This is a genomic window from Enterobacter sp. 148H3 (genome assembly GCF_034107425.1).
In the GTDB taxonomy this organism is placed as follows: Bacteria; Pseudomonadota; Gammaproteobacteria; order Enterobacterales; family Enterobacteriaceae; genus Enterobacter; species Enterobacter vonholyi.
In genome coordinates, this window is the sequence record NZ_JAWNEI010000004.1 from 113905 (window position 1) to 171575 (window position 57671).

The following is a 57671-nucleotide window of genomic DNA, read 5'->3' on the forward strand; positions in this document are numbered from 1 at the left end:
GCGCGGATGGACCAGTATCTCTATCCGTACTACCGCCGCGACGTGGAGCTGGACCAGAGCCTGGATCGCGAGCACGCCATCGAGCTGCTGCACAGCTGCTGGCTGAAGCTGCTGGAAGTGAACAAGATCCGCTCCGGCTCGCACTCCAAGGCCTCCGCCGGTAGCCCGCTGTACCAGAACGTCACCATTGGTGGTCAGAAGCTGGTTAACGGCGAGCCGATGGACGCGGTGAACCCGCTCTCCTACGCGATCCTGGAGTCCTGCGGTCGCCTGCGCTCCACCCAGCCGAACCTGAGCGTGCGCTATCACGCGGGCATGAGCAACGACTTCCTCGATGCCTGCGTGCAGGTGATCCGCTGCGGCTTCGGGATGCCGGCGTTCAACAACGATGAAATCGTCATTCCGGAATTCATCAAGCTCGGCGTTGAGCGCGACGACGCCTACGACTACGCGGCCATTGGCTGTATCGAAACCGCAGTGGGCGGCAAGTGGGGCTATCGCTGCACCGGCATGAGCTTCATCAACTTCGCCCGCGTGATGCTGGCCGCGCTGGAAGGCGGCCGCGACGCCACCAGCGGCAAGGTATTCCTGCCGCAGGAGAAAGCGCTCTCTGCAGGTAACTTCGATAATTTCGAGGAGGTGATGGCAGCCTGGGATAGCCAGATCCGCTACTACACCCGCAAATCCATTGAAATTGAGTACGTGGTGGACACCATGCTGGAAGAGAACGTCCACGATATTCTCTGCTCGGCGCTGGTGGACGACTGCATCGAGCGCGCGAAAAGCATCAAGCAGGGCGGCGCGAAGTATGACTGGGTCTCCGGCCTGCAGGTGGGTATCGCCAACCTCGGCAACAGCCTGGCGGCGGTGAAAAAGCTGGTGTTCGAACAGGGCACTATCGGCCAACAGCAGCTGGCGGCGGCGCTGGCGGATGACTTCGACGGGCTGACTCACGAGCAGCTGCGTCAACGTCTGATTAACGGCGCGCCGAAGTACGGTAACGACGATGACAGCGTGGATATGCTGCTGACCCGTGCTTATCAGACCTACATTGAAGAGCTTAAGCAGTATCACAACCCTCGCTACGGCCGCGGCCCGATTGGCGGTAACTACTACGCGGGCACGTCCTCCATCTCCGCAAACGTGCCGTTTGGCGCGGCGACGATGGCAACGCCGGACGGACGTAAGGCACACACGCCGCTGGCGGAAGGGGCAAGCCCGGCTTCTGGTACGGACCACCTTGGCCCGACGGCGGTAATTGGCTCGGTGGGCAAACTGCCGACCGAAGCGATTCTCGGCGGCGTGCTGCTGAACCAGAAGCTGAATCCGTCAACGCTGGAAAACGACAGCGATCGCCAGAAGCTGATGGTGCTGCTGCGCACCTTCTTCGAGGTGCATAAGGGCTGGCATATTCAGTACAACATTGTCTCCCGCGAAACGCTGCTGGAGGCGAAGAAACACCCTGACCAGTATCGTGACCTGGTGGTGCGCGTCGCGGGTTACTCGGCGTTCTTCACCGCCCTGTCGCCGGATGCACAGGACGATATTATCGCCCGTACTGAGCATACGCTGTAACGGTATATCCCCTCAGGGGAAATGCGCACGCTGATGCCCTCACCCCGACCCTCTCCCACGGGGTGAGGGAGAAAACACTAAAAACGGCAACCTCGGTTGCCGTTTTGCTTTTACTTTCGAATGAAATTAAATTTGTGCTCCCCGTCACCTTGTTATTAGAATGTTTCAAAACGCAGTGACCCAGGAGCACAGTATGACCGTTAAAGTTATCGTCACCGATATGGACGGAACTTTCCTTGATGATGCCAAGCAGTACGATCGTGACCGCTTCCAGGCACAGTTTGAACAGCTTAAAGCCCGCGATATTGAATTCGTTGTCGCCAGCGGCAACCAGTATTACCAGCTCATTTCCTTCTTTCCGGCGCTAAAAGATCGGATCTCCTTCGTGGCGGAAAACGGCGCGCTGGTGTTTGACCGCGGAGAACAGATTTTTCACGGCGAGCTGACCCGCCATGAATCGCAGATCGTGATTGGCGAACTGCTGAAAGACAAAGGGCTGAACTTCGTGGCCTGCGGGCTGGAGAGCGCCTACGTCAGCGACAAAGCCCCGGACGCCTTCGTGGCGCTGATGTCAAAGCACTACCACCGCTTAAAGCGCATCAGCGATTACCGCGACATTGACGACGTGCTGTTTAAGTTCTCCCTGAACCTGCCGGATAGCGATATCCCGAATCTGGTGGATAAGCTGCACGTCTCCCTGGACGGCATCATGAAGCCGGTCACCAGCGGCTTTGGGTTTGTCGATTTGATTATCCCCGGCCTGCACAAAGCCAACGGCATCAGCCGTCTGCTGAAACGCTGGAAAATCTCCCCTCAGGAGTGCGTGGCCATTGGCGACAGCGGCAATGATGCCGAGATGCTGAAGCTGGTAAAATTTTCCTTTGCGATGGGTAACGCGGCGGAAAGCATCAAAGAAATCAGCCGCTACAGCACCGACGACAACAACCATCAGGGCGCGCTGAACGTCATTCAGGCCGTGCTCGACAACCATTCCCCGTTCGACGCCTGATCTTCTCCTCGCCGGAGCCTTGCTCCGGCAGCCTCACTCTTTTCCCGTCCTGTGGCTTGCGTCAAGTTTTTAAACTTGCATTAACTTAATTTTAACTTAAAGTATCACTTGTAGACATTTTGACTTTCGAATGAAAGATGCGAGGCAGTTATGACCTTTACCAGTGAAACTTTGCCGGCGGATCACAAAGCGGCAATCCGTCAGTTGAAACGTGAACTGCGCGCGCAGATCGGCGACGTGCAGGCGGTGTTTAATAAGCTCAGCGATAAAATTGCCACCCGCGTGGCGGAAATCAACGCTCTTAAGAACAAAGGCGAATCCGTCTGGCCGGTGATTCCGTTTGCGGATGTGAAAAACGGCACGATTACCAACGCACAGCGCGAGGCCGTTAAACGCCGCGGCTGCGCGGTGATTAAAGGTCACTTCCCCCGCGAGCAGGCGCTGGCGTGGGATCAGTCGATGCTCGACTACCTCGATCTGAACAAGTTTGACGAAGTGTACAAAGGGCCTGGCGATAACTTCTTCGGCACCTTAACGGCCTCCCGTCCGGAGATTTACCCGATCTACTGGTCGCAGGCGCAGATGCAGGCGCGCCAGAGCGAAGAGATGGCGCAGGTACAGTCGTTCCTGAACCGTTTATGGACGTTCGAGAGCAACGGCAAGCAGTGGTTCGACCCGGATGTGAGCGTGATTTATCCGGATCGTATTCGCCGCCGTCCGCCGGGAACCACCTCGAAAGGACTTGGCGCACATACCGACTCCGGCGCGCTGGAGCGCTGGCTGCTGCCGGCCTATCAGCAGGTCTTTGCCCGCGTGTTTGACGGCAACGTCGAGAAATACGATCCGTGGAACGCCGCGCACCGTACCGAAGTGGAAGAGTATACCGTCGATAACACCACCAAATGCTCGGTATTCCGCACCTTCCAGGGCTGGACCGCGCTGTCGGACATGATCCGCGGTCAGGGGCTGCTGCACGTGGTGCCAATCCCCGAAGCGATGGCGTACATTCTGCTGCGTCCGCTGCTGGACGACGTGCCGGAAGACGAGCTGTGCGGCGTGGCGCCGGGGCGCGTGTTGCCGGTTTCCGAGAAGTGGCACCCGCTGCTCATCGAAGCATTAAGCAGCATTCCGGCGCTCGACGCGGGCGATTCCGTGTGGTGGCACTGCGATGTGATCCACTCCGTCGCGCCGGTGGAAAATCAGCAGGGCTGGGGCAACGTGATGTACATTCCTGCCGCGCCGATGTGCGAGAAGAACCTCGCGTACGCCAAAAAGGTCAAGGAAGCGCTTGAAACCGGCGCGTCACCGGGAGATTTCCCGCGCGAAGATTATGAAAAGAGCTGGCAGGACCGCTTTACCGTGAACGATCTCAACATCCACGGCAAGCGCGCGCTGGGCATGGTTTAACTGTCATACAAACCTTCCCGCTCAACGGCGGTGCGTCGTTTCCCCTGACGTATCCGCCGTACCGATTCCCGAACGGCCAGCGTGCCGTTAAGCAGTAACGTCCCCACCGGCGCGTCCGGGCGCATGAGCCGCTGCTGGAGCATATAAACCGCTTCCGTTCCCAGCTCATCGCGGGGAACGTGCACGGCCGTTAATGGAACATCCTGGATTGCCGCCAGGTTAAACCCGTCAATGCTCATCACCGACACGTCCTGCGGCACGCGCAATCCTCTTTTTTGCAATGCGCTGATGGTGCCCGCCGCCATAAAATCGCCGCCAACCAAAAATGCGGTTGGCAAATCCTTGCCCTGCATTTCGCTGAGCCAGCTGCTGACTACCTGTTCACTTTCGCGTGCGCTGAAGCTGGGCACCACCAGCAGATCGCGCTTGTCGTTGAATTTCAGGTTGTGAGACTGCCACGCGTCGCGGATCCCCGCCAGGCGAAGCTCCATGGTATAGCGGCGCAGGCACAGCACGCTCATTACCTCACGGTGTCCCATCTCAAACAGATATTCCGCCGCCCGCTCGCCAATGGCGCGATGATCCGGCGCGACGGCAGGCAGGCGCATGTGGCGGTCACGGCAGTTAATCAGCATGCAGGGTTTGCCGACATCCACAGCCAGATCGTGGATATGCGGGTCGTCGATGCCAAGAAGGATTGCCGCCTGAGTATCCGCCTCGTTCATGCGCGCCAGAAACAGTTGGGCATCGCTATCGTTCTCTTCCAGCGCGCAGTAGCGCAAGCGCACATCGTGGGATGCAAGGCCTTTACTCACGCTCTGGATCACACGGTAGTAAAAGATGTCGGACCGCTCGTCGAACGCACGCTGAGGGGCAAAAACCACCAGGCTATTGAGCAGCAGCCGTCCCGCCGCCATACCCTCCATCACCCCCAGCTCCCGCGCGCACGCCAGCACCTTTGCGCGCGCCTTTTCGCTGGTATTCGCTTTTCCCGCCAGCACCCGCGACACGGTGCTGATCGAGAGCTGTGTGCGGGCCGCGATTTCGGTGATTTTTAGCCTTTTGTCCATTTTGTGATCTGGCTCCATTTGCGAAATGAAAAAATTTTCATAGCGTATTCGTCAGGCAATTACTGACATAAATACCATCTTGCCAGAGACTTTTCGTCAGTTATGAGAAATTTTGCACAAAATCCACTTTTGCCAACTCATTTTCTTCCTTAAGGTGAACTTGTCACACAACTTCCATACTAGTTGCATACCAGATTAAGAATTTTAAACGGATAAAAATCAAAGACATAAAAATCCGTGTGACACCTGAACCTCCGTCCCCTTACCGTCCGTCTTGTGGAGAGTAAAATGAGTCAGGACATCAATAACACCGTTGCGACAAGCAAAACCCGTCGCGTCATCAAGAACCTGCGCTGGTATGTGCTGGTGCTGTTCTTACTTGGCGTTACCGTTAACTACATCACCCGAAACTCGCTCGGGATCCTCGCCCCGGAACTGAAAGAGAGCCTCGGGATCACCACCGAGCAGTACTCCTGGATCGTAGGAGCCTTCCAGATCGCCTACACCATTTTCCAGCCCCTGTGCGGCTGGCTGATTGACGTCATTGGCCTGAAGATTGGCTTTATGGTCTGCGCCGGGATCTGGGCTCTGATGTGTATTTTCCACGCGGGTGCCGGAAGCTGGCTGCACCTGGCCATTCTGCGCTTCTTTATGGGTGCCTCTGAGGCCGCCGCTACCCCGGCGAACGCCAAAACCATCGGCGAATGGTTCCCGAAATCAGAGCGTCCCGTTGCTGCCGGCTGGGCGGGCGTGGGCTTCTCCATTGGCGCGATGCTGGCTCCGCCTATCATCTACTTCGCTCACGCCTCGTTCGGCTGGCAGGGCGCGTTTATGTTTACCGGCGTGCTGGCGCTGCTGTGGGTGATCCTGTGGTGGGCGTTCTACCACAACCCGGAGCAGCACCCGAACCTGAGCAAGGACGAGCTGGCGTTTATCAAGCAGGATAACGAACCGCCTGCCGTCAAACTGCCCTTCCTGACCGCGCTGAAAACCGTCTCGAAAAACAAACGCTTCTACGGTATCGCCATCCCCGCCTTTATGGCGGAACCGGCCTGGGCGGTGCTGAGCTTCTGGGTACCGCTGTACCTCGCCAAAGAGCACGGTATGGACCTGAAGCAGATTGCGATGTTTGCCTGGCTGCCGTTCCTCGCCGCCGACCTCGGCAGCGTGGCGAGCGGCTACCTGACGCGTCTGTACACCCGTCTGTTCGGCTGCTCCCGCGTTAACTCGGTCGTCGCCAGCTCCGTGACCGGCGCGTTCCTGATGATCTCGCTGGCCATCGTGGCCATTACCCGCGACCCGTATATCACCATCGTGCTGATCTCCATCGGCGGCTTCGGGCACCAGATCATCTCCTGCATGCTTAGCGCCCTGGTCGTGGAGTCGTTCGACAAAGGTCAGATGGCTACCGTAAACGGCATGCGCGGCTCGGCGGCGTGGATCGCCAGCTTCCTGTTCTCGCTGTTAATCGGTGTGACCGCCGACAAAATCGGCTTTAACCCGCTCTTTATCGCCATGGGCTTCTTTGACCTGATTGGCGCCGTCTTCCTGGTAGCATTTATTGCTGAACGTCGCGCCAAGCGCGCCTGATAGTGGATGTATTGCATATGAAAACCCTGAAAAACTGGACCGTTGATATACAGTCGGCAAACCATCTGGAACTGCTTGTCGATAACCAGCACCGCCTGTGCCTGTATGTGCTGGAAGAGAACCTGTTCCGCGTGCTGATTAAGCGCAAAGGCGAGCTGGCGCTGGACCGCACCTGGAGTATCGCTCCGGAAAAAGACGTGCCCTGGGAAGGGCGCCGTCGTGACGATATCAGCGGCTTCACCTGCCCGACCTGGACGCTGACGCAGCAGGACGACACGTTAACCGTGGCAACCGAACAGCTGCGCGTCACCGTGCACCAGCCGCTGTGGCTGGAGTGGCACTATCGCAATGACGCGGGCGAGTGGCAGCCGCTGGTCAACGACCGCCCCACCAGCGCCTACCTGCTGAACGCCCACGGCGACGGCGTGGCGCACTATCTGGGCCGCCGCAAGGACGAGCGTTTCTACGGCCTGGGCGAGAAAGCGGGCGATCTGCAGCGCAACGGTAAACGCTATGAAATGCGCAACCTCGACGCCATGGGCTATAACGCCGCCAGCACCGACCCGCTCTACAAGCATATTCCTTTCACTATCACCCGCCGCGACGACGTGAGCTACGGCCTGTTCTACGACAACCTGAGCAGCTGCTGGCTGGATTTGGGCAACGAGATCGACAACTACCATACCGCCTATCGCCGCTGGCAGGCGGAAGCGGGCGATATCGACTACTACATCTTTACCGGCAAACGCGTGCTGGACGTTACCAAAGCCTTTGTTCGCCTCACCGGGAAAACGCTGTTCGGACCGAAATGGAGCCTGGGCTACAGCGGTTCGACCATGCACTATACCGACGCGCCGGACGCGCAAAACCAGCTGATGAACTTCATCCGCCTGTGCGAAGAGCACGCCATTCCTTGCGACTCGTTCCAGCTCTCCTCCGGCTATACCTCCATCAACGGCAAGCGCTACGTCTTCAACTGGAACTGCGACAAGGTGCCGCAGCCGAAGGTAATGAGCCAGGCGTTCCATGACGCGGGACTGAAGCTTGCGGCTAACATCAAGCCGTGCCTGCTGCAGGACCATCCGCGCTACAACGAAGTGGCGGAGCGTGGCCTGTTCATTCGCGATTCAGAAACCGATGCACCCGAGCGCTCCAGCTTCTGGGATGACGAAGGCTCGCACCTCGACTTTACCAATCCGCAGACGGTGCAGTGGTGGCAGAACGGCGTCACTACGCAGCTGCTGGAGATGGGCATCGACTCTACCTGGAACGACAACAACGAGTACGAAGTGTGGGACGGAGAAGCCCGCTGCTTTGGCTTCGGCAAGGAGATCGCCATCAAGCATATTCGCCCTGTCATGCCGCTGCTGATGATGCGCGCCTCGCTGGAAGCCCAGCAGCGCTTTGCGCCAGAAAAACGCCCGTACCTCATCTCCCGCTCCGGATGCGCCGGGATGCAGCGCTACGTTCAGACCTGGAGCGGCGACAACCGCACCAGCTGGGACACGCTGCGCTATAACATCCGCATGGGGCTGGGCATGAGCCTGTCCGGGCTGTTCAACGTCGGCCACGACGTCGGCGGTTTCTCCGGCGACAAGCCGGACGCCGAGCTGTTCGTGCGCTGGGTGCAGAACGGCGTGATGCACCCGCGCTTTACCATTCACTCGTGGAACGATGACCACACCGTCAACGAACCGTGGATGTATCCGGGCGTCACGCCTGCCATTCGCGGCGCGATTGAGCTGCGCTACCGCCTGCTGCCGTATCTCTACACCCTGCTCTGGCAGGCGCACGCCGACGACGAGCCGATGCTGCGCCCGACCTTCCTCGACCACGAGCGCGATGCGCAGACCTTCGAAGAGTGCGACGACTTCCTGCTTGGCCGCGACCTGCTGGTCGCCAGCGTCGTCGAAGCCGGACAGCGCGAGCGCAGGGTCTGGCTGCCGGATAACGAAACGGGCTGGTACGATTTTTACACCCACGTGTGGTATGCGGGTGGACAATCGATCGTCCTCGATGCGCCGCTGGAAAAACTGCCGCTGCTGGTGCGCGCCGGAGCCGGTCTGCCGCTGAGCGAGCGCATCACGCATGTGAGTGCCGAAAAAGATACGACCCGCGAGCTGAAGCTGTTCCCGGTGAAAGGCGTCGGCACAACCTCCGGGCTGCTGTTTGAAGACGACGGTGAAAGCTGGGGCTACCAGAACGGCAATGCGCTGTGGGTGGAATGGGAGATGGTGTGCGACAGCGCAACCATCAACCTGAAGGTGAACGCGCGCGGGGATTATCGTCCGGCGTGGAAAGCGATGAAAGTGTCGTTACCGGCGGGGGAAAAACGCAAACTGCTGGTGAATGGGGCTGAAGGGAGTGAGTGGGTGGTATAATGCGGGCGGATGCCCTCACCCTAACCCTCTCCCATAGGGAGAGGGGATAGAACGTAGGCCGGGTAAGGCGAAGCCGCCACCCGGCGTTTTTAGTTCTCGATACCTTTGCTGCGCAGGTAATCTTCGTAGTTACCGGTGAAGTCCACCACGCGCTCTGGCGTAATTTCGATCACGCGGGTCGCCAGCGAGCTGACGAACTCACGGTCGTGAGAGACGAAGATCAGGGTGCCCTGATACATCTCCAGCGCCATGTTCAGGGATTCGATCGATTCCATATCCAGGTGGTTAGTCGGTTCGTCCATCACCAGGATGTTTGGTTTTTCCATCATCAGCTTGCCGAACAGCATGCGTCCCTTCTCGCCACCGGAAAGCACTTTAGCCGGCTTCTTGATGTCGTCCTGGCTGAACAACAGACGACCCAGAATGCTGCGCACCGCCTGCTCGTCGTCGCCTTCCTGCTTCCACTGGCTCATCCAGTCGAAGACGGTCAGGTCATTCTCGAACTCATATTCATGGTCCTGCGCGTAGTAACCAATCTGCGCGTTTTCGGACCATTTCACGGTGCCGTTGTCCGGCTGCAGTTCGCCGACCAGGGTTTTCAGCATGGTGGATTTACCCACGCCGTTGGCGCCCAGAATGGCAATCTTCTCGCCCACTTCCAGCAGCAGGTTGAAGTTTTTAAACAGCGGGCCTTCATCGAAGCCTTTGGTAAGAGCTTCCACTTCCAGCGCGTTACGGAACAGCTTCTTGTCCTGCTCGAAGCGGATGAACGGGTTTTGACGGCTGGAGGCTTTAACCTCTTCCAGCTTGATTTTGTCGATCTGACGCGCACGCGAGGTTGCCTGACGCGACTTAGAGGCGTTGGCGCTGAAGCGGCTGACGAAGGACTGCAGGTCAGCAATCTGCGCTTTCTTCTTGGCGTTATCCGCCAGCAGACGCTCGCGCGCCTGGGTGGCCGCGGTCATGTACTCGTCGTAGTTGCCCGGATACACGCGCAGCTCGCCGTAGTCGAGATCCGCCATGTGCGTACAGACCATGTTCAGGAAGTGACGGTCGTGCGAGATGATGATCATGGTGCTGTCGCGATCGTTCAGCGTCTGCTCCAGCCAGCGGATGGTGTCGATGTCCAGGTTGTTCGTCGGTTCGTCGAGCAGCAGGATGTCCGGGTTAGAGAACAGCGCCTGTGCCAGCAGCACACGCAGCTTCCAGCCAGGGGCGACTTCGCTCATCGGGCCGTAATGTTGTTCAACGGGGATCCCCACGCCCAGCAGCAGCTCGCCCGCGCGCGCTTCCGCAGAATAACCGTCCATCTCGCCGTACTGCGTTTCCAGATCGGCCACCTTATAGCCATCTTCTTCGCTCATTTCGGCCAGCGCGTAGATGCGATCGCGCTCCTGCTTCACTTCCCACAGCTCCGCGTGCCCCATGATCACGGTGTCGAGCACGGTGAACTCTTCGAAGGCGAACTGATCCTGACGCAGCTTACCGATACGCTCGTTAGGGTCGAGCGAGACGTTGCCGAGGGTCGGCTCCAGATCGCCGCCGAGGATCTTCATAAAGGTGGATTTTCCGCTACCGTTGGCACCAATCAGGCCGTAACGGTTGCCGCCGCCAAATTTGACGGAAATGTTTTCGAACAGCGGCTTACTGCCAAACTGCATAGTGACGTTGCTGGTAACTAACACGGGGAGATTCCTGCGAAAAGTGTGATAAACACGGCATTATGCCACAATTCCGAATTGAGATCCCGTGTTGCGGCAATCCACTAAACTTTAACAAAATCGAAAAAAATGTGATTTCGTACACATCTGAATTCCCTGTTAGCGGGAATGCACATATAATGCGCTCCCATCACAGATTCAGACTTATCAACTCATCGCCAGAATGGCTTAGATACCTCGCACAACATGAACATGAAATTAACAACGCTTTTTGCGGCGGCGTTAGCCGTAGTAGGTTTTTGTAAGACCGCGTCTGCGGTGACGTATCCCCTGCCGACCGACGGAAGCCGTCTGGTGGGTCAAAACCAAGTGGTGACGGTTCCTGAGGGTAACTCTCAGCCGCTGGAGTATTTCGCCGCGCAGTACCAGCTGGGCCTGTCTAACATGCTGGAAGCAAACCCGGGCGTTGACCCGTATCTGCCAAAAGCGGGTACCGTGCTGAATATTCCTCAGCAGCTGATCCTGCCGGATACCGTTCATGAAGGTATCGTGATTAACAGCGCCGAAATGCGTCTGTATTACTACCCGAAAGGCACCAACACCGTTATCGTGCTGCCAATCGGTATCGGCCAGCTGGGTAAAGACACCCCGATGAACTGGACCACGAAAGTCGAGCGTAAGAAAGCGGGTCCAACCTGGACGCCGACTGCCAAAATGCACGCGGAATACATCGCTGCGGGCGAACCGCTGCCAGCCGTAGTACCGGCAGGCCCGGATAACCCGATGGGTCTGTATGCCCTGTACATTGGTCGCCTGTACGCTATCCACGGTACTAACGCCAACTTCGGTATCGGCCTGCGCGTGAGCCACGGCTGCGTGCGCCTGCGTAACGATGACATTAAATTCCTGTTCGAAAACGTGCCGGTCGGTACGCGCGTGCAGTTCATCAACGAACCGGTGAAAGCGACCTCTGAGCCAGACGGCAGCCGCTACATCGAAGTGCACAACCCGCTGTCCACCAGCGAAGACCAGATCAACAACAACGAAGTCGTTCCTGTTACGCTGAACAGCGCGGTACAGGCGGTGACTTCTCAGCCAGACGTTGAAACGGCGATTGTTGACCAGGCCGTGCAGAACCGCTCCGGTATGCCGGTGCGTTTGAACTGATAGAGAAGCATTAAAAAAGCGGGCCTCGTTGCCCGCTTTTTTTTACCCGTTATTCACGATCACAATCCCGCCGTGGTCGTACCGATAGTGACAGTGGGCATACTCCAGCGCTGTGCCATCTTCCAGATAAATGACCTGCTCTACCTCCAGGACCGGATCGGTTTCCTCGCAGACCAGATGCTCCCTGTCCAGCGCGCTGGGCTTAAGCGCCCGCACCACCCGATACGACCCCATAATTTTCAGCCCCAGCGTCTCCTGCACGTACTGGAACACTGAACCTTCAAGATGGTTTTTCGTCAGGCCCGGCACCAGATTCATCGGCATCACCGTGGAATCCAGCGACATAGGTTCACCGTTCAGCAAACGCAGGCGAATGAAATCATAGATCGGCGCATCGGCATTTATCATCAGCGACGCCTGCTCTTTCTCGTTCGGGAAGCGCAGCTCAAAATGCACCACCTGGCTGGTTACCTTGCCCAGGTGTTCCCAGGTTTTAGTCGCGCCGAAGTAGTCGCTGCCGGAGAGATCCCACTGCGAGAGCTGGAGGAAGTTTTTGCGGATAAACGTGCCCTGGCCCTGACGGGTATAGACCAGACCTTCAACGATCAGCTGGCGCATCGCCTGCTGAATGGTCATCCGGCTGGTGCTGAACTCCGCCGCCAGCGCAAACTGGTCCGGGAGCGGTTCATTGGCGGCGTACTTCTGGCTGATAATGCGTTTCTTGATTTCCCGCGCTATGGTGATGTACTTCGCCGCCATCGTCCTTCCTTTCAGTTAGTTTTCTATCCCGCTGTTTTTCAACGCCACTCTCTCGGCAATCTTGAGGAAAGGCAGGTAGAAGAATACACCAAATACAATGATTGCCAACTGCACCACCACCGCGCGCCAGTCCCCCGCCGTCGCCAGCCAGGCGCTGAGAATTGGCGGCGTGGTCCAGGGGATCATCACCACGCAGCGCGACATTAACCCCAGCGTGGTACAGAGCCAGGCGAAGTAAATGCCGATGGCGGGCAGCAGCACAAACGGGATCATCAGCGGCAGGTTAAACACGATCGGCAGGCCGAAGATCACCGGCTCGTTAATGTTGAATAAACCGGGCGCCAGCGACAGACGCGCCACCTGCTTCGCCGATTTTTGACGGGAGAAGATAAAGATGGCGATCAGCAGCGAGATGGTGCTGCCCGTGCCGCCCACCATGCCAAACGTCGGCACGAAGATGTTGTTGATGATATGCGGGATGGGCTGGCCGTTGGCGAAGGCCAGCATGTTCTCGTTGGTGTTGATCAGCAGGAACGGCTCCAGCACCACGCTGTTAACGACAGACTGATGAATACCGAGCGTGAACAGGAAGTTACCGAAACTGTAGATAAAAATCGTCCCCGGCAGGCTGGTGTTGATCAGCCGCAGCGGCTGCTGGATAAAGGTCGTAATGAGATGGATCAGGTCCGTATGCAGCACGTTTGCCAGTATCGCCGCCAGCACCGCAAACAAAGAGAGCGTGAGGATCGTCGGGATCAGCGCGGTAAAAGATTTGCTCACCGCTGGAGGCACGTTTTCACCGAGTGAAATGTTAAGCGCCTTCAGGCGCGAAATAGCGATAAACACTTCCGTTGAGAGCAGCCCAATCAGCACCCCGGCGAAAATGCCGGTTGAGCCGATATTGGCGAACGTCAGCACCTGCGTGACGTTCACCGCAGCGTCGCTGCCAACGGGCGTAACCTGTAAGCGCATCGGCATCATGATGATAAAACTGCTGACGGCGATAACCACTGCCGAGACCGGATTGTCGAAATCTTTGTTGCGCGCCAGCGACCAGGCAATCATCGGGGCTAGCAGCAGCGCGGCGATGTTCAACGTGCCGTTGATAATCGCCTCGCCCCACACCTTAAACTGCGCGAGCGTGTCGCCGTGAAAAATCCACGGAAACACCACGTTGTTCACCAGCACCGCCAGACCGGCGAGGATGAAAATGGGCATCACCGTGGCGAAGGCGTCGCGCAGGGAGCGAAGGTGCACCTGGTTTGCCAGGCGCGCCGAGAACTCTACAAATTTATCGACAAAAGACTGCATGTGCGGTGTTATTTTTGTTTCAGACATAGCGGATATTTCCCATCAATCAGTCACAAAAACGGCCCGGCAGCGTACGGCTTACATCTCGCGTCCGTTGGTATGGATAACCTGTTTTAACCACGCGTAGCTCTTCTTCGGCACGCGCTTCAGGTCTTTCAGGTCGTGGTTTTCACGGTTGACATAGACCACGCCGTAGCGCTTACGCATATCACCCTGAGAGCTGAGAATGTCGATCAGGCCCCAGCCGAGGTAGCCGATAACTTCTGCTCCGTCTTCGAACATCGCCTCTTTCATGGCATTGATATGCGCCCGGTGATAGTCGATGCGGTAGTTGTCCTCAATCGGGTTCACGCCGTCCCAGGACTCAATCACCCCAATGCCGTTCTCGATCGGGAATACCGGCAGGCGCCAGTCGTTGTAATAGCGGGTAATGATGGTGCGAAAACCGAGCGGGTCGATCTGCCAGTTCCACTCGGTGGCTTTCAGATACGGGTTATTTTTCTCGCCGTGCAGCAGGTAATAGTTCACGGGCGTGCCTTCCGGGATCGCATCGCTGTCCAGCGTTTTACTGGCGTAGTAGCTGAAGGCCATATAGTCGTTTTTGGTGCGCGCCAGCAGCGCTAAATCTTCAGCGCGGTAGATATCGCCGAAGCCCTCCTGCTCCACCACCGCCATCACCGCCGGGCTGTAGCCCTGCCCGGCAAAGACGCGCAGCAGGTTCTGGTTAAGAAATTCGTCATACTGCTGGGCGCAGAAAATATCGCGCGGTTTGCAGGTGGCCGGGTAGATCAGCTGGTGCGCCAGCATGCCGCCCATCAGCTGGCCCGGTTTAGTCTGGTGCAGGTACTCGGTCAGCGACATGTGCGCCACCATGGTGTGGTGCTGCAGCTCGTACAGCTCGCGCAGGGTTTTCTCCCCTTTCATGTAGCCGGAAATGCGAAACGCTTCCGGCATATGGAAGATGTTCTGCTCGTTGAAGGTCAGCCAGTACTTCACGCGATCGCCATAGCAGTCGATCATCTTTTTGCCGTAGCGGATAAAGGCGTCCATCACGCGGCGGTCGTTGAAGCCGTTGTACTCCTGCGCCAGCGCCAGCGGCATATCGAAGTGGTACAGGCAGATCATCGGCTCGATGCCGCGGGCGATGAGATCGTCGATAAAGCGGTCGTAAAACGCGATGCCTTCGTCGTTGAACGGGCCGTCACCCAGCGGGCAGACGCGGCTCCATGAGATCTGGAAGCGGTAGCAGTTCATCCCCAGATCCTGCATCAGGTCGAAATCCTCACGGTAGCGGTGATAGGAGTCGGTCGCCACTTTCCAGTCGGAGACATTCTCCCCGGCTTCACGAATGTCGTACACCGACATCCCCTTTCCGCCCTCATTCCAGGCACCTTCCGTCTGCATGCTCGATACCGAGTTGCCCCATAAAAAGTTTGCCGGCAGCTGATTGTTCATGGTCTCTCCCTATATGACTAGTCATTTAAAAATTCATGACTAGTCATATAGGTTAAGATGGCATGTCGATCAAAGCGGAGGATCGTTTTTTGTGAGGCATGTCGGAAAGAAACGTCGGGCAGGAAATGAATCGCGCAAACCCTGTTATTGAAGCCGGTGCCTTAGCCTATGCAAAATCACATTTCCCGCTCGTGCCACTGGCTGGCCTCATAAAATCACTATTAACTTAATGAGCACGAACCACGGCCCAGGCCGGAAAGTAAAAATCTTAACTCTATCAAATGGAAAATGACGCTCATGAAGATATCTACTGGCCGTATCGCATTCGCTCTCAGCTTAGCGCTGCCATGCTCAATGACTTACGCGGCAACGGTGTATACGGGTGATAAGGTACAGGGAGTGCCGGTCATCTCGACTCTGGATGTATCAGACCTGACAGCAGGACAACATCGCTTCATGTTCGAGGGGGTTGAGACAGGAACGGGACAGCGCTGGTATGTACCCATCATGGTGGCAAAAGGGAAAACGGACGGGAAGAAAGTTCTGCTGCAGGCGGGCGTCCATGGAGATGAGCTAAACGGAGTGCGCATCGTACAAAAAGTGATGGAACAACTGGACCCTGCAAAAATGAACGGCAGCGTTATTGGCATTATTGGTCCAAACCGTTCTGGCCTTGAAAGGGTCTCCCGGACATGGTCCGTTTCAACCGATGGGGGTGAGACGATCGACTACAACCGCGTGCATCCGGGAAAAGAAACGGGTAACCCTGCCGAGCGTCAGGCATGGATGATGTGGAATAACGTTTACAAGGGAAATGTCGACCTGGCAATTGACTATCACACCCAGTCTACCGGAACGGCTTATCCGCTGTTCATTTATGCCGACTACCGCAATGCGGATGCCCGGACTATTGCAGAACTTTTTCCGGCAGATCAAATTAAGAAAGATCCCGGTGAAGCCGGCTCAATGGAAACCACCTTTATTCAAAATGGTATCCCGGCGATAACGGCCGAGACGGGAGAGCCGAGGATTTACCAGCAGGATATGATTGCCCGGGGTGTAGAAGGTGCCCGCAATGTACTGATCCATTATAAGGTGATTGAAGGCAAAATCGGCGCAACCGCCAGCAGCAATAAAACGTATATTGGTAATGCTATCAGTTCAATACGAGCGACCACGGGTGGGTTTGCGGAGGTATTCGTTAAGCCCGGCGATACGGTAAAAGCAGGACAAGAAGTCGCCCTGCAGCGAAATGCATTCGGTGATGTTGTCGCGAAGTATTCAGCAGAGCGGGACGGCAAAGTACTGTCAGTTGGAACGGATGTAGTAAGAGAACCCCGAGCCCTGCTGGTAAGAGTTCTTGAGCAAAATCCAGCGGCAACCTGCAAAGACGGTTGCTGATTTCCGCCAGAGCCCATCGTTGAATCGGCAAAAGCATGCTCAGTGAAATAAGCCGCTTTCGCCGATTGCTGTAACGATGGGCAAAGAAATTTAAAATCACCTGATGAAAAAGGTTACTGTTGCGCCAGCTGATTGCGGCGATATTCCCCCTGACGCTCCAGCATCCAGCCAGGGTATTCCCGCGGCAGCGCGCTCACCGCATCCAGCTGTTTGAGCTCGTCTTCGCTTAAGCGGATCCCGGTGGCCGCAATGTTGTCGTCCAGCTGTTCGACGCGTTTGGCCCCGATAATCACGCTGGTCACGGCTTTTTGATGCAGCAGCCAGGCCAGCGCGATTTGCGCGACGGAGACGCCCTTGCTTTCGGCAATCACGCGCATCACGTCCACGCAGTCAAAGGCGCGGTCTTTGTTCACCGGCGGGAAGTCAAACTCCAGACGGCGGCTACCGGCTTCGCTCTGCCCGTCGCGACCATATTTTCCGCTCAGCAGGCCGCCTGCCAGCGGGCTCCATACCATCAGCCCGACGCCTTCGCTCTGCATCATCGGCACCAGCTCGCGCTCAAGATCGCGTCCGGCGATGGTGTAATACGCCTGGAGGGATGCGAAACGCGCCAGTCCGAGACGCTCGGAAATACCCAGCGCTTTGGCAATCTGCCACGCCGCCCAGTTCGAGACGCCGATATAGCGCACGTGGCCGTGCTGCACCAGGTTATCCAGCGCATACAGTGTCTCTTCAATCGGCGTGGCCGGGTCGAAGCCGTGCAGCTGATAGAGATCGATATGATCGAGCTGCAGGCGGCGCAGGCTCTCCTTCACGCTGCTGATGATGTGATAGCGCGAGCTGCCGCGCGAGTTCACCCCTGCCGTTCCGGTTTCGCCGAACACTTTGGTCGCGACCACCACGTTCTCGCGAGGAATTTTCAGGTTTTTCAGCGCCTGGCCGACGATCTCCTCCGAACGCCCTTCCGAGTAAACGTCCGCGGTATCGATAAAGTTGATCCCGGCATCCAGCGCGCGGCCCACCAGCTGTTCTGCTTCGCTTTGCTGGAGCTGTCCAATCTTGCCCCACATGCCGCCTTCACCGCCGAACGTCATGGTGCCGAGGCACAGTTCAGAAACGAACAGACCGGTATTGCCCAGTTTTTGATAACGCATAAGATAATCCTCGCATGTCGTTTAAGGGGTACACGATAGTTATACCCGCCCCTCAGCCATCGCGAATGTGGTGTTCCTGTCCGTTTCTTGCCCAATCCTCTGAATTTATCCGCGCGGGGCGTCGCCAAAGACGCTGTAGTCCGGTAATTGCACCTGCTGATACGGTTCCCAGCCGCCGCCGAGCGCCTTGTAGAGCGCCACCAGATCGAGGGCGCTTTGCACCTGCGCCTGCGCGCGCTGCTGCTGGGCCTGCGCCAGCTGACGCTGGGCGTCCAGCACGTCAATAAAGCTGGCGATCCCCTGGCGGTAGCTATCGCTGGCTAAATCGAAGGCGTTTTGCAGGGCATCAATGGTTTTCGCCAGGCCCGCTTCACGCTGCTGGTCGGTGCGATAGCTCACCAGCGCATTTTCGACATCGCCAAGCGCGGTGAGCACCGTCTGACGATAGTCCAGCACCGCCGCCCCCTGCTGCGCGCGCGCCACCTTCACGCTGGAGACCAGCCGCCCGCCCTGGAAGATGGGAATGGAGACCTGCGGGCCAAAGCTGTAGAAGTGGCTGCTCCAGTCGGTCAGCCAGTTGGTTTCGCTGTTGCGCAGGCCAAACTGCCCGGAGAGGGTAAAGCTCGGGAACAGCTCCGCCACCGAGACGCCAATTTGCGCCGTGGCGGCATGGAGGTTCGCTTCTGCTTCGCGCACGTCCGGACGCCGTCGCGCAAGCGTCGACGGAATGCCGGTCTGCACGATATCCGGCAGCGCGGGCATCGGCTGCGCGGATTGTAGTTCGGCATCCAGCGCCCCCGGCGGCTTGCCGAGGAGGATCGCCAGGCCGTTCATCGCCTGCCGCTCCTGCGCCTGATACTGCGGCAGTTGCGCTTCGAGGTTGCCCAGCTGCGCCCGGGCGTTTTCCACGTCCATCTGTGGAGACAGTCCGCCGCGCTGGCGGCTTTCGGTAAGATCCAGCGTCTGCTGCGCGCTTTTAATCTGGGTGTTCAGCGTGGCGATAATGCTCTGCGCCCCGCGCAGCTGGAGCCACGCGCGCGCCACTTCCGCCTCCAGCGACACCAGGGCGTCGTTACGCTGCTCGATAGCGGCTTTCTGCTGCGCTTCGGCGGCTTCCACCTGCCGGCGTACCTTGCCCCACAGGTCGATTTCCCACTGGGCGTCGAAGCTGCCCTGGTAGAGGTTGATCGGCTGCGTCAGGGGGCCTAACGCGCCCCGCAGCTCAGGATCGACATTATCCAGCTGGTCGTACACGCCGTGGGACTTCAGCTCCCCTTCCAGCCCAAGCTGCTGACGCGTCGCCTGCAGATTGCCGTTTACCGACGGGTAAAACGCCCCGCCCGCCTGGTTAATCTGCTCACGCGCTCCGGCGATGCGCAGCACCGTCTGCTGCAGCGTCAGGTTCCCGGCGATGGCGCGCTCAACCAGGCTATCTAACTGCGGCGAACCAAAGGTTTTCCACCAGCGCGGGTTTGTCGCGGCGGAGGTCGTCTGCGATTTTACCCTGCTGTCGCCCTTATCGTTCCAGTGCGTGACGACAGGCGGCGCGGGCGGCAGATAGTCCGGCCCGACGGCGCAGCCTGCCAGCAGCATCATTATCATCAGGGGGTGTAAACGTCTGTGTATCATCAATGTGCTCCTGCACTCCCCTCGCTCTTAACCGGCGAGAGCAACAAACAAAACGGAATCAGTAACAAGGCCACGGCGCTCAGGATGGTGAAGACGTCGATGTAGGCCAAAAAGCGCGACTGCTCAATCATGGTCTGGTACATACGCCCGGTAGCGATGCCGGTGGGGTCCCCTACCTGGGTGGTGAAGTTCTGGATTGCCTGGGCGCTTTCGCGTATTGCCAGCTGGAACTGCTCGTTAAACGGCGAGGCGTGGTACGCAAGGTGCGCACTGTGCGCCTGAGACCGTTCGGTGATGGCCGCCGTCGACAGCGAGATCCCGACCGAGCCCGCCACGTTGCGGAACATGGTAAACAGCGCCGCCGCATCGGCATTCAGCCGTCTTGGGATCGAAATAAAGGCAATGGTGGTCAGGGGCACAAACAGGAATCCCAGTCCCAGCGACTGGGCGCTGCGGAACAGTACCAGCGTCTCGAAGTCGATATCCGGGGTCAGCGTGCGCGACCAGAAGAACGACACCGCCAGACAGGTAAAGCCAAAGGCGATAATCCAGCGCGTCTGTACAACCGGCATCAGCTTCAGCACCAGCGGAATAGTCAGCACAATCAGCACCGCACCGGGCGACAGCACCAGCCCGGACCAGGTGGCGGTATAGCCCAGGTCCTGCTGCGCCAGCTGCGGGATCACCACGGAACTGCCGTACAAAATCATCGCCATCCCCGCCATCAGCAGGCTGGAGATGGCAAAGTTGCGGTCCTTCATGCAGTGCAGATCCACCACCGGCTTTTTGGCATACACCAGCCAGTAAATGGCACCGATAATGCCGATTAGCGTTAACACCGCGAAGGTACGGATAAAGTTCGAGTAGAACCAGTCCTCATCCTCTCCCCGGTCAAGCATCACCTGCAGGCAGCCAAGCCCTAACGCGATCAGGCCGATCCCCGTCCAGTCGATACTCAGCTTCTCTTTTGATTTGCTCTCCCACGGCGGATCTTCCAGCAGCTGGTAGATCGCCAGCACCGTGACAATCCCCACCGGAATATTGATAAAGAACACCCAGCGCCAGGAGTAGTTGTCGGTGATCCAACCGCCCAGCGTCGGGCCGAGGACCGGTGCAACGATAATCGCGATGGATGAGAGCCCAAACGCTTTGCCCCTGTCCTCCGGCTTGAAGTAGTCGAGCAGTACCGACTGCTGCGTGGGCTGCAGCCCGCCGCCAAAAAAGCCCTGCATCACGCGGAACAGGATGATCTGCCACAGCTCGGTGGCAATCCCGCACAGAAACGAGCAGACGGTAAACATGACGATGCAGATCAGGAAGAACTGCTTGCGGCCGAATACCCGGCTCAGAAACGCCGAGATGGGCAGCACGATGCCGTTCGCGACCAGGTAGCTGGTTAACACCCAGGTGGATTCGTCATAGCTGGACGAGAGCGAACCCGCCACGTGGGGCAGCGCCACGTTGACGATGGTGGTGTCCAGAATTTCCATAAACACCGCCAGGGTGACGACAATCGCCACCGCCCACGGATTGCTGGCGGGCTTCCAGCTGTCGTGGCTGTGATCCGTCATTCCACCGTCACCTTCGGTGCAACCGACAGCCCCAGCGGCAGCGGTTTGTTCGGATCGAGCCCCTTATCAATCACGATTTTCACCGGCACGCGCTGCACAATTTTGACGAAGTTACCGGTGGCATTTTCTGCCGGGAAGGCGGAGAAGCGCGAGCCGCTGCCCTGCTGGATACTGTCTACGTGTCCCTCAAGCTCCATATCCGGCCACGCGTCGACGGACACGGTGACCTTATCGCCCGGCTTCATGCGCTCAAGCTGGGACTCTTTGAAGTTCGCCACCACCCACACGTTCGGCGAAACCAGTGAAAATAGCGCCGTTCCCGCCTGCACCAGCGTGCCGGGCTGCACGTTGCGTTTGGTGACAAATCCGTCGAACGGGGCGCGGACTTCGGTGTAAGAGAGATTCAGATTGGCCGTTTCAAGCTGCGCTTTCGCCTGATCGACCTGACGCTCGCGCGCTTCAACGTTGGTTTCCTGCTGGCGGATTTGCAGCTGTACCTGCTCTGCCACTTCCAGCTGCGCCTGGGCGCTGGCCAGCCCTGCCTGGGCGCTACGCAGCTGAGCGTTCGCGGAATCAATGCTTTGCTGGGTGGTTGCCCGCGGGTCGACGCCGCGCTGGCGACGGTACTCCGCCTGTGCGTTAGCCAGATCGGCCTGCGCTTTCAGCACCTGCGCTTTGGCTTCGTCACGCTGGGCGGGATACTGGACTTTTGAAAGTGCCAGCTGCGCCTGGGCCTGATGCAGCTGCGCGATAGCCAGCCCAAGCTGGGCCTGGGCCTGATCGCGCTGCGCGGTGGTATCTCGCGGATCGATGACCACCAGCAAATCGCCCTTTTTCACGCGCTGGTTATCACGCACGCGCAGCTCGGTGACGTAGCCCGCCGTTTTCGGGGCAATCGTCACCACGTCGCCGTCGGTAAAGGCGTCGTCGGTCGTCTCTTCGTTACGGGTTAAAAACCACCAGACCAGCGCCACGACGACCATTACCACGACGACAATGCCGAGGATAATTAACGGTTTCTTGCCCGGGCGCTTACGCTCATTATTGTTTTTGTCCTGCTCGTCAGCAGGCGGGTTTTGATCTTCAGCCATAGTTCAGCAACGGTCCTGTCAGTGAGCGGCATCACACTATGCCGTTCACTAAAGCTAGGACGTTGCTATACGTTTGCCAGGAAAAACTGACAAATTGCGCACTATATGAGAAGGAATATTCCGAAACCGATCGCCGCGGCCCAAACCAGCATCGGGATTGACCAGAGATGGAAGCGCCACCAGATACGACGATCGTTGGCCATACGCAGGGCAATCAGGTTTGCCAGCGAGCCGGGCAGCAGCCCAAACCCGCCGATGTTCACCGCCCAGGCCAGCAGCGTGTCCGGCGGAACATAGTTGAGCAGCAGAATGGTGGAAGGCACGTTGCTGATAAACTGCGACAGGCCAATCGCCGTCAGCCACAGCCCTGCCTGCGGCAGACTGCTGACGCTGTGCAGGACGGTTTGCAGTACCGGGAGCTGAATAAGCAGATGCACGTCGATGAACATCGCCATAAAGACCAGCAGCAGCGTCCAGTCCACGCTGACCAGCACGCGTCGCGCGAGGACGACAAAGCCTGCGGCAACGAGCAGGACGCCCGCCAGCTCATACTTCAGCTCCAGCGCAAAGAGAAAGACAATATATAACCCGAGGCAGCTCCACACCAGACGCGGCTGCCACTGCGGGCCCGTTGTGCCGCTGTGGTACTGCAGTTTTTTATCAGGAAACGCAAACCAGCATACCGCCAGCAGCGACAGCATCATCACCAGCGCCAGAGGGGCCATCTGCCAGGTAAAGGCGGCGAATGACAGCCCGGAACGTCCCCAGAGAAGGATATTTTGCGGATTGCCGATTGGCGTCAGAAGTGAGCCCGCATTGACGGCGAGCGCTTCAAAGATGATCAACCGGCTGACCGGGATCTCGCACAGCTTACGCAGCGTAAGCGTGAGGGGCACGATGATAAACAGCGCCACATCGTTGGTCAGAAACGTCGACAGCACCGCGGCAGAAAACACCATAAACAGGGACAGCCTGCGTTCGGTGGCAAAGCGGCGAACCATTTTACGGCCAAGAACGTCAAAGTAGCCGCTCAGCTCGACCCCTTTGGTGAGCATCATCAGGCCGCTCAGGGTAATGATGGTGCGCCAGTCAATCGCGGCGGGCCAGGCCTGCGGCGTAAACGGCACAAAGAGGCTTAACCCTGCGCCAATGAGTAATAGGAGATGGAAGAAACGATCGCGTGCCAGGGCCTGCAGTCCAGGGATTTTCATTCAGCGGAGGGACCATATTTAAGGGTAAATTCGCGAAACTTCACCAGCGTCTCTTCGCTGACGTGGTGTTCCATGCCTTCCGCATCCCGGCGGGCAATCTCCGGGCTGACGCCCAGCACCAGTAAAAAATTCTCGACAAGCTGATGGCGCTCGCGGCTCTCTTGCGCGAGTTTCTCCCCTTCCGGCGTCAGAAAAACACCGCGCCAGGGGATCATTTCAATTAAGCCCACGGAGGCCAGGCGTTTTAACATTTTAGCGACAGTTGGCTGTGAAACCCCCAGCCTGGCGGCCATATCGACCTGGCGCGCTTCACCAACCTCACGAATCAGATCGGAAATGAGTTCAACATAATCATCAATCAGTTCACGCCGGTGCGCTTCACGGACCTGGCGAAAACCTTCGACATGTTCTTCAACATTCACCAGTTGCGTCGTTTTCCTCATTGTCGGATGACCTGCGCGACGGTTCATTGTACTTCCTCAGTGGGGTGACGCTTCCAGCGCCCGGTTTCGAGAGCGCACATTGTAAACCATAGCTCTGCAAGCACAAAAAATTAACGAAATAGCCATAGCTATACAATATAGCCTGTGCTATATCTGTATGTAATGCAGTCACCCTTCATGGATCGAAGGGATCAAAACTCAGGAGGTCTTATGAATGAATTCAAGAGGTGCATGACCGTGTTTACCCACTCCCCCTTTAAAGTGCGCTTAATGCTGCTGAACATGCTGTGCGATATGTTTAACAACAAACCGCATCAGGACGATAAACCTTCCAACTAAGCGGCGTTGCGGTACGCCGCTTCATTTTCCCGTCACATTCTCGCTGTAAACTGGCTTTTAGCCGCCTTATTCCCGATCTTTTTTACGGATTTGCAATCCCCTTCGCAAAACATCTGCTTAGCAACTGTTGATATTATTTAGCGCTCGCACTATCTTCTTGCAGCCCTGCACAATTTGCGGCTCGCTGAAGCGGACCCTCATTCCCTCTCCACGCACTGTCAGGCAGGTTATGACCCTTGACGCCAGGGTGAGCACATGGCGTTTTCATCCATGATAGTGACCTATGAATGTAACCCTGATAGATACCGTTGTTACCCGCAGCCGGGCCATAAGCCCGTGGACGGGTTTTTACTTTTTGCAGTCATTACTGATTAACTTTGCGCTGGGTTATCCCTTTAGTCTGCTCTACGCGGTAGCCTTCACCTGCATTCTGCATGTGCTGTGGCGAGCCGCCCCGCGCGTGCAAAAAACAGTAATCGGGATCTGTTCGCTGATTGCTGCACTCTATTTCCCGTTCGGTCAGGCTTACGGCTCGCCAAACTTTAATACCCTGCTGGCGCTGCACTCAACCAATATGGAAGAGTCGACGGAGATCCTGACGATCTTCCCGTGGTACAGCTATGTGGTCGGGCTTTTTATCTTCGCGTTGGGCGTTATTGCCATCCGCCGTCAGTCGGGCGAGAAAAAATCCTGGGGTAAGATCGAAATACTCTGTCTGGTGTTCAGCATTGCCGTGGCGTTTGTCGCCCCCATCCAGAATATTCCCTGGGACGGTAAGTTAAGGCTCATCAATATCGGCTATCCGGTTTTCCGCTTCGTTAAAGACGTTGTTGTAAATAATAAAGAGGTTCTCGACGAACAGGCGCGCATGGCTGAGCTTTCCAATATGAAAGACACCTGGAACGTGCTGGCCGTTAAGCCGAAATATCACACCTATGTGGTGGTGATTGGCGAAAGCGCGCGTCGCGATGCAATGGGGGCGTTTGGCGGCCACTGGGACAACACCCCGTTTGCGAGTTCGGTCAAAGGCACTCTGTTTACCGATTATGTCGCGGCCAGCGGCTCAACGCAGAAATCGCTCGGTCTGACCCTTAACCGAGTGGTAGATGGTAAACCGCAGTATCAGGATAATTTTGTCACTCTGGCAAACCGCGCAGGTTATCAGACCTGGTGGTTCTCCAATCAGGGGCAAATTGGCGAATACGATACGGCCATCGCCAGCATCGCCAAACGGGCTGACGAAGTGCAGTTCCTGAAAAACGGTGATTTTGAAGCCGACAAAAACACCAAAGACGAAGCGCTGCTGAAAATGACGGCACAGGTCTTCGCCACCCCGCGCACGCAGCCTCAGCTGATCGTCCTGCACCTGATGGGGTCGCATCCGCAGGCCTGCGATCGGACTGGCGGGAAGTACGCGGAGTTCGTGCAGTCCAAAGAGACCTCGTGCTACCTCTACACCATGACGCAAACCGACGATCTGCTGAGCAAGCTGTACGATCAGCTACGCAATACGGGCGACAGCTTCTCTATGGTCTATTTCTCGGATCACGGGCTGGCGTTTAAAGAGCGTGGTAAAGAGGTGCAGTATCTGGCGCACGATGACAAGTTCCAGCAGAACTTCCAGGTGCCGTTTATGGTGCTGTCGAGTGATGATAAAACGCATCGCGTCATTAAAGCGCGCCGTTCGGCAAATGATTTCCTGCAGTTCTTCTCGCAGTGGACGGGGATTACAGCCGAACAGATAAAAACGGCTTACCCGTTTGTCTCTAACAAGAAAGCTCCCCCAGTGTACGTTACCAACTTCAAGTTACAGAAAGTTGACTACAACCATCTGGGTACGGATATTTTTGATATTAAGAGTAAGTAGCGGTTCGATGCTCTCACCTTGGCCTACGGGGGGAGAGAAAAGACAAAAAAATCCGCCACAGTGGGCGGATTTTTTATTTAATCACCGAAGTGATTAGAAGCGGTAACCTACGCCCGCGATCCAGGTGCCAACGTCAACGTTGCGGATACGGCTCTGCTCATAGGAGAAGTCCAGAGCAACGTCCTGGATTGGGTTGAACTGCAGGCCTGCGCCATAGGAGAAACCGTAGTCGCTGTTGCTTGCAGTGCGGCTTTCGCTCTGGTTTTCAGTCTGCTGGAATTTACCGTAGCCAACACCTACAACACCGTAGATGCTCGCCCAGTCATTCAGACGGTAAGCTGGACCAGCGGTGATACCGTAGTACTGGCCTTTGTTGTATGCGCCGTTTTCAGAACGATCTTTCTCGGTGTAGGTGAAAGAACCGATCACGCCCAGTGGGTTGTTATCCTGCTCGTAGCGATACTTCAGGTTGAAGCCGTTAGCTTTGTTCATCACGCCCTGATAGTCGCTCTGAGCGTAACCACCAGTAACAGTAGAAGTAGCAGCTACAGCGGTACCTGCGGAAACAGCCAGTACAGCGGCCAGTGCTGAAAGACATGCAATTTTTTTCATAACCACCTCAAATGTGCTTCAAGTAAGTCCGTAAGTTTTAAATATATCAAAAAAATTTGCGAAACTCTTTGTGATTCGTGATGTCTAATGAAACCTTTCCTGTAACAGAACGTTTCCAGCCTAAGCTATCTCTTTCAAATCACATGAAATTTTCACTACTAAATGCGCATAGTGCGCGTCTGCGCCGTTACATTCATCCAGATTATTCCTAATCTGACAGGCGATAAATCCACCAGCGCTTAACCATTTTACGGATTTCACGTGGTTTTTTTTCAACAGCGCCTCAACCGTTGCCGCATATTTCCTTTACACTGCAACCTTTACCTCATTTGACATAAGCTGACAGGAGAAAGGATGCCTGGGTTATCCCGCACATCGTCGGTCTGGTTGCCGGTCGCAGTGATACTCATTGCCATGTTGTCCATTCAAAGCGGTGCTTCGCTTGCAAAATCACTTTTTCCTCTGGTCGGTGCGCCAGGGGTGACCGCCCTGCGTATCGTGCTGGGCACGGCGATACTGGTGTTCATTTTCAAACCCTGGCGTTTGCGTTTCAAAAAGGAGCAGCGTTTACCCCTGCTGTTTTATGGACTCTCCCTGGGAGCAATGAACTATCTGTTCTACCTCTCTATTCAGACGATACCACTGGGGATCGCCGTCGCGCTGGAGTTTACCGGTCCGCTGGCGGTGGCGCTTTTCTCCTCGCGACGTCCGGTCGATTTTATCTGGGTCGTGCTAGCCGTTCTGGGCTTATGGTTCCTGCTTCCCCTGGGCCAGAGTGTCGCTGAGATTGATCTGACGGGCGCCGCGCTGGCGCTGGGTGCAGGCGCCTGCTGGGCTGTCTATATTCTCACGGGGCAGCGTGCAGGCGAAGAGCACGGTCCGGCAACGGTGGCGTTGGGTTCTCTGATTGCGGCCATCGTATTTGTGCCCATCGGCATGGCGCAGGCGACGGAATCTATCTGGCAATGGTCCGTCATGCCCATCGGACTGGCAGTCGCGATTCTCTCTACCGCACTTCCCTATTCTCTGGAGATGATTGCCCTTACGCGTCTGCCGACACGCATATTTGGCACCCTGATGAGCATGGAGCCTGCCCTTGCCGCCATTTCCGGCATGGTGTTTCTCGGCGAAACCCTCACGTTGACCCAGACGCTGGCGCTCTGCTCGATTATCGCGGCTTCAATGGGCTCTACGCTCACTATGCGCCCGGAACCTAAAGTTGAAAAGGTGGATATCAGCTAAGGCCATATATTCTGCATGGCTTCCACGCCATGCAGAATAAAGGCCAGAAAGACAGACGTTATAATTTCTTACACACTTTGCTCTATTTTCGAAATATCCCTCTACGTTTGCGTCCCCATCCAGCAATTAAGATTGATCTGTATAAATTTAAAAATTAGTCACTAATTTCAATAAATTAAATTCTCAACCCACTTCTCGCTATTAAACCGATAGGCACAGCCAAACCGCACAGAAAAAATCCGGTGCTATACTTAGTTTCGTAATTACCTGGGACATAAACATCAAGAGGATATGAGATTATGAGTACCGCTAAACTGGTGAAAACGAAAGCGTCTAATCTGCTTTATACCCGTAACGATGTACCGGACAGCGACAAAAAAGCGACCATTGAGTTGCTGAATCGCCAGGTGATCCAGTTCATCGATCTTTCGCTGATCACCAAACAGGCCCACTGGAATATGCGCGGTGCAAACTTTATTGCCGTTCATGAAATGCTGGATGGCTTCCGCACAGCACTGGTTACCCACCTCGATACGATGGCTGAACGTGCCGTTCAGCTAGGCGGCGTGGCGCTGGGAACCACGCAGGTGATCAACAGCAAAACGCCTCTGAAGAGTTATCCGCTCGATATCCATACCGTTCAGGATCACCTGAAAGAGCTGGCGGACCGCTACGCGATTGTGGCAAACGATGTGCGCAAAGCGATTGGCGAAGCCAAAGATGAAGATACTGCAGATATCTTTACCGCCGCATCCCGCGACCTGGATCAATTCCTGTGGTTCATCGAATCTAACATCGAATAATTCATACGAAATTTCTATCAAACCCTCGCCTTCCGGTGAGGGTTTTGCACATCTATGGTGCACGTTTTTTGCCTGAGACAGTGCAAAAGTGAAAAAAATGTAATAATCACCTCACACAACCGTTAACGGAAGATTGTTTTTTCGTCAGAATTTACGCTAAATATCTCCCCGTCAGTTGAGCCAAACGAAGCGCACCAAAACAGTGCTCCACTTTGGTGCAACAAAACCTCATTGCCCCATTAATTGTGCAATGCATGACATCATCCCCTTTGCAAAACAATAGCTTGTAAAGTTGGCACGATTTTTTCATTGTGCCAGCTGTTCTCGCAGGGGATCGCCCCGTGGATATAAAAGGAAATGCTATGAAGTCTGTATTAAAAGTTTCACTGGCTGCACTTACCCTGGCTTTTGCAGTGTCCTCTCAGGCTGCCGACAAACTGGTTGTGGCGACCGACACGGCGTTCGTTCCGTTTGAATTCAAACAGGGTGATAAATACGTTGGTTTTGATGTGGATCTGTGGGCCGCTATCGCAAAAGAACTCAAACTGGATTACACCCTGAAGCCTATGGACTTCAGCGGCATTATCCCGGCACTGCAAACCAAGAACGTTGATCTGGCGCTGGCAGGTATCACCATTACCGATGAACGTAAAAAAGCGATCGACTTCTCTGACGGCTACTACAAAAGCGGCCTGCTGGTCATGGTCAAAGCCGATAATAACGACGTAAAAAGCGTGAAAGATCTCGACGGCAAAGTGGTTGCGGTGAAGAGCGGCACCGGTTCTGTTGATTACGCGAAAGCAAATATCAAAACCAAAGACCTGCGCCAGTTCCCGAACATCGACAACGCGTACATGGAACTCGGCACCAACCGTGCTGACGCGGTTCTGCACGACACGCCTAACATCCTGTACTTCATCAAAACAGCCGGTAACGGTAAGTTCAAAGCCGTTGGCGAGTCTCTGGAAGCACAGCAGTACGGTATCGCGTTCCCGAAAGGCAGCGACGACCTGCGCACGAAAGTTAACGGCGCGTTGAAAACGCTGAAAGAGAACGGCACCTATAACGAAATCTACAAAAAATGGTTCGGTACCGAGCCTAAATAATAAGACGTAAAAATGACGTTAACTCGGGGGCGACCTTTCGCCCCTGCTATTTTTGAAACACGGTAACAGTAACAGGAAATTATCATGCAGTTTGACTGGAGCGCCATCTGGCCTGCCATTCCTATCTTGCTTGAAGGCGCTAAAATGACTCTGTGGATTTCGGTCCTGGGTCTGGTTGGTGGGTTGATTATCGGTCTTGTCGCCGGTTTCGCTCGCACCTACGGCGGCTGGATCGCAAACCACATCGCACTGGTTTTCATCGAAGTGATCCGCGGCACCCCTATTGTCGTGCAGGTCATGTTCATCTACTTCGCCCTGCCAATGGCATTCACCGACCTGCGCATCGACCCTTTCAGCGCAGCCGTTGTCACCATTATGATCAACTCAGGTGCCTATATTGCGGAAATCACCCGCGGTGCGGTGCTGTCGATTCATAAAGGTTTCAGTGAAGCCGGTCTGGCGTTAGGTCTTTCTCGTCGCGAAACGATCCGCCACGTTATTCTGCCGCTGGCGCTGCGTCGCATGTTGCCACCGCTCGGCAACCAGTGGATCATCAGCATTAAAGATACGTCGCTGTTCATTGTTATCGGCGTGGCCGAGCTGACCCGTCAGGGTCAGGAGATCATTGCTGGCAACTTCCGCGCGCTGGAAATCTGGAGTGCGGTAGCCGTTGTCTACCTGATCATTACTCTGGTTCTGAGCTTCGTTCTGCGTCGTCTTGAAAGAAGGATGAAAATCCTGTGATTGAATTTAAAAACGTTTCCAAGCACTTTGGCCCAACCCAGGTGCTGCACAATATCGATCTGAACATTAAACAGGGTGAAGTGGTGGTGATTATTGGGCCATCCGGCTCCGGTAAATCCACCCTGCTCCGCTGCATCAACAAGCTGGAAGAGATCACCAGCGGCGATCTTATTGTCGACGGCCTGAAGGTGAACGACCCGAAAGTGGATGACCGTCTGATTCGTCAGGAAGCGGGCATGGTGTTCCAGCAGTTCTACCTGTTCCCGCACCTGACGGCGCTGGAAAATGTGATGTTTGGCCCACTGCGCGTGCGCGGTGCCAACAAAGCGGCAGCGGAAGCGCTGGCAAAAGACCTGCTGGCGAAAGTCGGTCTGGCTGAACGTGCGCACCACTACCCTTCCGAGCTGTCCGGTGGTCAACAGCAGCGCGTGGCGATTGCCCGCGCCCTGGCGGTCAAACCGAAACTGATGCTGTTTGATGAGCCTACGTCCGCACTCGATCCGGAGCTGCGCCACGAGGTGCTGAAAGTCATGCAGGATCTGGCGGAAGAAGGGATGACGATGGTGATCGTGACCCACGAAATCGGCTTCGCTGAGAAAGTGGCGTCCCGCCTGATCTTTATTGATAAAGGCCGTATAGCGGAAGACGGTAACCCGCAGGAATTGATTGCGAACCCGCCGAGTCAGCGTTTGCAGGAGTTCCTGCAGCACGTATCCTGATCTCTCGCTTTACACGTAAGCCGGGCATGCCCGGCTTTTTTACGCCAGATTGTTCCCAAAAATCCCCCACCTCGCCTCGACTTCTATACTTATCATTTTGTTCGACATTTTCACCGGAGGACGCCGTGCCGTGGATCCTGTTGCTGTTGATTAGCCTGTTTAGTGCGCCATCGTTCGCCGTCGCGATCCCCGGCGTGACCACCGGAACAACCGCCAGCCAGCAAAATACTCCCCCGCCGGAACCGGATGTCGAACAGAAAAAAGCCGCCTACAGCGCCCTCGCCGACGTCCTCGAAAACGACACCTCCCGGCAGGAACTCATCAGCCAGCTGAGGAAAGTGGCCGCCACGCCGCCGCAGGAGCCGGTGCCTGTCATCACCCCTCCCCAGGTGGAGGAGCAAAAAACGGTGCTGGAAAATGTCACCGACGTAAGCCGCCACTATGGGGAAGCCCTCTCCTCGCGCTTTGCTCAGCTCTACCGCAACCTGATTGGATCACCGCATAAGCCGTTTAATCCACACACGTTTACCGCCGCAGCCGCGCAGTTCCTGATGCTGGCCGGTGCGGTATTTCTTTTTTACTGGCTGGTGCGCCTGTGCGCGTGGCCGCTGTACCGCAAAATGGGACAATGGGGACGAAGGAAGAATCAGCATAAAAGCAGCTGGCTGCACCTGCCGCTGATGATCGCCTCAGCGTTTATCATCGATTTACTGCTGCTGGCCTTGACGCTGTTTTTAGGCCAGATGCTCGCCGACAGGCTGAACGCGGGCAATAAAACCATCGCATTTCAGCAGTCGCTTTTCCTGAATGCCTTTGCCCTGATCGAGTTCTTTAAGGCGCTGCTGCGGTTACTCTTTTGTCCGCACGTACCGGAGCTACGTCCCTTCTCAATTCGCGATGCGAGCGCCAGGTACTGGGCGCTGCGTCTGAGCGTGCTCAGCGGGCTGATTGGCTACGGTCTGCTGGTTGCCGTGCCGATCATCTCCAACCAGGTAAACGTCCAGTTTGGCGCGCTGGCAAACGTCATTATCATGATCTGCATTACCTTCTGGTCGCTGTATCTTATCTTCCACAATAAAAAAACCATTACCCAAAGCCTGCTGAATCTGGCCGATCGCTCCCTTTCGTTCTTTAGCCTCTTTAACCGCGCTTTCGCCCTGGTGTGGCACTGGCTGGCAAGCGCCTACTTCATCGTATTGTGCTTCTTCTCGCTGTTCGACCCGGGCAATAGCCTGAAATTTATGATGGGGGCGACGTTCAAAAGCCTCGCCATTATCGGCATCGCGGCGTTTGTGTCGGGGCTGCTGTCACGCTGGATTTCGAAAACCATCACCCTATCGCCGCAGGTACAGCGTAATTACCCGGAACTGCAAAAACGGGTAAACGGCTGGATGTCGGTATCGCTGAAGGTGGCGCGCATCCTCACCGTCTGCGTGGCGATCATGCTGCTCCTGAATGCCTGGAGCCTGTTTGATTTCTGGAACTGGCTGCACAACGGTGCGGGTGAGAAAACGGTCGACATCCTGATTCGCATCGCGTTGATTTTGTTCTTCTCTGCCGTCGGCTGGACGCTGCTGGCGAGCCTCATCGAGAATCGTCTGGTATCGGATATTCACGGCAGGCCTCTGCCCAGCGCGCGGGCAAGAACGCTGTTAACGTTGTTCCGTAACGCGCTGGCGGTCATTATCAGTACCATCACCATCATGATTGTGCTGTCGGAAATCGGGGTGAATATCGCCCCGCTGCTGGCCGGTGCCGGTGCCCTGGGCCTGGCGATCTCCTTCGGGTCGCAAACGCTGGTGAAGGATATTATTACCGGCATCTTTATCCAGTTTGAGAACGGGATGAACACGGGCGATCTGGTAACCATAGGGCCGTTAACCGGCACCGTTGAGAGGATGTCCATCCGTTCAGTTGGCGTGCGTCAGGACACCGGGGCGTACCACATCATTCCCTGGTCCTCGATAACCACCTTCGCCAACTTTGTGCGCGGCATTGGTTCCGTGGTGGCGAACTACGATGTGGATCGTCATGAGGATGCCGATAAAGCGAAGCAGGCGCTGCGCGATGCGGTAGAAGAGCTGATGCAGATGGAGGATATTCGCGGACTGGTGATTGGCGAGCCGTCATTTGCCGGCATTGTCGGGCTGACGAACACGGCGTTTACCCTGCGCGTGTCTTTCACCACCCAGCCGCTGAAGCAATGGACGGTGCGCTTTGCCCTCGACAGCATGGTGAAAAAACACTTCGATCTGGCGAACGTGCGGATGCCCGTGCAGACGTATCAGGTACTGCCGCCGCCCGCATCGCCGCTCCCTCCGCAGGAGCCGACGCTGTAGCCTGGTTGCCGGGTGGCGGCTTCGCCTTACCCGGCCTGCGACGGAGTGCTATTTGCGACGTTTGTTATTGTCCATAAACGACCAGGCGATAAAGCGGCTTTGCTTCTGGCCCTGCGCCATCTCTTTTTTCACCACTTTTACGGCGCCCGCCTCGGTCAGGGCGCGGTAAAGTGGCGGCAGGTTATCTCCGCGGGATACCAGCGTCGTGAACCACTTAACCTGACGGCCAAACTGTTTGCTTTCCGCAATCATGCGCAGGATAAACGCCACTTCGCCCCCTTCACACCAGAGCTCCTGCTGCTGACCACCGAAATTCAGCGCGGCATCCTCAGCCTGACCCAGGTTGCGGCGCTTGCGCTCGCTGCCCGCACGGGCCGATGCCGCCGAATCATGGAAAGGTGGATTGCACATCGTGGCGTCATAGCTTTCGTTTTTGTGAATAATGCCGTTGAAGATCGAAGCCGTATCTTTCTGTCGACGCAGGCGAATGGCGCGGCTTAATCCCGGGTTAGCGTTGATAATCGCCTGGGCGCTGGCAAAGGCCTCGTCACCGATTTCACTTCCGGTAAAGCGCCACTGGTATTCATGCGCGCCAATCAGCGGGTAAATCAGGTTTGCCCCGGTGCCAATATCCAGAATGGTGGCCTGCTGTGGAACGACACCCTCATTACCTTCGGCAAGAAGGTCGGCAAGGTGGTGAATGTAATCAGCCCGGCCCGGTACGGGTGGACAGAGAAAGCCTTCCGGAATATCCCAGTTCGCCACACCGTAAAAATGCGCCAGCAGGGCTTTGTTCAGCATTTTCACCGCCTGCGGGTCAGCGAAGTTGACCGAGGGCTCACCCGCTGGGGTCTGAACAAGGTAGTCCTGCAGCGGCGGGCAGCTCAGGCATAACGCGTTCATGTCGTAGCGGCTGCGGTGGCGATTTCGCGGGTGTAATCCCGGCTTTTGGGCAGTCATGGCATTCTCCTTTAAACAGCGGCGTAAGATACCCTGTGCTGGCTCAACGGTAAATCTTTCTCTGCGGCGCTTAGAAACTCGCCATAAATCAAGCACCTTTATGTCTATGATCCGTCAGCGAATTGTCAACTTATATCGTTCAAAAAATAAGCAGATCATCATCAAATATTTGCGCTAAGTCACACTCGTCAGGCTTCTAAACTTAAGGGGAATCACCTGTTGTTTCCTCATGAGGATGTGATTATGAAAAAGTACCTGACCCTTGCTGTTATCGCAGCCGCCCTGACGACCGCGTCATTTTCTGCCATGGCCGTTCAGTCGCTGACCCAGAGTACCGACACCAGCCAGCTTCGTCCTGCGGGCACCGTTTCGGTTAGCCGCGCCAGTAACCTTGACGATCTACAGGCTAAACTTGCTGAAAAAGCCCGCCAGGAGGGTGCAAAAGGATTCGTGGTGAACTCCGCTGGCGGTGACAACCATATGTACGGCACCGCGACCATCTATAAATAATCTTTCTCTTCCACAAGACTGCATCTGCCCAACGGGTGCAGTTCTCTTCTCCCTTCACCTTGATTGTTCATTTTTTAACCCCATAGTGAACGTATAGCTTAAACCGATTTCAGGAGGGTGCTATGGCTTCCGGCTGGGCAAATGACGACGCTGTTAACGAACAGATCAACAGTACTATTGAAGATGCGGTTGCGCGTGCCCGCGGTGAAATTCCGCGCGGCGAAAGCCTAACTGAATGTGAAGAATGCGGAGACCCCATTCCGAAAGCGCGCCGAAAAGCCATTCCCGGCGTAAGGCTTTGTATTACCTGTCAGCAGCATAAAGATTCGAAAAACTCATCGCACTCGGGATATAATCGCAGAGGTTCGAAAGACAGCCAGCTACGTTGACTTTCCTTTACCTAAGCTAAACGCGCACTCCCCTAGCTTTACGCTCACGATTTTTAGCGAACCGCGTAGCAAAATGTGCCCTTCATTTCACTTCTGTAAAGCGTATCCGCAAGAAGTGTAAAGCGGTGATTTGATTTTATTAATATTCAATAAGTTATTTGTCATTCAATTTTTTTGAGCAACCACGTCAATTCTCTTCGATTTTATCTCTCGAGAAAAACCGTGATACTTATCACATCGACGGAACATCGTCCCCTTAACAGAAACACTGCGAGAGATTAATTATGAAAACCATCAAATATGCTGTAGCTGCTGTTGCCCTGTCCGCTCTGTCTTTCGGCGCTTTCGCTGTCGAGCCTGTCTCTTCTACTCAGGCACAGAACATGAATAAAGTCGGTGTGGTCAGTGCTGATGGCGCCACCACGCTGGACGGCCTGGAAGCCAAACTGGCTGAAAAAGCCGCTGCTGCTGGTGCAAGTGGATACACCATTACTTCCGCTAACGGTAATAACAAGCTGAGCGGTACCGCGGTTATCTACAAGTAATCGACTGAATGAATGCTGTCCCCTCGCCATACCCTCTGGTGAGCTGCTCCACCCTCATTGACCCTGTTGTTGTTACCCTTGCTTGCCCGTCCGCCACTGGACGGGCTTTTTTTTGTCTAAAACGCCTGCGCCACACGTTCAAGCCCGGCCTGGACAGATTCCACTTCGCCGGTTGCCAGCAAACAGCAGGCCATTTGCAGCTTAATCGAATGCGGAACAGGAACATTTCCGGCGAGGCACTGCTCAATCCAGTGGGCTGTAGTATGGGGATCTTTTGCCTCAGGCAATATCACGCCGGTATTCTCTTCCCCACGCTCAAGAATGGCGCGCGTACCTGAAGAATCAATCAGCATGACCTGCGGGCAGCGCTGCGGGTTCGCATAAACCTCGCCTTCCGTGCCGTGCATCAATAGCGCCCTTGCGCCAATTGCCTCAAAGAATTGCCCCACACGCGCCACGTATTCCGGGTGCGAGACGCTGGAGAGACGCAGGGCGGCATCTTCGCCAAACGGCGTGGCCAGTTTTGCCAGCGTATGCGCGCTGTTGCGCACGCCCATGCGCCAGCGCATATCGAGTTGCTTCTCCAGCGGCGGGCAGAGCGTGCCGACCGGGATATAAACAGGCTGATGGCCATCCAGCTTAGCCTGCGCCTGACCGGCATGACGCGTTGGTTCAATCCCCAACATCCCGAAAATGGTCTCCGTTAGCACGCGGGTGGGATCTTCGCTTACGCCGTGCACCACCACCGGGAATCCCAGCTTGTGTAATAAGATAGCGAGCAGCGGAGTTAAATTTGCCTGCTTGCGCGCACCGTTGTAGCTCGGGATCACGATCGGCATAGGTTTTGCCACCGGCGGCGTTAAGCGCAGCGTTTGTGCCTGCATGGCTTCATAGAAGCCATGCATCTCCGCTTCACCTTCGCCTTTAATACGCAGCGCAATAAGGATACCGCCCAACTCAAGCTCCGGAACCTCGCCGTTAAGCATACGGGTGTAAAGCGCGCGAGCAGTTTCATGGTCCAGGTCGCGGGCATGGTGCTTCCCACGCCCTACCTCTTTGATAATTTTACGATAATCCACGACATTTCTCCTTACAGCAGGTTATCAACAATATAGCCCTGATAATAACTCCGCCGTTAGTTTTTTTGGCCGCCCTGCTGAATTTTATAATTAATTGTTTTGTTGAGGAAATTTATTTTGCAAGAATTAATTGAATTATTTGGAAGCCGCGCGGGACCTTTCCCGGCCCGAGTTTTCTGATTAAATAACCAGCGGTGAGTAGTTGAGACATAACTTCGAATAATGCGTGATGCAGAAGTCGAAAGGAGAAATATACAGGTTTAAATATGAAAAAAGTCACTTTAGGTTTATTCATTACTGCCGCGCTGGGATGCTCTGCATCTTCGTTCGCAGCATCCACCGGTGAAGGGCAAATTAACTTCACAGGTGAAATTATCGATTCCGCCTGTCAGGTCGTTAACGGCTTAAGCAGTCCGCTGAATGTTGCGCTGGGCAAAGTATCCAAAACAACATTTACTGGTGTAGGCTCTACCAGCACCTTAACGAAATTTGATATTCAGTTAAAAGACTGCCCGGAAACGGTCACGTCTGCAGCCATTAATTTCGGTGGTACGCCAGATGCGGACAATAACACCACGCTGTCTTTGACCCCGGGTGCGACGACTGCAACTGGCGTGGCGATTCAGCTGGTTGATTCTTCCGAACAGCCTGTCAGTTTATATACGCCTTCAAAGCAGTATCCTTTAGCTGCTGGAACGACGGTAAATAATCTGGAGTTTGGCGCGCGTTATATTCAGACTCAGGCATCGATCACTGCCGGCCAGGCTAATTCAGCCTCTACTTTTACAGTGATTTATAACTGATACGACCAATGAGGAGATATTCGTCTTCATGCGAAGGCTAATATTTCCTCTTTCATTGAGACAGATTTATGCGACACAGTTATTTATTAAGCGCACTTTTACTGACCGCAGTAACAGCCCATGCAGGTGTGATTATTAATGGCACTCGACTGGTTTATCAGGGAGAGAAAAAAGAGTCTTCGATTGGGATTTCCAATCCGGATGAGATTAACTATCTGGTACAGTCCTGGGTGGATACCGGTTTGAAAAAAGGCGGTAAAGCGCCATTTCTGATTACTCCACCTCTGTTCCGTCTGAACGCTAAAGAAGATAACGTGTTGCGTGTGGTTCGTACCGGCGGAAATATGCCAGAAGACCGCGAGTCGTTGTACTGGTTAAATATTAAAGCCATTCCTTCTTCAAGCCATGAAGAGGGCATTAATACATTACAAATAGCCATTAATACCCGAATTAAATTGCTGTATCGCCCTGCATCGATTAAAGGCAAACCCGAAGAAGTTGCTGACAAACTGGAATGGCACCGCGAAGGCAATGCTCTGGTAGTAAACAACCCCACGCCTTTCTATATGAATTTCCAGAGCGTTACGCTGAACGGCCAAAAAGTGGCAAAAGCGACCTGGGCTGTGCCAAATACCTCTACCCGCTTTGCTCTTCCGACAAATATGAGCGGTAACACCGTAAGCTGGTCGGTCATTACCGATTACGGAAGCATCAGTAAAACCTGGTCTGCATCCGTTCGTTAATACTCTGTTGACGCCTGAATAATCATGTACAGCACAAATAAGCCGCTATTACGTCGACTGCGTGAAATGCTGCCCACTTTTTTTGGAATAGCGGTGACATGCTGCGCGCTGCAGGCCCACGCTGATGATTATTTTAACCCTGCCCTGCTGGATATTGATAATCCAGAACAGGCAAAGACCGATCTCTCTGTTTATGAAAAAGGTCCCGGTCAGGCGCCAGGTAAATACCAGGTCACGGTGTTCGTCAATAACAATAAAATCGACACACGTGACGTCCTTTTTACATTACAAAAAGATGCCCAGGGAGATGATTCACTGCAGCCTTGCCTGAGTCTGGATGAATTAACGCGTCTGGGCATCAAAACCAAAGATTATCCAAAGCTGGCGGCAAAAGGGGAATGCGCGGACCTCAGCGCCATTCCTTCGGCCTCGGCAACTTTCCGCATCAAAAACCAGCAACTACTGCTGAGTATTCCCCAGTCGGCTCTGGGCCAGGTGCCTCGCGGCTACATCGATCCGAAAGAGTATGACGAAGGGATCACCGCGGGCATCCTGAACTATAGCGTTAACGCCAGCCAAAGCCGCGCTCGCCAGCAAGGGGAAGCGGACAACAGCAGCCAGTTTATTAACCTGCGCCCCGGTTTTAACATTGGTGCCTGGCGCGTGCGTAATTACAGCACCTGGAACCACAATTCGGATGGCGGTCAGGACGACGGCAAGCTGAACACGGTCTATACCTATGCCCAGCGCGATATCGTGGGGCTGAAGAGCGAGCTGACCGTGGGACAGAGCAGCACCCAGGCCGACGTTTTCGACAGTGTCTCTTACACTGGCGCACAGCTGGCTACCGAAAGCGACATGCTGCCGGACAGCGAGCGCGGGTATGCCCCGGTGGTACGCGGTACGGCGCACAGTAACGCCCAGGTGGTGGTTCGCCAGAATGGCTACGTTATCTACCAAAACACCGTCGCCCCAGGCGCGTTTGAGATTAACGATCTCTACCCTACCGGCAGCAGCGGCGATCTGAACGTCACGGTAAAAGAGACCGACGGCAGCGAGAGTCATTTCGTGGTGCCGTTTGCCTCCGTGCCTGTGCTGCAGCGGGAAAAACACCTGAAGTACAGCGTCGCTGCGGGGCGCTACCGTTCATACGATAAAGAGGTTGAGAAGACCCCTTTCACCCAGGGCAGCGCCATCTATGGCCTGTCACACGGCGTCACCGTTTACGGCGGTACGCAACAGAGTTCGCATTACCACTCCGCCGCGCTCGGCGCAGGGAAAAACTTTGGCGACCTCGGAGCGTTCTCCCTGGACGTTACCCGCGCCAAAGCGTTACTGAAAAAGCGCAAAACCAGCAAAGGGCAATCCCTTCGTCTGCGCTATAGCAAAAATTTTACCGCGACCGGCACTAACTTTTCGCTGGCGGGTTATCGCTACAACAGCAAAGGCTTTTATACCCTGCAGGACACCATGGAGTCCTGGACCAGTGCAAACGACTGGTCCGCTCCACAGCAGCGCCGCTCGCGGGCGGAGGCCACCATCGACCAGACCCTGGGCGACAAGTGGGGTTCCGTGACGCTAAGCCTGGTGAAAGAGCGTTACTGGAGCCAAAGTCAGGATATGACCTCCCTGAGCGTTAACTACAACAACAGCTGGCACGGCGTGAGCTATAGCCTGAGCTACAGCGTCAATAAAAACAGCAACGACACGGACGAGGACGGTAAATCCATCAGCTATGACCGACAAATCGACCTCAACGTGTCGGTTCCACTCGACCGATGGCTGCCTAACACCTGGGCAAACTACAGCCTGAACAACAGTAAAGACGGCACCACTCACAACCTGGGCATGAATGGTACCGCGCTGGAGGGAGACAAGCTGAGCTGGAACGTTCAGCAGGGGCTGGACAGCGCCAATAACAACACCGCCACCAGTATGAATGCGGATTACAAAGGCACCTACGGTGAAGTGCACGGCGGCGTAAGCCAGGACAGCCATCAGCACACCGTGAACGCCGGGATCCAGGGCGGCATTGTCGCCCACTCTGACGGCATCACCTTCGGTCAGACCCTGGGAGAAACCGTGGTGCTGATTAAAGCGCCGGGCACGCATGGCACACACGTTGCCAACCAGACGGGCGTGGAAACGGACTATCGCGGCTATACGCTGGTGCCGTTTGTCACTCCGTGGCATCACACCCCAATTTCGCTGGACACGGAGACACTGCCAGAAGATGCCGACGTGACGCACGCCTCGCAGACGGTTACGCCAACACGCGGCGCGATAGTTCGCGCCAGCTTCGATACTCGCGTGGGCAACCGCGTCTTAATGACGCTGGCCTGGAAAGACAAACCGCTGCCCTTCGGCGCAACGGTCACCACGGAAGATAAGAGCAGTGAATTTATCGTCGGTAACGATGGACTGGTGTATCTCACCGGACTGCCGCAGCACGGACGCCTTTTCGTTTCCTGGGGCAAGGAGCGGAGCGAGCATTGCGTCGCCGATTACGCCCTGATGCAAGAGAAGGAAAACACCAACATTATTAACGCTGCCGCGCAGTGTCACTGATTAAAACCGGACCGATCATGATGCAGATAGCAAAATCATTTTTCTTACTTTTAGTTCTGGCGACGGCAGCACTCTTTATGCCGCACGCGAAAGCTTCTTGCCAATCGCCGAGCCTGCCCGCGCTGCTATCATTAACGTCGATTTCAGTCTCCACCAGCCTGCCCGTGGGTTCGACCATTCCGGGAACTGAACGCACTGTGCACATATCGGGAAACTGTTACTACGCGCCGGATGCGGGTCAGCCAATCATCGCGTGCTACAACGGCTTCGGCAAAGAGATCCCCGGGCTCCCTGGCGTCTATGAAACAGGCGTTGCTGGTATCGGCATCTCGCTAAGAAATGATAAAGGACAGCGCGTGACTGGCGCGGCGGACCAGATTTGTTCGGCGAACGTGCCCGTAGGCCAGGTGTCCGGTACGATAAACAGCGACTCAACCATCCCCTTTAGCTTTGACGTGATGCTGGAACTGGTAAAAACCAGCGAAACCGTGGCTTCAGGCGCACTGACGATGAGCAATACGCAATTCAACCTTGAAGTTGGACGCAATGAGGCCCTGGGTGACCCTAATACCCTCTCTTACTCAGGTAATGTTCAGGTAAAAGCAGTGACCTGTTCGGTGTCACCTAAATCCCTGACCGTAACGCTGGGTGATTTTCCGGTGAGCCGTTTTACCGGTCCGGGAACCCTGGTCTCACAGTCGGTATTCAATATCGGCATGCTCTGCGATCGGGATGTACAGCCGGAAATGATGATCACCAGTGCCAATGGCTATGAAACGAATTTTCCCGGCGTGATCAAATTAACGCCGGAAAGCGGCGTCGCCACCGGCGTGGGGGTGAGAATGCTCTTTAACGGTCAGATACCTGTTTTCGGGCAATATATGAATACCTTTACCGCCTATGCCAATGTCCAGTCGCAATATCCCTTCAGCGTCACTTACGAACAAACCAGTTCGGAGGTGACGCCCGGAACGGCGAATGCCGTCGCAACCATTACGGTAGCCTACAAATGAAAACGTTAATAACCCTTTTACTGCTTGGAGTGGCCAGCCAGAGCCTGGCGGAAGAAATTCAACTCGATGTTCGCGGAAACATTTACGCCAACGCCTGCCAGGTGGACAGCGCCAGCCAGAACCTGACGGTCAATCTGGGCAACGCGAATACCGGCGATTTTAAGGATGTGGGCGATACCGGACAATGGAAATCATTCGACTTAACCCTGTCAAAATGCCCAACCACTTCCGTGCTGGCCACGGCCACCTTTCACGGTCAGCCAGACAGCCTTCATCCGACTAAATTCGCCAGCACCGGAACCGCGAAAGGACTGGCGCTGGAGCTTGCCGACCCGCAGGATCAGATCTCGCTTGCCCCGGACGCCAGCTTCAGCGTGCTGATCAACCAGAACAATCACACGGCGGATTTCCCGCTGGCCGCTCGCTATTACGCCACCTCATTGCCGGTCACGGCAGGAACGTTCAGCAGCGTGGTACAGGTAACCTTCATTTACCAGTAGGACTGCGCCCCTTAGCACGGATGCTTTTCTTGCGCCCGGCGGCTGGTTTTGCCGGGCGTTTTTTTATCTCGGGCACCTCCGGCTGTTCGATCGGGAAGATCGGCAGAGCGTTCAGTAGCCGTTGGCCGTAATTTTTGGTGAGCAGACGTTTGTCATAAATCACCACCTCCCCCCAGCAGCCGTGGCTACGAATCAAGCGACCGACCTGCTGAATCAGGTTAAACGATGCCGCAGGTAAACTCTGCACCTCAAACGGATAGCGGTTGAGGCTTTTCAGCCACTCCCCTTCGGTGATCACCACCGGGCTGTCGATAGGCGGGAAGGCGATTTTATGGATATGCACCTGCGTCAGGTAATCGCCCTTCAAATCCAGACCTTCCGCGAAGGACTGTAATCCCACCAGCACGCTGCGCTCGCCGTTATCAATGCGTTTGCGGTGCGTTTCCACCAGCCGGTAGCGCGGCTGATCGCCCTGGACCAGCAGCAATAAACGCAGATCGGTGACGTGCTCCAGGAAGCGCTGCATCGCGCGTCCGCTGGCAAACAGCACCAGCATGCCAGGGTATTTCCTGCTCTCAACCTGTTCGCGGAAGTAGGCCGCCATTTCCGCAATGTGCTGCTCTTCATTGTCGATGAGCGGCTCGAATTTCATGCGCGGGATCACCAGCTTACCCTGCTCGCAGTGGTTAAACGGCGAGTCCAGCGCGACAAAACGATCGCCCGCTTTCTCTTTCAGGCCGCTCATCTCCTGCAGCCGCGAGAAGCTGTTCAGGGAGCGCAGCGTGGCGGAGGTCACCACCACATGCGGCACGCTGCGCCAGATGAGCTTTTCCAGCTGATCGGCCACGCGGATGCCCACGCAGTGGAAAAAGAGATGCACCTGGCCGTCCCGCACTTCACGGGTGGCCCATTTGGTGACCGGCGCGCCCGACGCCTGCGCCATCGAGGCCAGCCGCCAGAGCTTGCTCTGCGCTTCGAACATCCCCAGCGCACGGTTCATTTGCAGAAGGATACGGTGCAGGCGAACAACGTCATGGGTGCCGGTTTTCTCGCTGAGATCGTTTAAGAACATCTCCGCCAGCCCGCGCAGCTTTTCGAGGTGCTTCGCCAGCTGCTGGCAGATCTCCATCACCTCGTCCGGCAGTTCGCCCATAGCAAAGCGGTGTTCGGCCTCCTGGGTTGCCGGAAGATAAAGATTCAGGATGTTGTTCAGAGACGAGATAAGGCTGTATACCTCTTCACAGTGGTCGCTCAGACGCTCCGGTACCGCCAGCGGCGGCGTGGTTTTCGGGCGGAACTGCTCCATGCAGGTGGCGACAAGCTTGCAGAAGAGATCCAGCTGCAGGCGGAACCAGGGCGCGGTAATTTCCGCGCTCATCTCCAGCGCGTCGCGCGCCACGTCGGGCAGATGGTGTCCTTCGTCGAGCACCAGCAGCAGGTTTTTCGGCTCCGGCAGCACCGCTTCGCTCTCCAGCGCCGCCATCACCAGGGCGTGGTTAGCCACCACCACTTCGGCTTCCTGAATTTCGCGCCGCGCGACGAAGAACGGGCATTCGCGGTAGTAGTGACAGTTGCGGTTCAGACAGCTGGCTTTGTCGGTGCTGAGCCTGCGCCACAGATCGTCGCTGATGGCTTTATCGGTGTGATCGCGCAGGCCGTCCCACTTATAGCCATCAAGATCGCCTTTCAGCGTTGCGCAGAGCTCCTGCTCGGCTTTGTTGTTTGGCGTGAGATCGTCGTCGAGGAACGCCAACAAATCCTGTTGCGACGCCTCGCTGCTGGCAAGCCCTGCCAGATTACGCGGGCAGACGTAGCGCCCGCGGCCGAAGGCGGCCGTAAACCGCAGGTCGGGGATGATTTTGCGCAGCAGCGGTAAATCTTTACTAAAGATCTGGTCCTGCAAGGCCACGTTGGCGGTGCTGACCACCAGCGTTTTGTCCTCCTCCCGCGCGATGGCGATGCCGGGAATGAGATACGACAGGGTTTTCCCGACGCCGGTCGGGGCTTCAATCGCCAGATGTCGCCCGTCGTCCCCGGCGAGCGTTTTTGCCACGTCAGCAATCATCTGCCGCTGCGGCGCTCGGGGGATAAAGTCGGGGATCTGCTGTTGTAGCGCCTTATACCATGCGCCAATTTGCGCCTTGAGCGCCGCGGTTAAAGCCATCGGAAAACCTGAAACACTGTATAAACAGCCACTATTGTGGCACTTTCTCTTCTCTGCCGCAAAAAGAAAAGCCCGGCTTTACGACCGGGCTTCCATATTACTGCGGGTTAGCAGGTTTACGCGGGCGGCGTCGACGCTGCCCTTCCCCTGCCGGCTTGCCTTCGCCGCTGCGCCACGGGTTTTCGCCGGCCGGTTTGCCGTCGTTGCTACGACGCGGCGGTTTGCCGGATGACTTCGGCGCGCCACCTTCGGCACGACGCGGCTGCTGGCCGCGACCTCCGCAGCCCTGACCGCGACCGCCCTGACGACCGTTCTGAATCGGCTCGGCTTTGATTGACGGGTCCACTTCATAGCCCGGGGTTTCGATGCGCGGGATCTCTTTCTTCAGCAGGCGTTCGATGTCACGCAGCAGCTTGTGCTCGTCCACGCAAACCAGAGAGAGCGCTTCACCGGTGGCCGCCGCACGGCCGGTACGGCCGATACGGTGCACGTAATCTTCCGGCACGTTTGGCAGCTCGTAGTTCACCACGTGCGGCAGCTCTTCAATGTCGAGGCCACGGGCAGCGATGTCGGTGGCCACCAGCACGCGGATGTCGCCGGACTTGAAGTCCGCCAGCGCACGGGTACGCGCGCCCTGGCTCTTGTTACCGTGGATCGCCGCACTGCGGATGCCGTCTTTGTTCAGCTGTTCAGCCAGGTGGTTGGCACCGTGCTTGGTGCGGGTAAAGACCAGCACCTGCTGCCAGTTACCCTGGCCTATCATCTGGGAGAGCAGTTCCCGCTTGCGCTTTTTATCCACAAAGTGAACGTGCTGCGTCACCTGCTCGGAGGCGGTGTTGCGGCGCGCCACTTCCACTTCCAGCGGGTTATGCAGCAGCTTTTCCGCCAGCGCCTTGATCTCGTCGGAGAAGGTGGCGGAGAAGAGCAGGTTCTGACGACGCGCAGGCAGCTTGGCCAGCACGCGACGAATATCATGGATGAAGCCCATGTCGAGCATGCGGTCGGCTTCGTCCAGCACCAGAATTTCAATGCTATCGAGCTTCACCGCGTTCTGGTGTTCGAGATCAAGCAGACGGCCCGGCGTTGCTATGAGCACGTCCACGCCGCCGCGCAGCTTCATCATCTGCGGGTTGATGCTGACGCCACCGAAAACCACCAGCGAGCGAATGTTGAGATAGCGGCTATAGTCACGCACGTTCTCGCCAATCTGCGCGGCCAGCTCGCGGGTTGGGGTGAGGATCAGGGCACGAACCGGACGACGGCCTTTGGCGTGCGGCTGATTTTTTACCAGCAGCTCTAACAGCGGCAGGGTAAAGCCCGCGGTTTTACCGGTGCCGGTCTGGGCGCTGGCCATCAGGTCACGTCCCTGAAGAACGGCGGGGATCGCCTGCTGCTGGATTGGGGTTGGCTCAACGTAGCCCTGCTCTGCGATCGCGCGCAGAATTTCCGGGTTCAGGCCAAGGGAATCAAAAGACATAAAAACTCCGAACCGCCCCGACCATCACAGGTGTAGTTTTCAGGGAGATATAACAATTGAGAGGACAAAAACCACAATGTCGCGAAGGAGCGGAGTGTAGCAGCTTTTGTGACGTGGCGCATAAAATATCCCTCCGCATTCCCTCGACCTTAGCGGGAATCAGGCATAATCTTAATCAATCGATTGATTAATTCTTAATGCCGCCATGAATACCACACCCACAACAACCAAAGGTGAACAGGCCAAAAACCAGCTTATCGCCGCCGCGCTGGCGCAGTTTGGTGAGTACGGCCTGCATGCAACCACACGCGATATCGCGGCGTTGGCCGGGCAGAACATTGCGGCTATTACCTACTATTTTGGTTCAAAAGAAGATTTATATCTCGCCTGCGCCGAGTGGATTGCCGATTTTATCGGCACGCAGTTTCACCCACACGTAGAGGAAGCCACCGCGCTGCTCGGCCAGCCCTCGCCCGATCGCGAGGCCATCCGCCAGCTGATCCTCAAAGCCTGCCACAACATGATCCGCCTGCTGACGCACGACGATACGCTCAACCTGAGCAAGTTTATCTCCCGCGAGCAGCTCTCCCCCACTGCCGCCTACCAGCGGGTACACGATCGGGTCATTGCTCCGATGCATACCCACCTGACCCGGCTGATCGCCGCCTATACCGGGCGGGACGCCAGTGATACCGAGACAATTTTGCATACCCACGCACTGCTGGGTGAAATTCTGGCCTTCCGTCTGGGCAGGGAAACCATCCTGTTACGCACCGGCTGGACACAATTTGATGAGGATAAAGCCGCGCAGATAGGCGAGGTGATCGCCTGTCATCTCGATCTGATCCTGCAAGGCTTAACGCAAAGGAGCCCGAAGTCATGAAAAAACCTGTCGCCATCATTCTGGTGGTCGTTGTTTTGCTTGCCGCAGGCGTCGGTGGATGGCTGTGGTATCAAGGCCATCAGGATAAAGGCCTGACGCTGTACGGTAACGTGGATATTCGCACGGTGAACATGAGCTTCCGCGTAGGCGGTCGTCTCGCCTCGCTGAACGTGGACGAAGGCGATGCCATTAAAAGCGGGCAGACGCTGGGGATGCTGGACAAAGCGCCCTATGAGAATGCGCTGCTGCAGGCCAAAGCAGGCGTGTCCGTCGCCCAGGCACAGTATGACCTGATGCTGGCAGGCTATCGCGACGAAGAGATTGCCCAGGCCGCCGCCGCCGTTAAGCAGGCGCAAGCCGCCTATGACTACGCGCAAAACTTCTACGCGCGCCAGCAGGGGCTGTGGAAAAGCCGCACCATTTCCGCCAACGATCTGGAAAATGCGCGCTCGTCCCGCGACCAGGCGCAGGCAACGCTAAAATCCGCGCAGGATAAGTTAAGCCAGTACCACACCGGTAACCGCCCGCAGGATATCGCCCAGGCGAAAGCCAGCCTTGAACAGGCGCAGGCGCAGCTGGCGCAGGCAGAGCTCGATCTGCACGACACCACCTTAATCGCACCGTCTGACGGTACGCTGATGACCCGCGCCGTGGAGCCGGGCAGCATGCTCAGCGCGGGCAGCACCGTCTTAACGCTCTCCCTGACCCGCCCGGTCTGGGTCCGCGCCTATATTGATGAACCGAATCTCGGCCAGATGCAGCCGGGCCGCGAGCTGCTGCTCTATACCGACGGTCGCCCGGACAAGCCGTATCACGGCAAAGTGGGCTTTGTCTCCCCTACCGCCGAATTCACGCCGAAAACCGTTGAAACACCGGACCTGCGTACCGACCTGGTGTATCGCCTGCGCATCATCGTGACCGATGCAGACGACGCGCTGCGCCAGGGCATGCCCGTCACCGTAAAAATTGACAACGGGGAACGACATGAATGACGCGGTTATTCAGCTCAACAATCTGGTTAAACGCTTCGCGGGAATGGACAAACCGGCCGTCGCGCCGCTGAACTGCACTATCCGGAAAGGCTATGTGACCGGGCTGGTCGGCCCGGACGGCGCGGGGAAAACCACGCTGATGCGGATGCTGGCGGGACTGCTGAAGCCGGATGAAGGCTCGGCCAGCGTGCTGGGCCTGGATCCGATTAAAGACGACGGCGCGCTCCACGCCATGCTCGGCTATATGCCGCAGAAGTTTGGCCTGTATGAAGATCTGACGGTGATTGAAAACCTGAACCTGTACGCCGACCTGCGCAGCGTCACCGGCGAAACCCGGGAGAAAACCTTCGCCCGCCTGCTGGAGTTTACCTCCCTCGGCCCGTTCACCGACCGGCTGGCGGGCAAGCTCTCCGGTGGGATGAAGCAGAAGCTGGGGCTTGCCTGCACGCTGGTCGGCGAGCCAAAGGTGCTGCTGCTGGATGAACCCGGCGTCGGCGTGGACCCGATTTCGCGACGAGAACTGTGGCAGATGGTGCACGAGCTGGCGGGTGACGGGATGCTGATCCTCTGGAGCACCTCCTACCTCGACGAAGCGGAGCAGTGCCGTGACGTGCTGCTGATGAACGAAGGCGAACTGCTTTATCAGGGCGAGCCTACGACGCTGACGCAGAGCATGTCCGGGCGCAGCTTCCTGCTACACAGCCCGCAGGAGTCCAACCGCAGGCTGCTGCAGCGGGTGCTCAAACTGCCGCAGGTCAGCGACGGGATGATTCAGGGCCGCTCGGTACGGGTGATCCTCAAAAAAGAGACCACAGTCGACGATATTCGCCATGCGCCCGGCATGCCGACGATAGAGATGGAAGAGACCGCGCCGCGCTTTGAGGACGCGTTTATCGACCTGCTGGGCGGCGCGGGCACGTCAGAATCGCCGCTTGGGGCGATTCTGCACACGGTGGAAGGCACGCCGGGCGAAACGGTGATCGAAGCCAAATCCCTCACCAAAAAGTTCGGGGATTTCGCCGCCACCGATAACGTGAATTTTGCCGTGAAGCGCGGCGAGATTTTTGGTCTGCTCGGGCCGAACGGTGCGGGAAAATCGACCACATTTAAGATGATGTGCGGCCTGCTGGTGCCGACGTCCGGCAAGGCGCTGGTGCTGGACATGGACCTGAAGGTCAGCTCCGGCAAGGCGCGCCAGCACCTGGGCTACATGGCGCAGAAATTCTCCCTGTATGGCAACCTGACGGTCGAGCAGAATCTGCGCTTTTTCTCCGGCGTGTATGGCCTGCGCGGGCGGGCGCAGAACGACAAAATCCGCCGCATGAGCGATGCCTTCGGGTTAACGAACATTGCTTCACACGCCACCGACGAGCTGCCGCTCGGCTTTAAGCAGCGGCTGGCGCTGGCCTGCTCGCTGATGCACGAGCCGGATATTCTGTTTCTGGATGAACCCACGTCTGGCGTTGATCCCATTACCCGCCGCGAGTTCTGGCTGCATATCAACAGCATGGTGGAAAAAGGCGTGACCGTGATGGTGACCACCCACTTCATGGACGAGGCGGAGTACTGCGACCGCATCGGGCTGGTGTATCGCGGCAAGCTGATTGCCCACGGCACGCCGGACGACCTGAAAAACCAGGCCGCCGACGATGAGGTACCGGACCCGACCATGGAGCAGGCGTTTATCACCCTCATCCACGACTGGGATAAGGAGAATGCCCATGCGCAGTAAGGCCATTTCCTGGCGCAGGGTGCGCGCGCTGTGCATTAAAGAGACGCGGCAGATCGTGCGTGACCCCAGCAGTTGGCTGATTGCGGTAGTGATCCCCCTGCTGCTGCTGTTTATCTTTGGCTACGGCATTAACCTGGATTCCAGCAAGCTGCGGGTCGGGATTTTGCTGGAGCAGCAGAGCAAAGAGGCGCTGGACTTTACCCACGCCATGACCGGTTCGCCCTACATTGACGCCACCATCAGCGACAATCGTCAGGAACTGATCCAGAAGATGCAGGCCGGGAAGATTCGCGGTCTGATCGTCATTCCGGTGGATTTTGCCGCCAACATGGCGCGGGCAAATACCGATGCGCCGATCCAGGTGATTACCGACGGCAGCGAGCCAAACACCGCGAACTTCGTGCAGGGCTACGCGGAGGGGATCTGGCAGCTGTGGCAAATGCAGCGGGCGAAAGATCGGGGTGAAGAATTTAAACCGCTGATCGACGTACAGACCCGCTACTGGTTTAACCCCGCAGCCATCAGCCAGCACTTTATTATTCCGGGCGCGGTGACGATTATCATGACGGTGATTGGCGCGATCCTAACCTCGCTGGTGATCGCCCGCGAGTGGGAGCGCGGCACCATGGAGGCGCTGCTTTCAACCGAAGTGACGCGCGTCGAGCTGCTGCTGTGCAAACTTATTCCCTACTACTTCCTCGGCATGCTGGCGATGCTGCTCTGCATGCTGGTGTCCGTCTTTATCCTCGGCGTGCCGTATCGCGGCTCGCTGGTGGTGCTGTTCTTTATCACCAGCCTGTTTTTACTCAGCACGCTTGGCATGGGGTTACTCATCTCCACCATCACCCGCAACCAGTTTAACGCCGCGCAGGTGGCGCTGAACGCCGCTTTCCTGCCGTCAATAATGCTCTCAGGGTTTATCTTCCAGATAGACAGTATGCCTGCCGTCATCCGCGCCGTGACCTATATTATCCCGGCGCGCTACTTCGTGAGCACGCTGCAAAGCCTGTTCCTGGCGGGGAATATTCCGGTAGTGCTGATTATCAACACGCTGTTTTTAATGGCGTCGGCGGTGATGTTTATCGGTTTGACGTGGATGAAAACCAAACGGCGGTTAGATTAAGGAGTGCGCATGTTTCACCGTTTATGGACGTTAATACGCAAAGAGCTGCAATCCCTGCTGCGCGAGCCGCAAACCCGCGCCATTCTGGTGTTGCCGGTGCTGATCCAGGTATTACTGTTCCCGTTTGCCGCCACGCTGGAGGTGACCAACGCCACCATTGCCATTTACAACGAAGACAACGGCAAACACTCCGTCGAGCTAACGCAGCGCTTTGCGCGTGCGAAAGCCTTTACCCACATCCTGCTGCTGAAAAGCCCGCAGGAGATCCAGCCCACCATCGACACGCAAAAAGCGCTGCTGCTGGTGCGGTTCCCGGCGGATTTTTCCCGTAATCTGGATACCTTCCAGACTGCGCCGATGCAGCTGATCCTCGACGGGCGTAACTCCAACAGCGCCCAGATAGCCGCCAACTATCTGCAGCAGGTGGTGAAGGATTACCAGCAGGAGCTGATGGACGGCAAACCGAAGCCCAACAACAGCGAGCTGGTGGTGCGCAACTGGTATAACCCGAATCTGGACTACAAGTGGTTCGTGGTGCCGTCGCTGATCGCCATGATCACCACCATCGGGGTAATGATTGTGACCTCTCTCTCCGTCGCCCGCGAGCGTGAACAGGGCACGCTGGATCAGCTGCTGGTCTCCCCGCTCGCCACCTGGCAAATTTTCGTCGGCAAAGCGGTGCCGGCGCTGATCGTCGCGACGTTCCAGGCCACCATCGTGCTGGGAGTTGGTATTTGGGCCTATCAGATCCCGTTCGCAGGTTCGCTGGCGCTGTTTTACTTCACGATGGTGATTTACGGGCTGTCGCTGGTGGGGTTTGGGCTGCTGATCTCGGCGCTCTGCTCGACGCAGCAGCAGGCGTTTATCGGGGTATTCGTCTTTATGATGCCCGCGATTTTGCTCTCGGGCTATGTTTCTCCCGTCGAGAACATGCCGGTATGGCTACAGGATCTGACGTGGGTAAATCCGATTCGACACTTTACGGACATCACCAAGCAAATCTATCTGAAGGATGCGAGTCTGGATATCGTCTGGGGAAGTTTGTGGCCGCTACTGGTCATCGCGGCCACGACGGGCTCAGTGGCGTACGCGATGTTTAGACGCAACATTGCGTAGCTTTTTCTCTTTGGTCAGCAACGAGACCACCGCGGGCCCTGCGAGGATTGCCAGACCCGCCAGGGCCAGCAGCAGGTTGTTTTGCAGCACGCGTGACAGCAGCCACAGAACAATCATCGCCGCACCAAAGTACCAGGTGGTGGTGAGCTCTTCGAGCACGTCACCCACCTCGCGCCAGCGCGCTTCATGGTGTCGCTGTAAGAACAGCATCGATAGCACGGTGACGCCGTAAAGGACGCATAGCCCCAGGCCAACGCGCACCAGCGTGCCGCTCATCCAGCCCATCACCAGTACGGCCACGACCAGTAAATGCAACATTATCTGCCAGCAACTCAGGCCAGTTGCGACACGAACACGTTGTTGCCACTTCATGGCTTCTCTCCTGAAGGATTTTTCTCTGCTTAATCAGACTACCGCACTTTACGGAAAATTCCGTAACGCCGCATCTTTTTGTGACGCCGACTACACTTTATTTTCATTGGGATAGTCACTCAGGAAGGAGCTTATGACGAAAAAAATGCAGCATTTCTCGCTTAAGGTGCTGACGATAAACATTCATAAGGGCTTCACAGCATTTAACCGCCGCTTCATTTTACCGGAGCTGCGCGACGCGGTGCGCACCGTCAGCGCGGATATTGTCTGCCTGCAGGAGGTGATGGGCGCACATGAAGTGCATCCGCTTCACTTTGAGAACTGGCCCGACACGCCGCACTATGAATTTCTGGCCGACACCATGTGGAGTGATTACGCCTACGGCCGCAACGCGGTCTATCCGGAAGGGCATCACGGCAACGCGGTGCTGTCGCGTTATCCCATTGAACATTATGAAAACCGCGACGTTTCCGTCGGGGAGAGCGAAAAACGCGGCCTGCTCTACTGCCGCATTACCCCGCCCGACCTTGAGCTGCCCATCCACGTGGGCTGTGTTCATCTTGGCCTGCGCGAAGCCCATCGTCAGGCGCAGCTGAAAATGCTGGCCGAATGGACCAATGCGCTTCCCGAAGGTGAACCGGTGGTGGTCGCGGGCGACTTCAACGACTGGCGACAGCGGGCAAACCATCCGCTGAAGGTGGAGGCCGGACTGGAGGAGATTTTTACGCGCGCCAACGGCAGGCCTGCGCGCACGTTTCCGGTCCGTTTCCCGCTGCTGCGGCTTGACCGCATCTATGTGAAAAATGCCCACGCCAGCAGCCCAACCGCCCTGGCGCTACTCAACTGGCGGCATCTTTCCGACCATGCGCCGCTCAGCGCGGAGATCCACCTATGAAATGTTCCTGGCAGGAAGGCAACCGGATCACGCTGCTGGTCAACGGGGACGAGTATTACCCGGCCGTGTTTAAGGCGATTGATAACGCTCAGCAGAAGGTGATCCTCGAAACCTTTATCTGGTTCGAAGACAACGTCGGCAAGCAGCTGCACAGCGTGCTGCTGCGCGCCGCCCAGCGCGGCGTCAAAATTGAAGTGCTGCTGGATGGCTATGGCTCGCCGGACCTCAGCGATGCGTTCGTCAACGAACTGACCACCGCGGGGGTGGTGTTCCGCTACTACGATCCCGGCCCTCGCCTTTTCGGCATGCGGACCAACCTTTTCCGCAGGATGCACCGCAAAATTGTGGTGGTGGATGAGACGGTGGCGTTTGTCGGCGGCATTAACTACTCCGCGGAGCATATGTCCGACTACGGCCCGGAAGCGAAGCAGGATTACGCCATTCGCATTGAAGGCCCGGTAGTGCAGGACATTTTGCTGTTTGAGCTGGAGAACCTGCCGGGGAAAGAGGCCGTTCGCCGCTGGTGGCGACGACGTCATCGCCCGGAAGAGAACCGAAAGCCCGGCGAAGCGCAGGCCCTTTTCGTCTGGCGTGATAACGGCGAGCACCGGGACGATATCGAACGTCATTATCTCAAGATGCTCGCCAACGCGAAGCGCGAAGTGATTATTGCTAACGCCTACTTTTTCCCCGGCTATCGCCTGCTGCACGCCATGCGCAATGCGGCCAGGCGCGGGGTACGCGTGAAGCTGATTGTGCAGGGCGAACCGGATATGCCGATCGTCAAAGTCGGGGCGCGGCTGCTTTATAACTATCTGGTGAAGGGCGGCGTACAGATCTACGAATACCGCCGTCGGCCGCTGCACGGCAAAGTCGCGCTGATGGACGATCACTGGGCCACCGTGGGCTCCAGTAACCTCGATCCGCTGAGCCTGTCGCTGAATCTTGAAGCCAACCTGATCATTCACGATCGTCAGTTTAATCAGACCCTGCGGGATAACCTGCAGGCGCTAATCGTCAATGACTGCGTGCGTGTGGATGAGTCCATGGTTCCCAAACGCACCTGGTGGAACCTGGGCATCAGCGTGGTGGTGTTCCACTTTCTGCGGCATTTCCCGGCGATGGTCGGCTGGCTGCCGGCGCATACGCCGAAGCTGGCGCAGGTGGACCCGCCGGTACAACCCGAAATGGAAACCCAGGACCGCATAGAAGCGGAAGACGGAGGCAAACCCTGATGTCGAAATCGCATCCACGCTGGCGGCTGGCAAAAAAGATCCTGACATGGCTGTTTTTTATTGCGGTCGCGGTTCTGCTGGTGGTCTACGCGCAGAAAGTTGACTGGGAAGAGGTGTGGAAGGTTATCCGCAACTATAACCGGATGGTGCTGCTGGGCGCGACGGGGCTGGTTATCGTAAGCTACCTGATGTACGGCTGCTATGACCTGCTGGGTCGCGCCTACTGCGGCCACAAGCTGGCCAAACGTCAGGTGATGCTGGTGTCGTTTATCTGCTACGCCTTTAACCTGACGCTGAGCACCTGGGTCGGGGGGATTGGCATGCGCTATCGCCTCTACTCGCGGCTCGGCCTGCCGGGCGGGACCATCACGCGCATTTTCTCGTTAAGCATCACCACCAACTGGCTGGGCTATATTCTGCTCGGCGGGGTGATCTTCACCATCGGCGTGGTGCAGCTACCCGCGCACTGGTATATCGATGAGGCCACGCTGCGCATTCTGGGCATCGTACTCCTGCTGATTATCGCCGTTTATCTGTGGGCCTGCGCGTTTGCTAAACGCCGCCATATGACCATCAAGGGGCAAAAGCTGGTGCTGCCCTCGTGGAAGTTTGCGGTGCTGCAGATGGCGGTCTCCAGCGCCAACTGGATGGCGATGGGGGCCATTATCTGGCTGCTAATCGGCGAGGACGTGAACTACTTCTTCGTGCTGGGCGTGCTGCTGGTGAGCAGCATTGCCGGGGTGATTGTGCATATTCCGGCGGGGATCGGCGTGCTGGAAGCGGTGTTTATTGCCCTGCTAGCTGGGGAGCATGTCTCTCAGGGCACGATTATCGCGGCCCTGCTGGCGTACCGGATGCTGTATTACTTCCTGCCGCTGGCGCTGGCAACGGTCTGCTATCTGGTGCTGGAGAGCCGGGCGAAGAAGTTACGGGCGAAGAACGAGAAGGCGCTGGCGAAATAAAAGCAAAACGGCAACCTTGTTGCCGTTTTTAGTGTTTGTTCCCTCTCCCGTGGGAGAGGGTCAGGGTGAGGGCACCAGACAGCACCGCCACCCGGCAAAGCAATCTTAACGACGGTTGCCAAGAATTCGCAGCAGCATCAGGAACAGGTTGATGAAGTCCAGATAGAGCGTCAGTGCGCCCAGAATCGAGTATTTGCGCAGGTTGGAACTGTCGCGCACGTCGATCTGCTCACCGATGTTTTTCAGCTTCTGGGTGTCATAGGCCGTTAACCCCACGAAGAGCACCACCCCGATATAGGTCACAGCCCACATCAGCGCGTCGCTCTTCAGCCACAGGTTCACCAGCGACGCCAGCACAATCCCGATCAGCCCCATAAACAGCATGCTGCCGAAGCCGCTCAGATCGCGCTTCGTGGTGTAACCGTACAGGCTCATCGCACCAAACATCCCGCCGGTCACCACGAAGGTGCTGGCGATGGATGAATAGGTGTAAACGATGAAAATGCTGGAAAGCGTCAGGCCCGTTAGCGCCGAATAGAGCATAAACAGGGTCGTTGCCATGCCGGCACTCAGCTTGTGCACCAGACCAGAAAGCACAAACACCAGCGCCAGCTGCGCGATAATCAGCCCAAAGAAGGTGATTTTGCTGGAGAAGATAAACATCATCAGCTCCGGCGTGTTCGCTGCATACCACGCGATAAACGCGGTAAGCAGCAGGCCAACAGTCATCCAGCCATACACCTGAGCCATATACGTCTGCAGGCCGCTACGGGTCTGCTGTACTATTGAATCGGAACGCGGAAATCGGTCCATGATTCACTCCTGATTAAGATTAAGTAGACACACTCGTTAAGAGTAACACATCCACGTAAACCAACTACCAACGGCTGGCGGCCTGCTTATCGCTGTCGCGAGATTCTACCCAGCGATCCCCTTCCGGCGTGGCTTCGCGCTTCCAGAATGGAGCTTTGGTTTTGAGGAAATCCATAATGAACTCCCCTGCCGCAAACGCGCTGCCTCGGTGGGCGCTGGTAACGCCGACGAAGACAATCTCCTCGCCGGGCCACATCTCGCCGATGCGGTGAATAACCGTGACTCGCCCGAGCGGCCAGCGGCCTCGCGCCTCGTCGACAATCTCCGCCAGCGATTTCTCGGTCATCCCCGGATAGTGCTCCAGCGTCAGTGCCTTCACGCTGTCGCCGAGGTTGTGGTTGCGCACCTTGCCGGTAAAGGTCACGACCGCGCCGTCTTCATCGCGTTCCGCCAGCCAGCCGTATTCGGTCCCGACGTTAAAACGCTCATGACTCACCAGAATTCGGGTTTCAGCCATCTTAGCCCCCTGTCACCGGCGGGAAGAAGGCCACTTCATCCCCTGCGTTCAGCGGATGGGTGAATTCCACCAGCGTCTGGTTAACGGCGGCCAGCAGCTTGCCTTCGTCGAGCGCCAGCGCCCAGCGGTCGCTTTGTGCCGCCAGATGCGCGCGCAGGGCAGCGACGTTATCAAAAGACGCATCCAGCGTCAGGCTATCGGTATTCACCAGCTCGCGCACCTGCGCAAAAAAGAGCACTTTAATCATGGCTGTCCACCTTAAAATCACCGGATTTGCCGCCGCTTTTCGCCAGCAGACGCACCGGGCCAATCACCATATCTTTCTGCACCGCTTTGCACATGTCGTAGATGGTCAGCGCGGCAACGGAGGCCGCCGTCAGCGCCTCCATCTCCACGCCGGTTTTACCGGTTAAGCGGCAGAGTGACTCAATGCGCACGCGATTATGCTCCGGCTGCGCCTGCAGGTTCACTTCCACCTTGCTCAGCATCAGCGGATGGCACAGCGGAATGAGATCCCAGGTGCGTTTCGCGGCCTGAATTCCCGCGATGCGCGCGGTGGCAAAGACATCACCTTTGTGATGGCTGCCGTCGATAATCATCGTCAGGGTTTCCGGCAACATAGTG

52 protein-coding genes (2 of these 52 only partly in view) are annotated in these 57671 nt (G+C 56.5%); 31 read left to right on the top strand and 21 right to left on the bottom strand.

The window, feature by feature from the left end; all coding sequences use genetic code 11:
- The 3 genes from USH94_RS07210 to USH94_RS07220 all read left to right on the top strand — a co-directional run.
- On the top strand, nucleotides 1–1575 hold the 3' portion of the coding sequence (locus tag USH94_RS07210; RefSeq protein ID WP_111963855.1) for a formate C-acetyltransferase/glycerol dehydratase family glycyl radical enzyme. 858 nt of this gene lie to the left of the window's left edge; the window shows 1575 of its 2433 coding nt (coding positions 859–2433); the start codon falls outside the window, past its left edge; the stop codon is at nucleotides 1573–1575.
- Nucleotides 1576–1768: 193 nt separating this feature from the next.
- Nucleotides 1769–2584: a Cof-type HAD-IIB family hydrolase gene (locus USH94_RS07215; RefSeq protein ID WP_111963854.1), complete on the top strand. Its 816-nt coding sequence runs from the start codon at nucleotides 1769–1771 to the stop codon at nucleotides 2582–2584.
- A gap of 150 nt (nucleotides 2585–2734) precedes the next feature.
- Nucleotides 2735–3991: a DUF1479 domain-containing protein gene (locus tag USH94_RS07220; RefSeq protein ID WP_111963853.1), complete on the top strand. Its 1257-nt coding sequence runs from the start codon at nucleotides 2735–2737 to the stop codon at nucleotides 3989–3991.
- On the opposite strand, the gene USH94_RS07225 is transcribed toward USH94_RS07220, so the two are convergent.
- On the bottom strand, nucleotides 3988–5061 hold the full coding sequence (locus tag USH94_RS07225; protein ID WP_111963852.1) for a LacI family DNA-binding transcriptional regulator: 1074 nt from the start codon (nucleotides 5059–5061) through the stop codon (nucleotides 3988–3990). The two genes, USH94_RS07220 and USH94_RS07225, sit on opposite strands and share 4 nt — an antisense overlap.
- Before the next feature lie 288 nt (nucleotides 5062–5349).
- Between USH94_RS07225 and USH94_RS07230 the strand changes: the two genes are divergently transcribed.
- Both USH94_RS07230 and USH94_RS07235 read left to right on the top strand, forming a co-directional pair.
- Complete coding sequence (locus USH94_RS07230; RefSeq protein ID WP_024908695.1) at nucleotides 5350–6651, top strand: MFS transporter; 1302 nt, start codon at nucleotides 5350–5352, stop codon at nucleotides 6649–6651.
- A 17-nt stretch (nucleotides 6652–6668) separates the two neighbouring features.
- Nucleotides 6669–9032 (top strand): TIM-barrel domain-containing protein, encoded by a 2364-nt coding sequence (locus USH94_RS07235; protein ID WP_146749027.1) that lies wholly within the window; start codon nucleotides 6669–6671, stop codon nucleotides 9030–9032.
- Between the two features lie 89 nt (nucleotides 9033–9121).
- Here USH94_RS07235 and USH94_RS07240 read toward each other — a convergent pair whose 3' ends face one another.
- The gene (locus USH94_RS07240; RefSeq protein WP_024908697.1) at nucleotides 9122–10717 is read right to left on the bottom strand and encodes an ABC-F family ATPase; all 1596 of its coding nucleotides are present in this window, start codon (nucleotides 10715–10717) and stop codon (nucleotides 9122–9124) included.
- A gap of 222 nt (nucleotides 10718–10939) precedes the next feature.
- Here USH94_RS07240 and ldtB point away from each other — a divergent pair, with 222 nt between their 5' ends.
- Nucleotides 10940–11860, top strand: coding sequence for a L,D-transpeptidase (gene ldtB, locus USH94_RS07245; RefSeq protein WP_023335026.1), 921 nt, complete (start codon nucleotides 10940–10942; stop codon nucleotides 11858–11860).
- A gap of 42 nt (nucleotides 11861–11902) precedes the next feature.
- Here ldtB and USH94_RS07250 read toward each other — a convergent pair whose 3' ends face one another.
- Genes USH94_RS07250 through USH94_RS07260 form a run of 3 tightly spaced genes read right to left on the bottom strand, consistent with a single transcriptional unit; the run spans nucleotide 11903 to nucleotide 15385 of the window.
- Entirely contained in the window at nucleotides 11903–12619 is a 717-nt protein-coding gene (locus tag USH94_RS07250; RefSeq protein WP_111963850.1) for a GntR family transcriptional regulator, read from the bottom strand.
- Nucleotides 12620–12634: 15 nt separating this feature from the next.
- Nucleotides 12635–13957 carry a PTS sugar transporter subunit IIC gene (locus USH94_RS07255; RefSeq protein WP_111963849.1) on the bottom strand — a complete coding sequence of 441 codons (1323 nt, stop codon included), beginning with the start codon at nucleotides 13955–13957 and terminating at the stop codon, nucleotides 12635–12637.
- A 51-nt stretch (nucleotides 13958–14008) separates the two neighbouring features.
- A complete protein-coding gene (locus tag USH94_RS07260; RefSeq protein WP_111963848.1) occupies nucleotides 14009–15385 on the bottom strand; it encodes a glycoside hydrolase family 1 protein in 1377 nt (458 codons plus the stop codon).
- Between the two features lie 297 nt (nucleotides 15386–15682).
- Between USH94_RS07260 and USH94_RS07265 the strand changes: the two genes are divergently transcribed.
- Complete coding sequence (locus USH94_RS07265) at nucleotides 15683–16786, top strand: succinylglutamate desuccinylase/aspartoacylase family protein (protein ID WP_111963927.1); 1104 nt, start codon at nucleotides 15683–15685, stop codon at nucleotides 16784–16786.
- Between the two features lie 113 nt (nucleotides 16787–16899).
- On the opposite strand, the gene USH94_RS07270 is transcribed toward USH94_RS07265, so the two are convergent.
- From USH94_RS07270 to mntR, 6 genes are all read right to left on the bottom strand, one after another.
- Nucleotides 16900–17940, bottom strand: coding sequence for an aldo/keto reductase (locus tag USH94_RS07270; RefSeq protein ID WP_111963847.1), 1041 nt, complete (start codon nucleotides 17938–17940; stop codon nucleotides 16900–16902).
- Between the two features lie 105 nt (nucleotides 17941–18045).
- Entirely contained in the window at nucleotides 18046–19569 is a 1524-nt protein-coding gene (locus USH94_RS07275; protein ID WP_111963846.1) for an efflux transporter outer membrane subunit, read from the bottom strand.
- Entirely contained in the window at nucleotides 19569–21140 is a 1572-nt protein-coding gene (locus USH94_RS07280) for a DHA2 family efflux MFS transporter permease subunit (RefSeq protein WP_111963845.1), read from the bottom strand. The genes USH94_RS07275 and USH94_RS07280 overlap by 1 nt, the downstream gene beginning before the upstream one ends.
- On the bottom strand, nucleotides 21137–22231 hold the full coding sequence (locus USH94_RS07285) for an HlyD family secretion protein (protein WP_047742414.1): 1095 nt from the start codon (nucleotides 22229–22231) through the stop codon (nucleotides 21137–21139). Before USH94_RS07285 ends, USH94_RS07280 begins: the two co-directional genes overlap by 4 nt.
- Nucleotides 22232–22332: 101 nt before the next feature.
- Nucleotides 22333–23442: an anion transporter gene (locus USH94_RS07290; protein ID WP_111963844.1), complete on the bottom strand. Its 1110-nt coding sequence runs from the start codon at nucleotides 23440–23442 to the stop codon at nucleotides 22333–22335.
- The gene (gene mntR / locus USH94_RS07295; protein WP_023310887.1) at nucleotides 23439–23912 is read right to left on the bottom strand and encodes a manganese-binding transcriptional regulator MntR; all 474 of its coding nucleotides are present in this window, start codon (nucleotides 23910–23912) and stop codon (nucleotides 23439–23441) included. The genes USH94_RS07290 and mntR overlap by 4 nt, the downstream gene beginning before the upstream one ends.
- A gap of 183 nt (nucleotides 23913–24095) precedes the next feature.
- Between mntR and mntS the strand changes: the two genes are divergently transcribed.
- A complete protein-coding gene (gene mntS / locus USH94_RS07300; protein WP_111963843.1) occupies nucleotides 24096–24224 on the top strand; it encodes a manganase accumulation protein MntS in 129 nt (42 codons plus the stop codon).
- Nucleotides 24225–24507: 283 nt separating this feature from the next.
- Nucleotides 24508–26091: a phosphoethanolamine transferase gene (locus tag USH94_RS07305; protein ID WP_111963842.1), complete on the top strand. Its 1584-nt coding sequence runs from the start codon at nucleotides 24508–24510 to the stop codon at nucleotides 26089–26091.
- Between the two features lie 93 nt (nucleotides 26092–26184).
- Here the strand turns inward: USH94_RS07305 and ompX are convergent, their stop codons facing one another.
- Nucleotides 26185–26703 (bottom strand): outer membrane protein OmpX, encoded by a 519-nt coding sequence (gene ompX / locus USH94_RS07310; protein WP_023310884.1) that lies wholly within the window; start codon nucleotides 26701–26703, stop codon nucleotides 26185–26187.
- 354 nt (nucleotides 26704–27057) lie between these two features.
- On the opposite strand from ompX, the gene rhtA reads away from it, so the two are divergent.
- The 6 genes from rhtA to ybiO all read left to right on the top strand — a co-directional run bounded on the left by rhtA (nucleotide 27058) and on the right by ybiO (nucleotide 33656).
- Nucleotides 27058–27945: a threonine/homoserine exporter RhtA gene (gene rhtA / locus USH94_RS07315; RefSeq protein WP_111963841.1), complete on the top strand. Its 888-nt coding sequence runs from the start codon at nucleotides 27058–27060 to the stop codon at nucleotides 27943–27945.
- Nucleotides 27946–28244: 299 nt separating this feature from the next.
- Complete coding sequence (gene dps / locus USH94_RS07320; protein WP_063408106.1) at nucleotides 28245–28748, top strand: DNA starvation/stationary phase protection protein Dps; 504 nt, start codon at nucleotides 28245–28247, stop codon at nucleotides 28746–28748.
- Nucleotides 28749–29110: 362 nt separating this feature from the next.
- Nucleotides 29111–29854: a glutamine ABC transporter substrate-binding protein GlnH gene (gene glnH / locus USH94_RS07325; protein WP_013097464.1), complete on the top strand. Its 744-nt coding sequence runs from the start codon at nucleotides 29111–29113 to the stop codon at nucleotides 29852–29854.
- Nucleotides 29855–29938: 84 nt separating this feature from the next.
- Nucleotides 29939–30598 (top strand): glutamine ABC transporter permease GlnP, encoded by a 660-nt coding sequence (gene glnP, locus USH94_RS07330; protein WP_014169254.1) that lies wholly within the window; start codon nucleotides 29939–29941, stop codon nucleotides 30596–30598.
- On the top strand, nucleotides 30595–31317 hold the full coding sequence (glnQ, locus tag USH94_RS07335) for a glutamine ABC transporter ATP-binding protein GlnQ (RefSeq protein ID WP_111963840.1): 723 nt from the start codon (nucleotides 30595–30597) through the stop codon (nucleotides 31315–31317). Before glnP ends, glnQ begins: the two co-directional genes overlap by 4 nt.
- Before the next feature lie 125 nt (nucleotides 31318–31442).
- Nucleotides 31443–33656, top strand: coding sequence for a mechanosensitive channel protein (ybiO, locus tag USH94_RS07340; RefSeq protein WP_111963839.1), 2214 nt, complete (start codon nucleotides 31443–31445; stop codon nucleotides 33654–33656).
- 48 nt (nucleotides 33657–33704) lie between these two features.
- Here the strand turns inward: ybiO and rlmF are convergent, their stop codons facing one another.
- On the bottom strand, nucleotides 33705–34616 hold the full coding sequence (gene rlmF, locus USH94_RS07345) for a 23S rRNA (adenine(1618)-N(6))-methyltransferase RlmF (protein WP_181574018.1): 912 nt from the start codon (nucleotides 34614–34616) through the stop codon (nucleotides 33705–33707).
- 243 nt (nucleotides 34617–34859) lie between these two features.
- On the opposite strand from rlmF, the gene mcbA reads away from it, so the two are divergent.
- From mcbA to ybiJ, 3 genes are all read left to right on the top strand, one after another.
- The gene (gene mcbA, locus USH94_RS07350; protein WP_111963837.1) at nucleotides 34860–35126 is read left to right on the top strand and encodes a DUF1471 family periplasmic protein McbA; all 267 of its coding nucleotides are present in this window, start codon (nucleotides 34860–34862) and stop codon (nucleotides 35124–35126) included.
- A 122-nt stretch (nucleotides 35127–35248) separates the two neighbouring features.
- On the top strand, nucleotides 35249–35515 hold the full coding sequence (locus tag USH94_RS07355; protein WP_111963836.1) for a DksA/TraR family C4-type zinc finger protein: 267 nt from the start codon (nucleotides 35249–35251) through the stop codon (nucleotides 35513–35515).
- Between the two features lie 284 nt (nucleotides 35516–35799).
- Nucleotides 35800–36060 carry a DUF1471 family protein YbiJ gene (gene ybiJ / locus USH94_RS07360; RefSeq protein ID WP_023310874.1) on the top strand — a complete coding sequence of 87 codons (261 nt, stop codon included), beginning with the start codon at nucleotides 35800–35802 and terminating at the stop codon, nucleotides 36058–36060.
- 116 nt (nucleotides 36061–36176) lie between these two features.
- On the opposite strand, the gene ybiB is transcribed toward ybiJ, so the two are convergent.
- A complete protein-coding gene (ybiB, locus tag USH94_RS07365; RefSeq protein WP_111963835.1) occupies nucleotides 36177–37139 on the bottom strand; it encodes a DNA-binding protein YbiB in 963 nt (320 codons plus the stop codon).
- Nucleotides 37140–37405: 266 nt separating this feature from the next.
- Between ybiB and USH94_RS07370 the strand changes: the two genes are divergently transcribed.
- From USH94_RS07370 to USH94_RS07390, 5 genes are all read left to right on the top strand, one after another.
- Nucleotides 37406–37942, top strand: coding sequence for a fimbrial protein (locus USH94_RS07370; protein WP_111963834.1), 537 nt, complete (start codon nucleotides 37406–37408; stop codon nucleotides 37940–37942).
- 68 nt (nucleotides 37943–38010) lie between these two features.
- A complete protein-coding gene (locus tag USH94_RS07375) occupies nucleotides 38011–38685 on the top strand; it encodes a molecular chaperone (RefSeq protein ID WP_111963833.1) in 675 nt (224 codons plus the stop codon).
- A 24-nt stretch (nucleotides 38686–38709) separates the two neighbouring features.
- Nucleotides 38710–41253, top strand: a complete 2544-nt coding sequence (locus USH94_RS07380) for a fimbria/pilus outer membrane usher protein (protein WP_111963832.1) — start codon at nucleotides 38710–38712, stop codon at nucleotides 41251–41253.
- 20 nt (nucleotides 41254–41273) lie between these two features.
- Nucleotides 41274–42266 (top strand): fimbrial protein, encoded by a 993-nt coding sequence (locus tag USH94_RS07385; protein ID WP_111963926.1) that lies wholly within the window; start codon nucleotides 41274–41276, stop codon nucleotides 42264–42266.
- A complete protein-coding gene (locus USH94_RS07390; RefSeq protein WP_111963831.1) occupies nucleotides 42263–42766 on the top strand; it encodes a fimbrial protein in 504 nt (167 codons plus the stop codon). The genes USH94_RS07385 and USH94_RS07390 overlap by 4 nt, the downstream gene beginning before the upstream one ends.
- Here USH94_RS07390 and dinG read toward each other — a convergent pair.
- Nucleotides 42753–44930, bottom strand: coding sequence for an ATP-dependent DNA helicase DinG (gene dinG / locus USH94_RS07395; RefSeq protein ID WP_111963830.1), 2178 nt, complete (start codon nucleotides 44928–44930; stop codon nucleotides 42753–42755). The genes USH94_RS07390 and dinG overlap by 14 nt on opposite strands.
- A gap of 97 nt (nucleotides 44931–45027) precedes the next feature.
- Nucleotides 45028–46407 (bottom strand): ATP-dependent RNA helicase RhlE, encoded by a 1380-nt coding sequence (gene rhlE / locus USH94_RS07400; protein WP_111963829.1) that lies wholly within the window; start codon nucleotides 46405–46407, stop codon nucleotides 45028–45030.
- Nucleotides 46408–46612: 205 nt separating this feature from the next.
- Here rhlE and cecR point away from each other — a divergent pair, with 205 nt between their 5' ends.
- The 5 genes from cecR to USH94_RS07425 are packed head-to-tail and all read left to right on the top strand — an operon-like array spanning nucleotide 46613 to nucleotide 52253.
- On the top strand, nucleotides 46613–47290 hold the full coding sequence (gene cecR, locus USH94_RS07405; RefSeq protein WP_111963828.1) for a transcriptional regulator CecR: 678 nt from the start codon (nucleotides 46613–46615) through the stop codon (nucleotides 47288–47290).
- Nucleotides 47287–48282 carry a secretion protein HlyD gene (gene hlyD / locus USH94_RS07410; protein WP_111963827.1) on the top strand — a complete coding sequence of 332 codons (996 nt, stop codon included), beginning with the start codon at nucleotides 47287–47289 and terminating at the stop codon, nucleotides 48280–48282. The genes cecR and hlyD overlap by 4 nt, the downstream gene beginning before the upstream one ends.
- The gene (locus tag USH94_RS07415; RefSeq protein ID WP_111963826.1) at nucleotides 48275–50014 is read left to right on the top strand and encodes an ATP-binding cassette domain-containing protein; all 1740 of its coding nucleotides are present in this window, start codon (nucleotides 48275–48277) and stop codon (nucleotides 50012–50014) included. The genes hlyD and USH94_RS07415 overlap by 8 nt, the downstream gene beginning before the upstream one ends.
- The gene (locus tag USH94_RS07420) at nucleotides 50004–51137 is read left to right on the top strand and encodes an ABC transporter permease (RefSeq protein WP_111963825.1); all 1134 of its coding nucleotides are present in this window, start codon (nucleotides 50004–50006) and stop codon (nucleotides 51135–51137) included. The genes USH94_RS07415 and USH94_RS07420 overlap by 11 nt, the downstream gene beginning before the upstream one ends.
- A gap of 9 nt (nucleotides 51138–51146) precedes the next feature.
- Nucleotides 51147–52253: an ABC transporter permease gene (locus USH94_RS07425; protein ID WP_039261395.1), complete on the top strand. Its 1107-nt coding sequence runs from the start codon at nucleotides 51147–51149 to the stop codon at nucleotides 52251–52253.
- On the opposite strand, the gene USH94_RS07430 is transcribed toward USH94_RS07425, so the two are convergent.
- The gene (locus tag USH94_RS07430; protein ID WP_014883088.1) at nucleotides 52215–52625 is read right to left on the bottom strand and encodes a YbhQ family protein; all 411 of its coding nucleotides are present in this window, start codon (nucleotides 52623–52625) and stop codon (nucleotides 52215–52217) included. The two genes, USH94_RS07425 and USH94_RS07430, sit on opposite strands and share 39 nt — an antisense overlap.
- Before the next feature lie 133 nt (nucleotides 52626–52758).
- On the opposite strand from USH94_RS07430, the gene USH94_RS07435 reads away from it, so the two are divergent.
- The 3 genes from USH94_RS07435 to USH94_RS07445 are packed head-to-tail and all read left to right on the top strand — an operon-like array spanning nucleotide 52759 to nucleotide 55717.
- Nucleotides 52759–53520 (top strand): endonuclease/exonuclease/phosphatase family protein, encoded by a 762-nt coding sequence (locus USH94_RS07435; protein WP_111963824.1) that lies wholly within the window; start codon nucleotides 52759–52761, stop codon nucleotides 53518–53520.
- On the top strand, nucleotides 53517–54755 hold the full coding sequence (gene clsB / locus USH94_RS07440) for a cardiolipin synthase ClsB (RefSeq protein WP_111963823.1): 1239 nt from the start codon (nucleotides 53517–53519) through the stop codon (nucleotides 54753–54755). The genes USH94_RS07435 and clsB overlap by 4 nt, the downstream gene beginning before the upstream one ends.
- Complete coding sequence (locus USH94_RS07445) at nucleotides 54755–55717, top strand: lysylphosphatidylglycerol synthase transmembrane domain-containing protein (RefSeq protein ID WP_111963822.1); 963 nt, start codon at nucleotides 54755–54757, stop codon at nucleotides 55715–55717. The genes clsB and USH94_RS07445 overlap by 1 nt, the downstream gene beginning before the upstream one ends.
- A gap of 105 nt (nucleotides 55718–55822) precedes the next feature.
- On the opposite strand, the gene USH94_RS07450 is transcribed toward USH94_RS07445, so the two are convergent.
- From USH94_RS07450 to moaC, 4 genes are all read right to left on the bottom strand, one after another.
- The gene (locus tag USH94_RS07450) at nucleotides 55823–56530 is read right to left on the bottom strand and encodes a Bax inhibitor-1 family protein (protein ID WP_008501145.1); all 708 of its coding nucleotides are present in this window, start codon (nucleotides 56528–56530) and stop codon (nucleotides 55823–55825) included.
- Nucleotides 56531–56594: 64 nt separating this feature from the next.
- Nucleotides 56595–57047, bottom strand: a complete 453-nt coding sequence (gene moaE / locus USH94_RS07455; RefSeq protein ID WP_111963821.1) for a molybdopterin synthase catalytic subunit MoaE — start codon at nucleotides 57045–57047, stop codon at nucleotides 56595–56597.
- Between the two features lies 1 nt (nucleotide 57048).
- Complete coding sequence (gene moaD / locus USH94_RS07460) at nucleotides 57049–57294, bottom strand: molybdopterin synthase sulfur carrier subunit (protein ID WP_111963820.1); 246 nt, start codon at nucleotides 57292–57294, stop codon at nucleotides 57049–57051.
- Nucleotides 57287–57671, bottom strand: partial view of a cyclic pyranopterin monophosphate synthase MoaC gene (moaC, locus tag USH94_RS07465; protein WP_111963819.1) — the 3' portion only. Its footprint extends 101 nt past the window's final position; only the last 385 of its 486 coding nucleotides appear in the window; its start codon lies beyond the right edge, outside the window; the stop codon is at nucleotides 57287–57289. Before moaC ends, moaD begins: the two co-directional genes overlap by 8 nt.

Bases quoted from the DNA above. Each gene is read 5' to 3' on its own strand.
- USH94_RS07450 (WP_008501145.1), bottom strand. From the start codon at position 56,530: ATGGACCGATTTCCGCGTTCCGATTCAATAGTACAGCAGACCCGTAGC.
- USH94_RS07430 (WP_014883088.1), bottom strand. From the start codon at position 52,625: ATGAAGTGGCAACAACGTGTTCGTGTCGCAACTGGCCTGAGTTGCTGG.
- USH94_RS07220 (WP_111963853.1), top strand. From the start codon at position 2,735: ATGACCTTTACCAGTGAAACTTTGCCGGCGGATCACAAAGCGGCAATC.
- dinG (WP_111963830.1), bottom strand. From the start codon at position 44,930: ATGGCTTTAACCGCGGCGCTCAAGGCGCAAATTGGCGCATGGTATAAG.
- USH94_RS07435 (WP_111963824.1), top strand. From the start codon at position 52,759: ATGACGAAAAAAATGCAGCATTTCTCGCTTAAGGTGCTGACGATAAAC.
- USH94_RS07290 (WP_111963844.1), bottom strand. From the start codon at position 23,442: ATGAAAATCCCTGGACTGCAGGCCCTGGCACGCGATCGTTTCTTCCAT.
- USH94_RS07280 (WP_111963845.1), bottom strand. From the start codon at position 21,140: ATGACGGATCACAGCCACGACAGCTGGAAGCCCGCCAGCAATCCGTGG.
- moaE (WP_111963821.1), bottom strand. From the start codon at position 57,047: ATGGCTGAAACCCGAATTCTGGTGAGTCATGAGCGTTTTAACGTCGGG.
- rhtA (WP_111963841.1), top strand. From the start codon at position 27,058: ATGCCTGGGTTATCCCGCACATCGTCGGTCTGGTTGCCGGTCGCAGTG.
- glnP (WP_014169254.1), top strand. From the start codon at position 29,939: ATGCAGTTTGACTGGAGCGCCATCTGGCCTGCCATTCCTATCTTGCTT.
- glnH (WP_013097464.1), top strand. From the start codon at position 29,111: ATGAAGTCTGTATTAAAAGTTTCACTGGCTGCACTTACCCTGGCTTTT.
- USH94_RS07375 (WP_111963833.1), top strand. From the start codon at position 38,011: ATGCGACACAGTTATTTATTAAGCGCACTTTTACTGACCGCAGTAACA.
- cecR (WP_111963828.1), top strand. From the start codon at position 46,613: ATGAATACCACACCCACAACAACCAAAGGTGAACAGGCCAAAAACCAG.
- USH94_RS07225 (WP_111963852.1), bottom strand. From the start codon at position 5,061: ATGGACAAAAGGCTAAAAATCACCGAAATCGCGGCCCGCACACAGCTC.
- moaD (WP_111963820.1), bottom strand. From the start codon at position 57,294: ATGATTAAAGTGCTCTTTTTTGCGCAGGTGCGCGAGCTGGTGAATACC.
- mcbA (WP_111963837.1), top strand. From the start codon at position 34,860: ATGAAAAAGTACCTGACCCTTGCTGTTATCGCAGCCGCCCTGACGACC.
- clsB (WP_111963823.1), top strand. From the start codon at position 53,517: ATGAAATGTTCCTGGCAGGAAGGCAACCGGATCACGCTGCTGGTCAAC.
- hlyD (WP_111963827.1), top strand. From the start codon at position 47,287: ATGAAAAAACCTGTCGCCATCATTCTGGTGGTCGTTGTTTTGCTTGCC.
- USH94_RS07215 (WP_111963854.1), top strand. From the start codon at position 1,769: ATGACCGTTAAAGTTATCGTCACCGATATGGACGGAACTTTCCTTGAT.
- USH94_RS07415 (WP_111963826.1), top strand. From the start codon at position 48,275: ATGAATGACGCGGTTATTCAGCTCAACAATCTGGTTAAACGCTTCGCG.
- USH94_RS07445 (WP_111963822.1), top strand. From the start codon at position 54,755: ATGTCGAAATCGCATCCACGCTGGCGGCTGGCAAAAAAGATCCTGACA.
- USH94_RS07390 (WP_111963831.1), top strand. From the start codon at position 42,263: ATGAAAACGTTAATAACCCTTTTACTGCTTGGAGTGGCCAGCCAGAGC.
- USH94_RS07255 (WP_111963849.1), bottom strand. From the start codon at position 13,957: ATGTCTGAAACAAAAATAACACCGCACATGCAGTCTTTTGTCGATAAA.
- rhlE (WP_111963829.1), bottom strand. From the start codon at position 46,407: ATGTCTTTTGATTCCCTTGGCCTGAACCCGGAAATTCTGCGCGCGATC.
- ldtB (WP_023335026.1), top strand. From the start codon at position 10,940: ATGAACATGAAATTAACAACGCTTTTTGCGGCGGCGTTAGCCGTAGTA.
- ompX (WP_023310884.1), bottom strand. From the start codon at position 26,703: ATGAAAAAAATTGCATGTCTTTCAGCACTGGCCGCTGTACTGGCTGTT.
- USH94_RS07265 (WP_111963927.1), top strand. From the start codon at position 15,683: ATGAAGATATCTACTGGCCGTATCGCATTCGCTCTCAGCTTAGCGCTG.
- mntR (WP_023310887.1), bottom strand. From the start codon at position 23,912: ATGAACCGTCGCGCAGGTCATCCGACAATGAGGAAAACGACGCAACTG.
- rlmF (WP_181574018.1), bottom strand. From the start codon at position 34,616: ATGACTGCCCAAAAGCCGGGATTACACCCGCGAAATCGCCACCGCAGC.
- USH94_RS07420 (WP_111963825.1), top strand. From the start codon at position 50,004: ATGCGCAGTAAGGCCATTTCCTGGCGCAGGGTGCGCGCGCTGTGCATT.
- ybiJ (WP_023310874.1), top strand. From the start codon at position 35,800: ATGAAAACCATCAAATATGCTGTAGCTGCTGTTGCCCTGTCCGCTCTG.
- mntS (WP_111963843.1), top strand. From the start codon at position 24,096: ATGAATGAATTCAAGAGGTGCATGACCGTGTTTACCCACTCCCCCTTT.
- dps (WP_063408106.1), top strand. From the start codon at position 28,245: ATGAGTACCGCTAAACTGGTGAAAACGAAAGCGTCTAATCTGCTTTAT.
- USH94_RS07235 (WP_146749027.1), top strand. From the start codon at position 6,669: ATGAAAACCCTGAAAAACTGGACCGTTGATATACAGTCGGCAAACCAT.
- USH94_RS07275 (WP_111963846.1), bottom strand. From the start codon at position 19,569: ATGATACACAGACGTTTACACCCCCTGATGATAATGATGCTGCTGGCA.
- USH94_RS07305 (WP_111963842.1), top strand. From the start codon at position 24,508: ATGAATGTAACCCTGATAGATACCGTTGTTACCCGCAGCCGGGCCATA.
- USH94_RS07230 (WP_024908695.1), top strand. From the start codon at position 5,350: ATGAGTCAGGACATCAATAACACCGTTGCGACAAGCAAAACCCGTCGC.
- USH94_RS07285 (WP_047742414.1), bottom strand. From the start codon at position 22,231: ATGGCTGAAGATCAAAACCCGCCTGCTGACGAGCAGGACAAAAACAAT.
- USH94_RS07355 (WP_111963836.1), top strand. From the start codon at position 35,249: ATGGCTTCCGGCTGGGCAAATGACGACGCTGTTAACGAACAGATCAAC.
- USH94_RS07370 (WP_111963834.1), top strand. From the start codon at position 37,406: ATGAAAAAAGTCACTTTAGGTTTATTCATTACTGCCGCGCTGGGATGC.
- USH94_RS07380 (WP_111963832.1), top strand. From the start codon at position 38,710: ATGTACAGCACAAATAAGCCGCTATTACGTCGACTGCGTGAAATGCTG.
- USH94_RS07250 (WP_111963850.1), bottom strand. From the start codon at position 12,619: ATGGCGGCGAAGTACATCACCATAGCGCGGGAAATCAAGAAACGCATT.
- USH94_RS07385 (WP_111963926.1), top strand. From the start codon at position 41,274: ATGCAGATAGCAAAATCATTTTTCTTACTTTTAGTTCTGGCGACGGCA.
- USH94_RS07425 (WP_039261395.1), top strand. From the start codon at position 51,147: ATGTTTCACCGTTTATGGACGTTAATACGCAAAGAGCTGCAATCCCTG.
- USH94_RS07260 (WP_111963848.1), bottom strand. From the start codon at position 15,385: ATGAACAATCAGCTGCCGGCAAACTTTTTATGGGGCAACTCGGTATCG.
- USH94_RS07270 (WP_111963847.1), bottom strand. From the start codon at position 17,940: ATGCGTTATCAAAAACTGGGCAATACCGGTCTGTTCGTTTCTGAACTG.